General features: G+C 48.9%; 52 protein-coding genes (1 of these 52 only partly in view). 30 read left to right on the top strand and 22 right to left on the bottom strand.

Annotated elements, in window-relative coordinates; translation table 11 throughout:
* Nucleotides 1-72 precede the first annotated feature (72 nt).
* The 3 genes from ACSQ8P_RS34415 to ACSQ8P_RS34405 all read right to left on the bottom strand — a co-directional run bounded on the left by ACSQ8P_RS34415 (nucleotide 73) and on the right by ACSQ8P_RS34405 (nucleotide 3205).
* Nucleotides 73-888, bottom strand: coding sequence for a carbohydrate ABC transporter permease (locus ACSQ8P_RS34415; protein ID WP_436239245.1), 816 nt, complete (start codon nucleotides 886-888; stop codon nucleotides 73-75).
* The gene (locus ACSQ8P_RS34410; RefSeq protein WP_056622771.1) at nucleotides 885-1769 is read right to left on the bottom strand and encodes a carbohydrate ABC transporter permease; all 885 of its coding nucleotides are present in this window, start codon (nucleotides 1767-1769) and stop codon (nucleotides 885-887) included. The genes ACSQ8P_RS34415 and ACSQ8P_RS34410 overlap by 4 nt, the downstream gene beginning before the upstream one ends.
* Before the next feature lie 89 nt (nucleotides 1770-1858).
* Complete coding sequence (locus ACSQ8P_RS34405) at nucleotides 1859-3205, bottom strand: ABC transporter substrate-binding protein (RefSeq protein WP_436239244.1); 1347 nt, start codon at nucleotides 3203-3205, stop codon at nucleotides 1859-1861.
* A 250-nt stretch (nucleotides 3206-3455) separates the two neighbouring features.
* Between ACSQ8P_RS34405 and ACSQ8P_RS34400 the strand changes: the two genes are divergently transcribed.
* Both ACSQ8P_RS34400 and ACSQ8P_RS34395 read left to right on the top strand, forming a co-directional pair.
* Nucleotides 3456-4379, top strand: coding sequence for an ornithine carbamoyltransferase (locus tag ACSQ8P_RS34400; RefSeq protein ID WP_436239243.1), 924 nt, complete (start codon nucleotides 3456-3458; stop codon nucleotides 4377-4379).
* Between the two features lie 23 nt (nucleotides 4380-4402).
* Nucleotides 4403-5032 carry a LysE family translocator gene (locus ACSQ8P_RS34395; RefSeq protein ID WP_436239242.1) on the top strand — a complete coding sequence of 210 codons (630 nt, stop codon included), beginning with the start codon at nucleotides 4403-4405 and terminating at the stop codon, nucleotides 5030-5032.
* A 47-nt stretch (nucleotides 5033-5079) separates the two neighbouring features.
* Here ACSQ8P_RS34395 and ACSQ8P_RS34390 read toward each other — a convergent pair whose 3' ends face one another.
* Nucleotides 5080-5964: a LysR family transcriptional regulator gene (locus ACSQ8P_RS34390; RefSeq protein ID WP_436239241.1), complete on the bottom strand. Its 885-nt coding sequence runs from the start codon at nucleotides 5962-5964 to the stop codon at nucleotides 5080-5082.
* A 242-nt stretch (nucleotides 5965-6206) separates the two neighbouring features.
* On the opposite strand from ACSQ8P_RS34390, the gene ACSQ8P_RS34385 reads away from it, so the two are divergent.
* The 3 genes from ACSQ8P_RS34385 to ACSQ8P_RS34375 all read left to right on the top strand — a co-directional run bounded on the left by ACSQ8P_RS34385 (nucleotide 6207) and on the right by ACSQ8P_RS34375 (nucleotide 8975).
* Nucleotides 6207-7430, top strand: a complete 1224-nt coding sequence (locus tag ACSQ8P_RS34385) for an MFS transporter (protein WP_436239240.1) — start codon at nucleotides 6207-6209, stop codon at nucleotides 7428-7430.
* A gap of 150 nt (nucleotides 7431-7580) precedes the next feature.
* On the top strand, nucleotides 7581-8234 hold the full coding sequence (locus ACSQ8P_RS34380) for a glycosyltransferase (RefSeq protein WP_436239239.1): 654 nt from the start codon (nucleotides 7581-7583) through the stop codon (nucleotides 8232-8234).
* 123 nt (nucleotides 8235-8357) lie between these two features.
* Nucleotides 8358-8975, top strand: coding sequence for a TVP38/TMEM64 family protein (locus ACSQ8P_RS34375; RefSeq protein ID WP_436239238.1), 618 nt, complete (start codon nucleotides 8358-8360; stop codon nucleotides 8973-8975).
* Between the two features lie 670 nt (nucleotides 8976-9645).
* Here ACSQ8P_RS34375 and ACSQ8P_RS34370 read toward each other — a convergent pair.
* Nucleotides 9646-10380 (bottom strand): DUF421 domain-containing protein, encoded by a 735-nt coding sequence (locus ACSQ8P_RS34370; protein WP_436239237.1) that lies wholly within the window; start codon nucleotides 10378-10380, stop codon nucleotides 9646-9648.
* 98 nt (nucleotides 10381-10478) lie between these two features.
* A complete protein-coding gene (locus ACSQ8P_RS34365) occupies nucleotides 10479-11333 on the bottom strand; it encodes an SDR family oxidoreductase (protein ID WP_436239236.1) in 855 nt (284 codons plus the stop codon).
* Nucleotides 11334-11481: 148 nt separating this feature from the next.
* Between ACSQ8P_RS34365 and rpiA the strand changes: the two genes are divergently transcribed.
* Entirely contained in the window at nucleotides 11482-12144 is a 663-nt protein-coding gene (gene rpiA / locus ACSQ8P_RS34360) for a ribose-5-phosphate isomerase RpiA (RefSeq protein WP_436239235.1), read from the top strand.
* A 260-nt stretch (nucleotides 12145-12404) separates the two neighbouring features.
* On the opposite strand, the gene ACSQ8P_RS34355 is transcribed toward rpiA, so the two are convergent.
* Together ACSQ8P_RS34355 and ACSQ8P_RS34350 are read right to left on the bottom strand one after the other, a co-directional pair.
* Entirely contained in the window at nucleotides 12405-12905 is a 501-nt protein-coding gene (locus tag ACSQ8P_RS34355; protein WP_436239234.1) for a DinB family protein, read from the bottom strand.
* Nucleotides 12906-13074: 169 nt separating this feature from the next.
* Complete coding sequence (locus tag ACSQ8P_RS34350; protein ID WP_436239233.1) at nucleotides 13075-14052, bottom strand: helix-turn-helix transcriptional regulator; 978 nt, start codon at nucleotides 14050-14052, stop codon at nucleotides 13075-13077.
* Nucleotides 14053-14191: 139 nt separating this feature from the next.
* On the opposite strand from ACSQ8P_RS34350, the gene ACSQ8P_RS34345 reads away from it, so the two are divergent.
* Both ACSQ8P_RS34345 and ACSQ8P_RS34340 read left to right on the top strand, forming a co-directional pair.
* The gene (locus tag ACSQ8P_RS34345; RefSeq protein WP_436239232.1) at nucleotides 14192-15631 is read left to right on the top strand and encodes an amidase family protein; all 1440 of its coding nucleotides are present in this window, start codon (nucleotides 14192-14194) and stop codon (nucleotides 15629-15631) included.
* A gap of 73 nt (nucleotides 15632-15704) precedes the next feature.
* A complete protein-coding gene (locus ACSQ8P_RS34340) occupies nucleotides 15705-16565 on the top strand; it encodes a hypothetical protein (protein ID WP_436239231.1) in 861 nt (286 codons plus the stop codon).
* Nucleotides 16566-16631: 66 nt separating this feature from the next.
* On the opposite strand, the gene ACSQ8P_RS34335 is transcribed toward ACSQ8P_RS34340, so the two are convergent.
* On the bottom strand, nucleotides 16632-17861 hold the full coding sequence (locus ACSQ8P_RS34335) for an aminopeptidase (protein WP_436239230.1): 1230 nt from the start codon (nucleotides 17859-17861) through the stop codon (nucleotides 16632-16634).
* An 84-nt stretch (nucleotides 17862-17945) separates the two neighbouring features.
* Between ACSQ8P_RS34335 and ACSQ8P_RS34330 the strand changes: the two genes are divergently transcribed.
* From ACSQ8P_RS34330 to ACSQ8P_RS34310, 5 genes are all read left to right on the top strand, one after another.
* The gene (locus ACSQ8P_RS34330) at nucleotides 17946-19625 is read left to right on the top strand and encodes a glutamine--tRNA ligase/YqeY domain fusion protein (RefSeq protein WP_436239229.1); all 1680 of its coding nucleotides are present in this window, start codon (nucleotides 17946-17948) and stop codon (nucleotides 19623-19625) included.
* 171 nt (nucleotides 19626-19796) lie between these two features.
* Nucleotides 19797-20375 (top strand): histidine phosphatase family protein, encoded by a 579-nt coding sequence (locus ACSQ8P_RS34325; RefSeq protein WP_436239228.1) that lies wholly within the window; start codon nucleotides 19797-19799, stop codon nucleotides 20373-20375.
* Nucleotides 20376-20553: 178 nt separating this feature from the next.
* Nucleotides 20554-21249 (top strand): response regulator transcription factor, encoded by a 696-nt coding sequence (locus ACSQ8P_RS34320; protein ID WP_436239227.1) that lies wholly within the window; start codon nucleotides 20554-20556, stop codon nucleotides 21247-21249.
* Nucleotides 21243-22631 (top strand): sensor histidine kinase, encoded by a 1389-nt coding sequence (locus ACSQ8P_RS34315; protein WP_436239226.1) that lies wholly within the window; start codon nucleotides 21243-21245, stop codon nucleotides 22629-22631. Before ACSQ8P_RS34320 ends, ACSQ8P_RS34315 begins: the two co-directional genes overlap by 7 nt.
* Before the next feature lie 92 nt (nucleotides 22632-22723).
* Complete coding sequence (locus ACSQ8P_RS34310) at nucleotides 22724-23395, top strand: hypothetical protein (protein ID WP_436239225.1); 672 nt, start codon at nucleotides 22724-22726, stop codon at nucleotides 23393-23395.
* A gap of 49 nt (nucleotides 23396-23444) precedes the next feature.
* On the opposite strand, the gene ACSQ8P_RS34305 is transcribed toward ACSQ8P_RS34310, so the two are convergent.
* The 5 genes from ACSQ8P_RS34305 to ACSQ8P_RS34285 are packed head-to-tail and all read right to left on the bottom strand — an operon-like array spanning nucleotide 23445 to nucleotide 27676.
* The gene (locus ACSQ8P_RS34305; RefSeq protein WP_436239224.1) at nucleotides 23445-24365 is read right to left on the bottom strand and encodes an MBL fold metallo-hydrolase; all 921 of its coding nucleotides are present in this window, start codon (nucleotides 24363-24365) and stop codon (nucleotides 23445-23447) included.
* Between the two features lie 26 nt (nucleotides 24366-24391).
* The gene (locus tag ACSQ8P_RS34300) at nucleotides 24392-25420 is read right to left on the bottom strand and encodes an aliphatic sulfonate ABC transporter substrate-binding protein (protein WP_436239223.1); all 1029 of its coding nucleotides are present in this window, start codon (nucleotides 25418-25420) and stop codon (nucleotides 24392-24394) included.
* A gap of 36 nt (nucleotides 25421-25456) precedes the next feature.
* Nucleotides 25457-26212 (bottom strand): ABC transporter permease, encoded by a 756-nt coding sequence (locus tag ACSQ8P_RS34295; protein ID WP_436239222.1) that lies wholly within the window; start codon nucleotides 26210-26212, stop codon nucleotides 25457-25459.
* Nucleotides 26145-26984, bottom strand: a complete 840-nt coding sequence (locus ACSQ8P_RS34290; RefSeq protein ID WP_436239221.1) for an ABC transporter ATP-binding protein — start codon at nucleotides 26982-26984, stop codon at nucleotides 26145-26147. Before ACSQ8P_RS34290 ends, ACSQ8P_RS34295 begins: the two co-directional genes overlap by 68 nt.
* 26 nt (nucleotides 26985-27010) lie before the next feature.
* Entirely contained in the window at nucleotides 27011-27676 is a 666-nt protein-coding gene (locus ACSQ8P_RS34285; protein WP_436239220.1) for a Crp/Fnr family transcriptional regulator, read from the bottom strand.
* A 254-nt stretch (nucleotides 27677-27930) separates the two neighbouring features.
* On the opposite strand from ACSQ8P_RS34285, the gene ACSQ8P_RS34280 reads away from it, so the two are divergent.
* On the top strand, nucleotides 27931-28965 hold the full coding sequence (locus ACSQ8P_RS34280; protein WP_436239219.1) for an ion channel: 1035 nt from the start codon (nucleotides 27931-27933) through the stop codon (nucleotides 28963-28965).
* A gap of 76 nt (nucleotides 28966-29041) precedes the next feature.
* On the opposite strand, the gene ACSQ8P_RS34275 is transcribed toward ACSQ8P_RS34280, so the two are convergent.
* The 3 genes from ACSQ8P_RS34275 to ACSQ8P_RS34265 all read right to left on the bottom strand — a co-directional run bounded on the left by ACSQ8P_RS34275 (nucleotide 29042) and on the right by ACSQ8P_RS34265 (nucleotide 31866).
* On the bottom strand, nucleotides 29042-30223 hold the full coding sequence (locus ACSQ8P_RS34275; protein WP_436239218.1) for a cation:proton antiporter: 1182 nt from the start codon (nucleotides 30221-30223) through the stop codon (nucleotides 29042-29044).
* Between the two features lie 64 nt (nucleotides 30224-30287).
* Nucleotides 30288-30566, bottom strand: coding sequence for a hypothetical protein (locus tag ACSQ8P_RS34270; protein ID WP_436239217.1), 279 nt, complete (start codon nucleotides 30564-30566; stop codon nucleotides 30288-30290).
* Nucleotides 30567-30585: 19 nt separating this feature from the next.
* The gene (locus tag ACSQ8P_RS34265) at nucleotides 30586-31866 is read right to left on the bottom strand and encodes an ArsB/NhaD family transporter (protein ID WP_436239216.1); all 1281 of its coding nucleotides are present in this window, start codon (nucleotides 31864-31866) and stop codon (nucleotides 30586-30588) included.
* Between the two features lie 222 nt (nucleotides 31867-32088).
* Between ACSQ8P_RS34265 and ACSQ8P_RS34260 the strand changes: the two genes are divergently transcribed.
* From ACSQ8P_RS34260 to ACSQ8P_RS34240, 5 genes are all read left to right on the top strand, one after another.
* Nucleotides 32089-32922, top strand: coding sequence for a DUF72 domain-containing protein (locus tag ACSQ8P_RS34260; protein ID WP_436239215.1), 834 nt, complete (start codon nucleotides 32089-32091; stop codon nucleotides 32920-32922).
* A gap of 478 nt (nucleotides 32923-33400) precedes the next feature.
* Nucleotides 33401-33769: a DUF2294 domain-containing protein gene (locus ACSQ8P_RS34255; RefSeq protein WP_436239214.1), complete on the top strand. Its 369-nt coding sequence runs from the start codon at nucleotides 33401-33403 to the stop codon at nucleotides 33767-33769.
* 396 nt (nucleotides 33770-34165) lie between these two features.
* Nucleotides 34166-36523, top strand: coding sequence for an FdhF/YdeP family oxidoreductase (locus tag ACSQ8P_RS34250; RefSeq protein ID WP_436239213.1), 2358 nt, complete (start codon nucleotides 34166-34168; stop codon nucleotides 36521-36523).
* A 3-nt stretch (nucleotides 36524-36526) separates the two neighbouring features.
* Nucleotides 36527-37336 carry a formate dehydrogenase accessory sulfurtransferase FdhD gene (gene fdhD / locus ACSQ8P_RS34245; RefSeq protein WP_436239212.1) on the top strand — a complete coding sequence of 270 codons (810 nt, stop codon included), beginning with the start codon at nucleotides 36527-36529 and terminating at the stop codon, nucleotides 37334-37336.
* Between the two features lie 95 nt (nucleotides 37337-37431).
* Nucleotides 37432-39957 (top strand): trypsin-like peptidase domain-containing protein, encoded by a 2526-nt coding sequence (locus tag ACSQ8P_RS34240; RefSeq protein ID WP_436239211.1) that lies wholly within the window; start codon nucleotides 37432-37434, stop codon nucleotides 39955-39957.
* A 165-nt stretch (nucleotides 39958-40122) separates the two neighbouring features.
* Here ACSQ8P_RS34240 and ACSQ8P_RS34235 read toward each other — a convergent pair whose 3' ends face one another.
* Nucleotides 40123-41001, bottom strand: coding sequence for a (2Fe-2S)-binding protein (locus tag ACSQ8P_RS34235; protein WP_436239210.1), 879 nt, complete (start codon nucleotides 40999-41001; stop codon nucleotides 40123-40125).
* Nucleotides 41002-41523: 522 nt separating this feature from the next.
* On the bottom strand, nucleotides 41524-42342 hold the full coding sequence (locus ACSQ8P_RS34230) for a pirin family protein (RefSeq protein ID WP_436239209.1): 819 nt from the start codon (nucleotides 42340-42342) through the stop codon (nucleotides 41524-41526).
* A 164-nt stretch (nucleotides 42343-42506) separates the two neighbouring features.
* On the opposite strand from ACSQ8P_RS34230, the gene ACSQ8P_RS34225 reads away from it, so the two are divergent.
* From ACSQ8P_RS34225 to ACSQ8P_RS34200, 6 genes are all read left to right on the top strand, one after another.
* Entirely contained in the window at nucleotides 42507-42923 is a 417-nt protein-coding gene (locus ACSQ8P_RS34225; RefSeq protein ID WP_436239208.1) for a BlaI/MecI/CopY family transcriptional regulator, read from the top strand.
* A gap of 2 nt (nucleotides 42924-42925) precedes the next feature.
* Nucleotides 42926-43765, top strand: a complete 840-nt coding sequence (locus ACSQ8P_RS34220; protein WP_436239207.1) for a M56 family metallopeptidase — start codon at nucleotides 42926-42928, stop codon at nucleotides 43763-43765.
* Between the two features lie 117 nt (nucleotides 43766-43882).
* Nucleotides 43883-44413, top strand: a complete 531-nt coding sequence (locus ACSQ8P_RS34215) for a DUF2231 domain-containing protein (protein WP_436239206.1) — start codon at nucleotides 43883-43885, stop codon at nucleotides 44411-44413.
* A gap of 260 nt (nucleotides 44414-44673) precedes the next feature.
* Complete coding sequence (locus tag ACSQ8P_RS34210; protein WP_436239205.1) at nucleotides 44674-44928, top strand: hypothetical protein; 255 nt, start codon at nucleotides 44674-44676, stop codon at nucleotides 44926-44928.
* A 265-nt stretch (nucleotides 44929-45193) separates the two neighbouring features.
* The gene (locus tag ACSQ8P_RS34205; protein ID WP_436239204.1) at nucleotides 45194-45898 is read left to right on the top strand and encodes a response regulator transcription factor; all 705 of its coding nucleotides are present in this window, start codon (nucleotides 45194-45196) and stop codon (nucleotides 45896-45898) included.
* On the top strand, nucleotides 45876-48077 hold the full coding sequence (locus ACSQ8P_RS34200; RefSeq protein ID WP_436239203.1) for a histidine kinase dimerization/phospho-acceptor domain-containing protein: 2202 nt from the start codon (nucleotides 45876-45878) through the stop codon (nucleotides 48075-48077). Before ACSQ8P_RS34205 ends, ACSQ8P_RS34200 begins: the two co-directional genes overlap by 23 nt.
* Nucleotides 48078-48119: 42 nt before the next feature.
* Here ACSQ8P_RS34200 and ACSQ8P_RS34195 read toward each other — a convergent pair whose 3' ends face one another.
* Entirely contained in the window at nucleotides 48120-48293 is a 174-nt protein-coding gene (locus ACSQ8P_RS34195; protein ID WP_310500091.1) for a hypothetical protein, read from the bottom strand.
* A gap of 553 nt (nucleotides 48294-48846) precedes the next feature.
* Between ACSQ8P_RS34195 and ACSQ8P_RS34190 the strand changes: the two genes are divergently transcribed.
* The 3 genes from ACSQ8P_RS34190 (at nucleotide 48847) to ACSQ8P_RS34180 (ending at nucleotide 53184) form a co-directional block, all read left to right on the top strand.
* Complete coding sequence (locus tag ACSQ8P_RS34190; protein WP_436239202.1) at nucleotides 48847-50598, top strand: ABC transporter ATP-binding protein; 1752 nt, start codon at nucleotides 48847-48849, stop codon at nucleotides 50596-50598.
* Between the two features lie 60 nt (nucleotides 50599-50658).
* Nucleotides 50659-52749: an ABC transporter ATP-binding protein gene (locus tag ACSQ8P_RS34185; protein ID WP_436239201.1), complete on the top strand. Its 2091-nt coding sequence runs from the start codon at nucleotides 50659-50661 to the stop codon at nucleotides 52747-52749.
* Between the two features lie 123 nt (nucleotides 52750-52872).
* Nucleotides 52873-53184: a hypothetical protein gene (locus ACSQ8P_RS34180; RefSeq protein ID WP_436239200.1), complete on the top strand. Its 312-nt coding sequence runs from the start codon at nucleotides 52873-52875 to the stop codon at nucleotides 53182-53184.
* 328 nt (nucleotides 53185-53512) lie between these two features.
* On the opposite strand, the gene ACSQ8P_RS34175 is transcribed toward ACSQ8P_RS34180, so the two are convergent.
* Nucleotides 53513-54133, bottom strand: a complete 621-nt coding sequence (locus ACSQ8P_RS34175) for an NAD(P)-dependent oxidoreductase (RefSeq protein WP_436239671.1) — start codon at nucleotides 54131-54133, stop codon at nucleotides 53513-53515.
* A 120-nt stretch (nucleotides 54134-54253) separates the two neighbouring features.
* Complete coding sequence (locus ACSQ8P_RS34170; protein WP_436239199.1) at nucleotides 54254-54568, bottom strand: hypothetical protein; 315 nt, start codon at nucleotides 54566-54568, stop codon at nucleotides 54254-54256.
* A 220-nt stretch (nucleotides 54569-54788) separates the two neighbouring features.
* Between ACSQ8P_RS34170 and rluF the strand changes: the two genes are divergently transcribed.
* Entirely contained in the window at nucleotides 54789-55502 is a 714-nt protein-coding gene (gene rluF / locus ACSQ8P_RS34165; RefSeq protein ID WP_436239198.1) for a 23S rRNA pseudouridine(2604) synthase RluF, read from the top strand.
* Nucleotides 55503-55722: 220 nt separating this feature from the next.
* Nucleotides 55723-57671 carry the 5' portion of a YcdB/YcdC domain-containing protein gene (locus ACSQ8P_RS34160; protein WP_436239197.1) on the top strand. It continues 418 nt past the right edge of the window, so the window shows 1949 of its 2367 coding nt (coding positions 1-1949); the start codon lies at nucleotides 55723-55725; its stop codon lies beyond the right edge, outside the window.

The raw sequence follows: 57671 nt of genomic DNA, 5'->3' as shown, positions 1-57671 counted from the left end.
ACTTCAAATTTAATATACGAGAGATGCTGTCTAAAAGAAAGGCGGCATCTCCCGTATTCACAATTCTGGTTGTTAACCTTTAACAGCACCGGCGGAAAGTCCGCTTACTACATAACGTTGAGATACTAAAGCGATGATGAGAACCGGAAGTGTAATGATGCAGGCTGCTGCCATCAATGCCCCCCAGTTGATTTCGGAGTAGGACATAAAGTTAAATACAGCGATCGGGAGCGTCTTTGTCTTGTCTCCAGCCAGAATCACCGAGAACATGAAATTGTTCCACGAGAAGATGAAGGAGAGAAGTGATGCTGTAATAACGCCAGGTCCCGAGATGGGCATAATAATGCGCAAGAAAACTTGGTGGTGCGTACAGCCGTCGATGAGACCGGACTCTTCGATTTCGGTCGGCAGAGCCTCGAAGAAAGAGATCATAATCCAGATAATAAAAGGCAGTCCAACAAGCATATGGCTTAAAATAAGCGCTGTATACGTGTCCACCAAGTGGATTTTGGAGAACAAGATGAACCAAGGAATTAGAAAGGTAATTCCCGGGATAATTCTCGCGACTAAGATGAGAAGCCCTAGCTTATGAAGGTGATGACGAGCAATCGCATATGCCGCAGGGAGTCCTAGAATAAGTGACAACAGTGTTGAACCAGCGGCGACGAGGAAGCTATTCCAAATGAATCTAATGAAATCATATTCTTTAAACACGCTGACATAGTTATGAAACGTTGGTTTGAAGATAAACATTTGGCCTGTCGACAAGATCTGTGATTGTGTCTTAAACGATGCGAGGAGCATCCATACGAATGGAAATGCAAACACAATGACGACTAGAAAGGTAAGCAGCGTTTGTGCAATTCTAAGACCTTTCTTTTTTTTCATGATGTGGCTCCCTCCATTCGTTTACGCATCCAAATCATAAATAACGTCAATCCCATCACTAGTGCGAAGAAAATAACGAGTAGTGATGAAGCCATCCCAAGCTTAAAGTATTGGAAACCGAGCACATATCCGTATAGATTCAAAGTCTCTGAAGCGAAGTTCGGCCCGCCTTGTGTTGTCGCATAGATGATATCGAAAGTCTTCAAGACGTCAATCAATCGCAGCATAGCGGCCACAATAATGGTCGGTCTTAATAATGGAAGTGTTATGGAAACAAACTTTCTCCATGTACTTGCACCGTCTACATCCGCCGCTTCATAAGGATCTGTTGGGAGTGTAGCTAACCCTGCCATAATAATGAGTGCAATCATAGGTGTCCATTCCCACACATCGACGATAACAAGCGAAGGGATAACCTGATTAGGTGAAGCTAACCAGAGAAGTGGCTCTAGACCAAACGTTTTGAGCAGCATATTGGCTACCCCGATCGTAGGTTCGTAGATCAGCATCCAGACTAAGCCCATGGCTACCGGAGTTGCTACCATTGGCAGTAGAAAGATTGTTTTTACGATATTCTTCCCGCGGAACTCTCTGGAAAGAAGCAAGGCGATGGCGATACCAAGAATCACTTCGAGGGTAAGCGCTGCGAATGTGAAATAAAACGTAGAACCTGCTGCATGCCAGAAGCGTTCATCTTTGAACAATGCTATATAATTCGACAAACCAACCCAGAGAGGTGGTGTCGTTGCGGACATGCTCCATTCATAGAAGCTGATCCGAACGGTATAGATGATCGGAAACAGCATCATAAGCAGGACGAAGATGACCGCGGGGAGTGTATAGATCCATTTTAAGTTGCGGTTAAACCAACTGTATTGCACGCTGCATGCACCCTTCCTGATGTTGTTATTTTCTGTATGAAAGATGAAAAGGGCCATCAGATGACCCTTTTCACCCATTGATCATGTATTTATCTTGTTTTATCTTTATCCATAATTGTTTGCAGTGCTTGGTTGGCTTTGTCTGCCACAGGTTGAAGATTCGTTTCACCTGACATGACCTTCTGAACAATTTCACCAACAGCATCACGAGCTTCGCCTACGCTAATTACAGTTGGACGGTCGTGGTCAACGCCTGTTTTGGCACTTTCTTTGATGATCGGAACGAGTTCAGCCGGGAAGCCTGTTGTACCTTCAGGTTTATCCCAAATCGAAGCGCGGGCACCAGGGTTACCTTTTTGCTGTGTTTTCAACACTATATCTTTACTTGTTGCCCATTGAATGAACGCCCAAGTCGCGTCTTTGTTGGCGGATTTGCTGTTCATCGCAAGTCCCCAAGATGTAATACTGTACGGCTTGGAGCCTGCTTTACCCCCAGGGAATACAGCAAACCCAACTTGATCAGAGATTTTCGATTTCGCCGGGTCCGTTGCGTTCTGGTAGAGTGAGTTCGCATCGGTTAAGAAAGCGACCTTACCCTGAGCGAAGATACCGAAAGCTTGCGGCCATGACATATTGAGCACGCCTGGAGGCGCATAGTCTTTCAATAGTGTGCCATATGTCGTGAAGGCTTTGAGCGCTTCTGGTGTGTTGATGCTGGCTTTCTCTCCTGTTGTGAAGTCTGCACCTTCGGAGTATAGGAAAGAAGAAACTTGTGTAACAAGTGGAGAGCGTTGGCCTCTGGCTACGAATCCGTACATCTCATTTTTCGGATCATGCAGCTTTTTAACCGCCGCGGTAAGCTCCTCTAATGTTTTAGGAACAGCAATACCCGCCTTTTGCAACAAGTCTTTCCGGTAGTACAAAATTTCTTGTTCCGTAATAATCGGGATACCAGCTAATTTGGAATCAACTGTTGTTGAACCGATAGCGGATTTTGAGAAATCATTAAAGTCGTAGTCTTTTGCTTTTTGAGCGTATTCGTCAAGAGATTGAAGCCAACCATTTTTGTAGAAAAGCTTGCCTTCTTGAAGAGGGCGGTACATAAAAACATCAGGTGTTGCAGAACCAGATGTGAATTGCACGGTCAGCTTCTGTGTGAGCTGATCCTCGAAGAAGTTTTCAACATTCACCTTGATACCCGTTTCTTTCTCGAAGTCGGGAAGCAAGGGCTTGATAGCTTCTGCCCAAGGATGGTTAGCTGTTACTAAGGAAATTGTTTTTCCTGCGAATGGCTTCGCATTAGCTGTTGCAGCAGCGCCTGGCGTTGTTGTTGCTTGTTCTGTCTTCGTAGATGTATTGCCGCATCCTGCAACCACCGTTGCAGCCATAACGACTGTCGTGCTGACACCAATCCATTGTTTGAATGATTTTTTCATGTAATATGTGACCTCCCAAGTACGTTCAAATGGTTGTGTTTACATCTCTAAGAGTACCTGATTCCTCTGTTTGGTTGATATAACTAAGATTCAATATGGATAACTACGACTGAAGGAAATGGGAGTACTGTAAGTTAGTGTTGCCATTTTTCGAGAAATTGTAGAGACAACCATTCTAACTATTGACACGTAACTCTACTCTGTTTAAAATGTATAAAAATACAAATAAGTGAATAAATATACGAAAGCGGTGAAGAAGTTGCAACACATTCTATCCTTACAAGAGCTCGACAAAGCTGCCTTGTTATCCATTATTCTCAAAGGCATAGAGATCAAAAACAATCCAGAGGCTTACTACCACCACTGTGAGTGCAAAGGGCTGCTCATGCTTTTCCAGAAATCATCGACCCGAACGGCGCTTTCCTTTCATTCAGGTATTCATCAAATGGGCGGCTATGCGGTGAATATGGATTGGGATGCGAGCAATTTTAGTATCTCTCCAATTAAATACGAAGCCCGTTATGCATCAAGGAACTGCGATGTCATCATGGCTAGGCTCAAAAAGCATGCAGATTTACTAGAATTAGCTGCCTATTCTCAGGTGCCTGTGATTAATGGATGCTGCGACATGTACCACCCGTGCCAAGCGCTTGCGGATTTAATGACCATTTATGAAGCCAAAGGAACTTTTGAAGGTGTAACTTTAGCCTATGTTGGCATTCATAATAATGTTGTAAATTCCTTAGTTGCAGGTTGTATGACATTGGGAGTTAAACTACTGCTAGTCACTCCGATTGTTAATGAAGCTTCGTGGGATGAAGAATTGATGAAGCAAGCTTATCAAAGCGGATACGTTGAGGAAGTCGAAGTACTGTCTGCTGCGATGAAAAGGACTGACTTTATCTACACAGATACATGGGTCGATATGGAGTTTTTCTCGGATGCACATTACCAAGAAGAGAAAGATAGACGAATTGACATTATGATGCCTTTCCAAATCAACAAGCGCAGCCTTGGAAAGTATTCACCCTACATCATGCATGATATGCCCATTCATCCAGGTTTTGAAATCGCAGAAGATGTGATTGAATCAGAGCAATCTATCATTTATCAGCAAGCGGAGAATCGAATGCATGTTCAAAAAAGCTTGCTCCTACACCTACTGAACCTATAGCTGAAGGGGGACCACCACGACCAATGACACTCACGACCCTTATCGCTTTCGCTTTAGTCTCGCTAGGCATGGTGTGTACGCCCGGCCCTAACATGATCTACTTGATTTCACGCTCAGTCACGCAGGGGCGGATGGCGGGGATCATCTCACTGCTCGGCATTGTACTTGCCTTCCTGGTCTACATCGTGACTACGATGTTAGGGCTGTCGGCGCTGTTTTTGGCAGCTCCCTTTGTGTTCGACGCAGTAAAGCTAGCCGGAGCTGCCTACTTACTATGGCTGGCTTGGCAGGCTGTTAAGCCGGGCGCTAGATCGGTGCTGACTGCTCGGGAGCTACCCGTTGACCCGCCAAAGAAGCTATTCCTCATGGGCTTCATGACCAACCTGCTCAATCCCAAAGCTGCGGTCCTGTATGTGTCGCTTCTACCTCAGTTCGAGGACCCTGCAAGGGGCTCCTTACTGCTGCAAAGCGCAACGCTGGGACTCACGCAAATCATGGTGAGCTTCACAGTAAACCTCGTCATCGTGCTAACGGCAAGCCGCATCGCCGGATGGTTCGGCACGCGTCCGCTATGGCTGCAGATCCAGCGGTGGCTGATGGGCAGTGTGTTGACGGGGTTGGCTGTACGTCTTGCTTTCGAGCGGAGACCCTAATAACGATAGAGACCCGCAGCAGCTTGCCGCGGGTCTTTTATTCATATCTAACCTTGCTTAAAAAAAGCAATCACAAACTCACGGAAATGAATGGCCGCCTGAGAGAGGTAGTGCTTGCGATTCCAGGCGATGCCAAAGGTGCGGTGACAGTAGGGTTCTGTTATTTTTAACTGAACGGTGTCGGGATTGGAAGCTCTTCTACCTAGGGATAGCGGGAGTGTGAAAGTGATGCCAAGCCCCATTTCGACTAAAGTTTGAATAGCGCTGACTTCCTCCAGCTCGAACGCGATGTGAGGTTCAAACCCCGCCTGACGGCAGAAGCCATCCGTAATTTCCCGGAAATTCGTTTGGGAGGATAGGGAGATGAAGGGTTCATTCGCAGCTTCTATTAAACGAATACTGTCTCTGGCGGCAAAGCGGTGTCCCTTCGGGACAGTCAAATACAACTCTTCTTCGACAAGTGTGAGCCATTCAATATCCGGTCCGATTACCGGTGTAGAAGAGATGCAGAAATCGATTTCGGCATTCTCGAGATCTTTTTTCATTTCCAAGGCAGAAGCCAACTGGCGCTGGATGACTCTGACGTGGGGATGAAGGGTCAGGAACTCCTTGAGAAGGGTCGGCAGCACGTACGGTAGCGATACAAAAAGGGAGACGACACCATGGTCGAGTCCAGCCATATCTTTGATCTCCCGTTCGCCTTCTTTCAACTCTAGGAAAGCTTGCTCAACGCGGCGGAGATATGTCTTCCCGAAGGCATTCAATTTCACATGCCGGCCTTGACGCTCGAATAAAGGGAGACCTAACTTCTTCTCTAGCCGCTGGATGGAGTTGCTAAGTGAAGGTTGTGAGACATTGAGCTCTTTGGCAGCTTGGGTCATGTGCTCAAGGCGTGCGACCGTTTGAAAATAATGAAGCTGTAGGAATTCCATTGGTGAATCCTCGCTTTTCTCACCACATCAGAAAGTATAAGTTTTCGCTTCCCGAAAACTGTTTTCTGATTGGCGATAAAATTTACATCTAAACGCGGTCGCTCATCTTCGAATGGCATCGATAGAAACTTTCTCATAACTTTGATGTGATCATTCTATCATATAATATGTATTATACTTTATTGAATTTCCCTCTTATACTAGTTCAACATACAGAAAACCTTGTGGAGAATGGAGCACATATGTTGACTAGAGAGAGAATTTGGAGCAAAAATTTCGTTGTCGTATGTATGAGCAGCTTTTTCATGTTTCTCACTTTTTATATTCTTGCTACGGCATTTCCCCTATATGTAAAGGATAGTTTGCACGGTGATCAGCAGCAGATGGGATTATCGATAACGATTTATGTCATCGGTGGGGTGTTGATTAGACCCTTCTCAGGACAATGGGTAGATCGCTATGGTAAAAAGAAGATGGCCATTATCGGAATGGTCATTTTCTTATTGGCCTGTATCAGCTACTTCGGCGCGAAGGGGACGTTCATGTTTCTGGTGATTCGCCTTATTCACGGCATGAGCTATGCGATAGCTTCAACGGCAACGAGTACGATTGCATCGTCACTCGTACCTAATTCGCGTCAGGGCACGGGGATGGGCTATTTCAGCATGTTCATGAGCGTCGGGATGGTCATCGGGCCTGCGATGGGTTTATTTTTATGGAAAGATAAGGACATCCATGTTCTGTTGTTGGCTATTTGTGTGATTGCTGCGCTCTCACTCCTATTCACGCTGGGTATGCGAGTGCCTAAGCAAAAACAAGAGGCACTGCAGGCGATGGAGCCCGGAGAACGAGAGAAGCGGCGCTTGCAATGGAGTGATTTTATCGAGCCTAAGGCACTGCCGATTTCGGCGGTGGGGTTTATTCTAGCTTTTGCCTATAGCTCGTTATCTGGTTTTATGTCCTCGTTTACGGTTGAAATTCATCAATCTCAAGTTGCAGGTACCTTCTTTGTTGTGTTTGCGCTGATGATCGTGGTATTCCGGCCGCTGATTGGGAAAATATTCGACTCTTACAATGAACATTATCTGTATTATCCCGGGATTGTCTTGTTTACCGTAGGGATGCTCCTATTAAGCCAAGCGCATGCTGGAACAATGGTTTTGGTGGCGGGAGTCATTATGGGCGTGGGTTATGGGGCGCTGTTGCCTTGCTTTCAGGCTTTAGCGATGAAGCTGGCACCTGAACACCGTAGAGGGAGCGCAACGGGGACGTTTTTCCTGCTGTTCGACCTTGGGTACGGCTTAGGGTCTTATGTCATGGGAATGATCGCTTCGGTGTCGGATTATCGCATGATGTATGTCGTCGCAGGGCTCGTTCCCTTGCTATCCGCGGCTTTGTACTATGTGCTGCACCATCGTCCTCGAGCGAAGTTATCACTCCATAATCAGAATGCCAAGCTAGTCTAGAAGGATGGATAGGATCGGGATAGGATCGGGAGACCCACAGCGGATAGCTGAGGGTCTTTTTCATATAGCCGTAGAGAACGGGCATAAAAACGTAAGTATTTCCTCAAAATAAACCTTGTTCGAGAATTGTTTGCAGAGGAGCAGGTTTTGATGAAACGAAGATTCCTATTAGTAACGCTGCTTGTAACGATGGTTCTCTCCTTCACGTTCATGCCGATAGGCGCACATGCCGCTGGGAAAGAACCTGGTTCTGCGCTTTGTATGAACGATGCGAAAGTGAAGCTTAAGCAAGACATGAGGAGACTTTGGGCTAATCATGTGGGCTGGACGAGAAGCTACATTGTAAGTGCAATTGCTGGGGTAGAGGATCAGAAAGATGTTTTGGATAGGCTGCTGAAGAACCAGCAGGACATTGGTGATGCGGTGAAGCCGGTTTATGGCGATGCGGCTGGGAATAAGTTGGCTGAACTGTTGAGGGAACACATCCAATTAGCTGGTGGCGTGCTAGATGCGGCCAAAGCTGGTAATCAAGCCGATCTAGCCAAGTTTAACAAAGAGTGGTACCGAAATGCGGACGATATCGCCAAATTTCTAAGCGCCGCGAATCCGAACTGGTCAGAGAAAGAACAGCGGGACATGCTATATGCACATTTGCAGTTTATTACTGATCAAGTCACTGCGAGGCTGAAAAAGGATTGGAAAGCGGATATTCTTGCCTTCGATAAGGGTGAGGATCATATGATGATGTATGCCGATATGTTGTCGGATGGGATTATCAAGCAGTTCCCCGATAAGTTCAAATAAGTTTATATTTACTCATGCGCAAGCTGATACTGGGTGTCCCAGTGTCAGCTTGTTTTGTGTTCCACCGTGCGCTAATTGGGGCCGTCGTGCTATAATCGTGCCATATGAACGAGAGGAGAGGAAATGTCGAAGGTTGTCGACTTTTCACGCCATATGGATATCAAAGAGCTCTTATCTTATTTAACCGAAGAGAATCTGATGCTGATTTTGGACAAGTACCGCTCATTCGGTCCGCTGCCGGGACTGCTGCTTCCCTTTATGAAATCCTTCATTCCACCACTCCCAACACTGGTGATCATTAGCGTGAACGCGACAGTTTATGGGCTGTGGCTCGGTTTTCTCTACTCGTGGATCGGAATTGTGTGCGGTTGCTTGGTGACGTTTGCGATTGTGAAAAAGGTGGCAGGCCACCCCTATCTCGTGCGTTGGTCGCAGAAACCGAAAGTCCAAAAAAGCCTCAACTGGGCGCGACGCCAAGCGTTCAATTATGTCTTTATCCTTAGTCTATTTCCTCTAGGACCCTTCGTGGTTATTAATATGGCGGCGGGGCTGGTGCGGATGCGTTTTCGATCATTCCTCGTGGCGGTTGCAGCGGGGAAAGCGGTGATGGTCATGTCCGTTAGCTTCATTGGCTATGATTTGAAGAGGTTCGTGAACAATCCGTATGAGCTTATTTATGTGGCCTTATTCATTGGTATTTCACTGGTGATTAGCAAAAAAGTAGAAAAGCGGTTTATGTGATGCCGCAGAATGCCCCCGCCTTGAAGCAAGCTTGTTTCCCGATTTACAGGGAGCGAAGCTTGAGCAGAGCGGGGTTTTTGTGCATAGTGAAGACTTATTCGTTGGAGTCTCTCCACACCTAACTGAGGGCGCGACATGAAAGCAAAATTTAAAATAAATGGATTTTATGAAGTTAATTTTGCCGTAAATGCTACTTTGAAGCGAATAACTGGAAAAAGTACAGCTAAATGTGCACATTCACGCCGAATGAGGAGAATGGGGAAGAATTAGATGGAGTTTTTCCATCTAGATCAGGAAAATGGCCAAAAACGAGGAAATTAGCTGTAAGAAATCCAGTTAAAGTTTGTAGATCCACCAGTGTGACCATGAGAGGAAGCTAACGACAGGCTGAGGATACTCAAAAGAAGGGCGATGCTACTTAAAGACACTTATGCAACAAGAATTCGAAAGTCCAACCTTTCAGCATGTTCACCAGTCCACCTCTAACCCCAACTTCAGCCTCACTACAGTCACAAACTTGTCCCGTCCCAACAATCCTAACTGCAATCGCAACCAACAACCACAAGCACAACAACCCCAACTCCAGTATCCAACCTATCTGCTTAGTTTGACCTCTAACCCCCTCACACAACATTGGATGTAAAGCCACGAGATAAAGACGAACCAACGCTTAATGCAGCGTCAATTCGCCTTTTTCTTGCGTGCTCAATTCCGTGTACACGCGGACTTGGTCTTGATCGTCGATCGTCGCGAGCACGACGTGCTCCATATCAACCTGTAAAGTCTGCATCTGCGCCTTCAACCAAGGCAGATCTTTTCCCTGCTGCGCGAGCAGCTTTTTATCATAGGAGCCCTGTATGATCAGTGGCTTCACGAGAGAGAAAGGGTCGCTGGGGATTGCCATATCTTGGGCTGTCACCGTTTGATACTGCGGCTCGAGAAATACGGAAACCATCCCGCCAGGCTCCCACAGAGCGAGTGCTACCTTCTCAATATCCTCAATTTGTTGTTTGCGGAGCTCAGAGAAGAGGTGGTCGACTGAGATTTTGGCTTTGCGCAGACCGCCCATGCGAAGCTTTCCGTGTTCAATAAGCGTCAGTGGTGACGGTTCAAAGAGATGCTTGAGGAAGTTCCATTTTAGACTTAGCCAAGAGGTTATGAGATATAGCACAACGAGCGCAAGGGTGGTGATCATGGAGCCTTTTAAAGATAAGTGCTCGTCAGAGAGTGGGTGTGCCATGATATTGCCTAGAATGAGTGCAATGACGAAATCGAGAAAACGCAATTGTGAGATCGAGCGTTGGCCTAATGCTTTGGCGGTGAGAAGCAGGAAAAAGTAGCCTACAATAGCACGTAATATCCACTGTATGGTGGTTAGTGATTCTTGACTGTGAAAGAAGTCCAAGGGTCGTCACACTCCGGAAATAAGGTAAATGCTCCCTATAACGTACCCTTATATGGGATCAGCTATCCGCGGTTTACAGGGGAGAAGGCACCAATGATCTAGTGCTCGCCACCGGTTAGTCCGACCTGCTCCTCGCTCCAAGCCCAGAGCTGACGAGCCAGCGCATCGTCCATCGCTCGGGCCGAAACAGGCGCTATCGCCCGCCTGTAGTAGTACTCGCCGCTGACCGTTTGCACGTCCGGGCTCGTGGCCAAGAACACCGTCGTATCCGCACCCTGCGCCGGTGTCAAAAAAAACGGCCGCATCATCGCATGCACGGCCTTCCCAAATCCGGTGTCGCGATCGACACCGATGTTCGTGGCCACGGCTCCCGGATGGAGCGCGTTGGCCGTGGCTGAAGTGCCTGCGAGCCGCTTGGCGAGCTCGCGGGTGAACAGGATATTCGCCAGCTTCGACTGGGCGTATCCGTTCCAGACCCGGAACCCTCGCTGCAGGTGAGGGTTGGCCCAATCGATGCGCCCGATTTTGTGGGCGCCGGAAGAGACATTGACGATCCGCCCCTGCGGAGCGCGGATGATAGCGTCCAGCAGAAGCTGGGTCAGCAGGAAGTGGCCGAGATGGTTGACACCCATCATAGCCTCGAAGCCATCTGCTGTAGTCTGCCGCTTCACGGTGACGACGCCTGCGTTGTTCACAAGCACGTCGAGCACGGCGTGCTTAACCAAAAACGCCGCCGCAAAAGCGCGAATGCTTGCAAGTGAAGCGAGGTCGCACAGCATCAGCTCGATGAGCTCGGAGCCGCTTTGGCGTCGAGCTTCTGCGAGCGCCTGCTCGCCTCTTTGTCTGCTGCGGCAGAGCATGATGACGTTGGCGCCTAGCTTGGCCAATGCCACTGTTGTGGCAAGGCCCATGCCAGAGTTAGCTCCGGTAACGAGTACCGTTTTATTTTGCATCGCGGCTCGCCTCCTTTTTATTCCAGTATAGCCCATGGGATGAATCGCCGCATCCAATACTGTACGGACGAAATCCCGTTGGATTTTCCTTTTTGTGTTAAACTAGTTGGATAGAATTCCGATCAGTGGAAGTGAGGAGTGTGTACAAGTGGAAGCGAAAAAAGCAGCAGCAGAGCTAGCCATTGAGGAGATCCAAAATGGGATGATTGTTGGTTTGGGGACAGGCTCAACGGCGTATTGGGCGATTCAAGGGCTTGGTGTTCGGGTACAAAATGGTCTGCACATTCAGGCAGTTGCCACCTCAGTAGCCTCCGAGAACTTGGCTAAGGAGTTGGGGATTCCGCTTATTCCTTTTGCAGATATCTCAGAAATCGATGTCACGATAGATGGAGCAGATGAAGTCGATCCAGATTGGCACTTAATCAAAGGTGGGGGAGGTGCGCTGCTGAGGGAGAAAATCGTCGCATTTTCAAGTAAGAAGCTGATTGTGGTCGTAGATGAAAGTAAAAATGTTGCGCAGCTTGGTGCATTTCCACTACCTGTTGAGGTTGTAAAGTTTGGCTATGAACTGACGATTCGGAAGCTCCGAGCGCTAGGCTGCGAGCCCAAAGTTAGAGTTACTGACAATCAGCCCTATGTGACGGACAACGGGAATTATATCATTGATTGTCATTTCGGCAGCATCCCTAACCCCGCTGAGCTGCATCAGGCAATCAACGCGATTCCGGGTGTTGTGGAGAATGGGCTTTTTGTCGGGATGGCCAGCCAAGTGATCGTGGGGTATAAGGATGGTTCGGTGGTGAGGTTGTAGGAGAAGGGCACGCCTAATATGCAAAAAAGAGTTGTTCCACATGTCTATGATGACGTGAGGGGACAACTCTTTCTATGTTTAAACGAGAGTTAGATGGCTCGATCGACGTGATCCAAGAAATAACTGGAAAACCTCCCGCTATTTCAGCCATTAGGCACCATTCTAGGCAGAGGAGGTGTGCGAATGGTGCAGCAAGTGGATATGATTGTGTTCCGCCTGCGAATGCGCCTGCTCACTTCCAAGCTGCCCAAGGGCGTCGCCTACACCAACGGTTGCATACCCATCTCAACCCAACTTTCCCGCGTCGGACCATAAATATCGGGAACGCGCAATCCGGCTTGGCGCATAAGGACGATCATCTCACCGCGATGGTGAATTTCATGGGAGATGAGAACGCGCAGCGTAAGTCCGTTAGGCCACTGATCGCCGTACATATCGCTAGTCTCGTTCAGCTTTGCGTCGGTCCATTGCGACTTAAGCGCTTCGATAGCTGCGGCAACGGAGGAGCGATAGGTATCTGCAATGGTTTGGGCAGAAGCGGGAGCAAGCTCTTCCCCTTCAGGGGCGGCAAATGTTAGTCCTGTGCGAGATAGCATCTCGTGGATCGTTGTTGCGATATGCCAAGCAATTTGTCCTAGCGAACGGAGCTCTGGTGTGATCTTCTGAGCAAGTGAAGCATCCGTCAGGACGTCCATGACGCGCTGGGTGCCTTGTGCTTCTCGGGTATATTCGGTTACGAAATCTTCAATCATTTTGAACATGGGGGTTGTCCTCCTCAAAGTTTTTTCGCCAGAAAAAACTGGCATCGTAAGCATGCATTCTTGTATAGATACGTCGTCAGCAGGGGCAGAGTTCCGTATAGTTCTTGCTCTTGGTTGATACGCATACCTCATACCCCCAGTATAGACAATCATTGCTGACAACAGAATGTCAGTGAGTCGAATAGAGGGCAACTATTTTTTCGGCCTTCTCTTTGACGGCGGCTGCGATATGCGCGGGTTCTAGAATGCGCAGGTTTGGACCATAGCTAAGCAACATGCCATACAGCCAAGGCTCATCGGGCTGCGTCGCTCTAATCATCAGTGTTCCGTCGGGCTGCATGGTCACATGTTCGGGTCGGAAATAGTCTTCGATCTGCGCCCTAACATTCGGCTGCGCGTGCAGCACGAGCGTAATGAGGGTGGAGGGGTCTCTTTTACCCAAACGATAATCGAGCTTTTCTAATGTTTCTTGCTTGCGCTCGAATGTTTGGGGAAGCACTTCGACGCCATGCATGCGGGATAATCGGAAAATCCGGAAATCCTCACGCAGCAAGCAGTAGCCGTACAGATACCAGCCGAAGCCTTTGACCACGATGCCCATGGGCTCAACGGTTCGCACGGACGGTTCGCTTTGCGATGAAATATAAGAAAAGGATACGAGCTTTGTCTCTTTAATTGCGTTGCGGAGAGCTGTCAGCTGATCTGTATTTTGATGGCCACTGCTCCATGGATTCATGTCGAGGATGAGCTGGTTGCCAAGTTGCGCAGCTGCGGGTTGTTCGGATTTAGCGACTAGTGCGCCAACCTTATCCAGCAGATTGCTGATTTCTTGGTCGGGGACGGAAGCGCGAATTCCTTTGAGGCCGATGATGATCGATTGCAGCTCTTCCAAGGACAGAAACTGACGATCCAGCCGGTACTGGTCCATGATTTCATAACCACCGCTGAGACCCGAATAGGAAACAACCGGAATGCCAGCTTGGTTAATGGCCTCCACATCCCGATAAATGGTACGCATAGAAACCTCGAACCGCTCGGAAAGCTCTTTTGCGCTAATACGGCGACGATTGAGCAGCAGCATGGTGATGGCGAGTAAACGATCTATTTTCAAAAGGAGCACCTCATTGATTCTGGTCATATTCTTCATTCATTATTCGATTATACAGATGAAAATCCTTTGTTGCCCGTTATACTGAAAGCTGCTAGGAAATCCCTGCTTCAAGAAGGTAAACCCGAAATCCTAGGGAATTAGTGTAGCATGAATAGTGAAGGGGTGGCGGTTGTAGATGGCACTTATTTCGGACGAATGGATGGCAAATGCGGACATTATCACACTTCAACTAGCGATGGAACGGCGGGAAATCAGTTCTGTAGATTTGGTTGTTTACTATACAGGTCGAATTGAAGCCTATAATGGCAAAATTAATGCGGTGCTGGAGCTGAATCCCGATGCAGTAGAGATTGCGGAAGCTTTAGATCGGGAACGTGCAGAAGGTGGGAGCCGGGGCCCTTTGCATGGCATTCCGATTTTGCTCAAAGACAACATTCAGACCGCTGACCGCATGCACACGAGTGCTGGATCGATTTGTTTAGCGGAGCATGTGGCGAGTGTAGATGCGTATATAGCTGCCAAGCTGCGTGACGCTGGTGCGGTGTTGCTAGGCAAGGTGAATATGACAGAGTGGGCGAATTTTATGGCCGTTGCGATGCCATCTGGCTATAGCTCAAGAGGCGGACAGGTGGCGAATCCGTATGGGCCTGGCATTTATGAAGTTGGAGGCTCAAGCTCAGGGTCTGGTGCGGCAATAGCGGCTCATTTTGCAGTGGGAGCTATCGGTACTGAAACGTCCGGATCGATCGTCAATCCAGCAGGGCATAACAGCTTAGTGGGCTTGAAGCCAACGGTTGGCCTGTTAAGTCGCTCGGGCATTATTCCGCTTGCCAGCAGTCAGGATACACCGGGTCCGATGACGCGTACCGTGAGTGATGCGGCCGTCTTACTTGGCGTGATGACAGGTGTCGATGCCTCGGATGCACGTAGTATAGCTAGTGAAGGGCAAGGCCATCGGGATTATACCCCCTATCTCGATAGTCGAGGACTTCATCAAGCCAGAATAGGGATTCCACGTTGGTATTATCAGCAGTTGGATGAGGAAGAACGGCAGATTGCCGAGAGGGCTATTCAGGTTCTGCGCGACGAAGGCGCGATTGTGATTGATGACGTGGCGCTTCCTTGTCAAGATGCTGTCTGGAACTACGATGTGCTGCTTTATGAATTCAAAAGAGATCTCAATGCCTATCTGGCAAAGTTAGATCCGCCATACGTGCACTCCTTACAAGAGGTTATTGCGTTCAATGAAAGGCATGCCAATCAGGCACTGGTCTACGGGCAGGATACGTTGATTTGGTCAGAGGATGCGAACGGAACGCTTTCGGAAGAGACTTATTTGACGAGTCTACATAGGTATCAAGAGTTAACACGATCACAAGGAATCGATCATGCCCTCCAAACGTATCAACTCGATGCGTTGTTTTTCCCCAAAGATGAAGGCGAGGATATTGCCGCCAGGGCAGGCTATCCGCTTCTGATTGTACCCGCTGGTTATACAAGCAAAGGTCCTATGGGCGTGATGTTTGCAGCTGGAGCATTCAGTGAGCCGACGCTGATTAAGCTTGCGTATGCGTTTGAGCAGGCGACGCTTTATCGCAGACCGCCTATTTTGTAGTTGTTTCCGCATACCTCATGGAAAAAATTGAAATAATAAACCGAATTTAATTCCATGATGGGAAGTGCGAACAATGTCTTGGTTTAGAAAAAGCTTTACAATCCCCCTGCGCGCAGCAGCAATTGGTATGCTCTTGAGCAGCGCTTTAAGCTTTAGTGGGTCAGCAGAGGCCTTCACTCAAGCGGTGCCTCCGCCACCCTCACAAGTAACGCCCCCACAGAGTGGGCAGGGTCAGCTCATCCAGACACGTGAGATTGATGTCACCGGCGATGGCAAATTGGAGATGGTTTCCCTAGTCGGTCTGAAATCGGACCTGAACAGTCCTTATTATGACAAGCTGTTTATCTCTGTCGTCGGACAAGGTCAGGCACAGGTCGTGATTCCGCTAGAGGGCGGATATAATCCGAAAATGGAATTTTGTGATTTTATCCACGACAAGCTGCCTCAGATCTATGTAACCTCCGATACCGGCGGCAGTGGCGGGTTTACCTCGAATTACATCTATTCGCTCAAAAATAACGTGCCCACCGCGATCCCGATGCCGGAACCGCTGCATGTCAAAGCGACCTTTAAGAATAATTATAAGGTGAAGATGAAAATCGAGGAGACCGGCAAATCCTTCACCCTCGATATTGCGGATCGCAAGGAGGCTTACGAGCAATTTGGCATTTACAACCAAGGGAAGATTGTAAAACCAATCATTGTTAATGTGGATGCGTACAGCCTGTTGAAGCCCGTCGATGTGGATCGGGATGGCTTCTGTGAGCTTAAGGGTGTTCAGCGCATCACAGGTATCGCGAATGCGGACACACTAGGCTATGTCACTTCGGTGTGGAGATGGCACAAAGGCAAATGGAAGCTGAAGGAAGCCGCTGTTACGCAAACCTTGACGACAAGCATGGTGCGTGCACCGAGTCTTGAAGACGAGGACTAAATGAAACAAAGACCGCTCTTACACGGAAATATTTCCATGTAGGGGCGGTCTTTCATTAATGTGGGCTTATGCCCAGTTTCCATTACGGAATAATGGCTCACGTGTACCATCTGCCAAGATCCCGTCAATCGCCATATCCTTGGAGCCAATCATGAAATCCACGTGGATTAAGCTTTTGTTATAGCCATTTGCGTCAAGCTCTTCGGCACTCATCGTCGTTCCACCCTCAATCGTGAACGGGTAGGAATTGCCGAGCGCGACATGACAGGAAGCATTCTCATCGAAAAGTGTGTTGTAGTAGATGAGGCCTGATTGTGAGATAGGCGAGTCATATGGCACGAGTGCCACTTCACCTAAATAACGAGCACCTTCATCCATATTCAGCATGTTGTTCAGCACTTCTTGACCCACTTCTGCGGTTGCCTCGACGACGCGGCCATCCTTGAAGGTTAGGGAGAAGCCATCAATTAATGAGCCTTGGTAGCTCAGCGGCAGCGTACTGCGAACCGTACCGTTGGTACCGTTACGGGCTGGCATCGTGAACACTTCCTCCGTCGGAATGTTCGGAACGAAGAAAATGCCACTCTCGGTCTCACTGCCAGCGGCAACCCATTGATGCTTAGGTGCTAGTTCTATGTATAAGTCGGTTCCAGGAGATTGGAAATGAAGCTGCTTATACTTCTGGTTGTTCAGCATATTCTGCTTTGCCGTCAGCGTAGCAATATGCTCTTTCCATGCCGCAACAGGATCTGCTTTATCTACACGTGTCAGTTTGAAAATTTGCTCCCACAGCTGCGTAATCCGCTCGGATTCGCTCAAATTCGGGAATACCTTGGCTGACCATTCCGCAGTTGGATAAGAGACCATCAACCAGTTAACCTTGTTGTTGCGCATATAGGAGAGGAAGCCTGCACGCGCAGTTGCTGCTGCTTTACTGGACATCGCGACGCGTTCGGGGGCGACTTCCTTAAACAAGTCCGAGTTCGGCGCATAAATGGATAAGAAAGCAGCGCCGTCCTTCGCCATTTCTTCCATACCAGTTGCCCGCCACATGGGGTACGTCTGCAAGGTGTCTTCGGAAGCGTTCTTGAGGCGGAGCGCTTTCACTTCATCGTCATCCCAATCGACAACAACATCCTTAGCGCCTGCTTCATAGGCTTTCTTCGTCAGCTTGCGAACGAAATCCGCACAAGCAATCGGCGTCGTGATAACGACGGTTTGATCCTTCTGTACATTTAATCCGACGCGGATCGCAAGCTCTGCATATTGATCTAAGTAATGCTCGAATGATTCCATCTCTTTGTCTCCTTTATATTTGAGTACCATTTAGTGTATGATAGTTAATAAAACTTTAACCCGTGGGAGAAAGGCTGGGCACATATGGAAACGAAAAACGCGGAAGCTAACGTAAGCGCAATATCAAATTTCATTAAGAACATTGTAAACGAAGATTTGAAATCAGGCAAAGTCAGTCAGGTTGTGACCCGATTCCCCCCGGAACCGAACGGTTACCTTCATATAGGACATGCAAAGGCGATATGCACGAACTTTGAAATTGCGGATGATTTCAATGGGTTGACGAACCTTCGATTTGATGACACGAATCCGGTCAAGGAAGATGTTGAATATGTGGAATCTATTAAAGAAGATGTAAAATGGCTCGGTTTTAAATGGGACGGGCTTTTCTTTGCATCTGACTACTTTGAAGAGATGTATAGCCGAGCATTAGTCTTGATTCGCAAAGGACTGGCTTATGTAGACGACCAATCGGCGGATGAAATCCGTGAAACTCGTGGAACACTGACGCAGGGAGGAACAAACAGTCCGTATCGTGAACGCACAATTGAGGAGAATTTATCCCTATTCGAGCGTATGCGTGCTGGTGAATTCAAAGACGGCGAGCGTGTGCTGCGTGCCAAAATTGATATGTCTTCGCCGAATATTAATCTTAGAGACCCGGTCATCTACCGTATTCTTCACGCACATCACCATAACACAGGAGATGCGTGGTGCATCTATCCGATGTACACATACGCTCACCCACTGGAAGATGCGATTGAAGGCGTAACACACTCGCTCTGTTCAAGTGAGTTCGAGGATCAACGTCCTTTCTACGACTGGGTGATTCGTGAGTGCGAGATGCCGAATGTGCCGAGACAATATGAATTCGCCCGTATCTCCCTAATGAATACCGTTACGAGCAAAAGAAAGCTGAAACAACTCGTCGACGAGAAAGCCGTTGACGGTTGGGACGATCCACGTATGCCGACCATATCGGGTCTGCGCCGTAGAGGCCTGACGCCAGAGTCGATTCGTAATTTTGTTCGTGAGCTTGGCGTATCCAAAGGAGGCGGTGGCAGTGTTGTTGACACTCGCATGCTGGATCACTTCATCCGCGAGGATTTGAAGCTGAAGGCGCTGCGCACGATGGGCGTGCTGAATCCGCTCAAAGTCGTCATCACCAACTATCCGGAGGATCAAGTGGAGATGCTGGAAGCGGAAAATAACTCCGAGAACCCAGAAATGGGCAATCGTATGATTCCATTCTCTCGCGAGATCTACATCGAGCAAGATGATTTCATGGAAAATCCACCGCCCAAATATTTCCGGTTATTTCCCGGCAACGAAGTGCGTTTGAAAAACGCCTACTTCATCAAGTGCAACGACTTCATCAAAGATGCAGATGGCAACGTGGTTGAACTGCACTGCACCTATGATGTTGAGACGAAAAGCGGCAGCGGCTTCACTGGCCGTAAAGTCAAAGGCACCATCCACTGGGTGGATGCGAAAAGCGCCGTACCAGCGGAATTCCGCCTGTACGAGCCGTTGATCTTGGACGATGAGGAAGGCGAAGAAGAGACATCGTTCATGGACAAAGTGAACCCGAACTCCTTGCAAATCGTGCAAGGCTTCGTCGAAGACAACATGAAGAGCGTGAGCCCGCATGATAAATTCCAGTTCTTCCGCCACGGCTACTTCAATGTGGATCCGAAGTACACTACACCTGATCATCTGGTGTTCAACTTGATCGTATCGTTGAAAAGCTCGTTCGTGGTGTAACGAACGGGTCTATAGTTAGAACCGAACCCCTTAGCGGATGCTAGGGGGTTTTCTGATTTAGGCCCGGTTTTCATCTGATGTGAGCGCAGTGGTTATCGTGCAGGAGATCCAAAGTATTTCTCGAATGAGTGTAAGGAAATATTTGTAATCAAATTAGGGAGGGTGGGTTACATGAAGACGACGATTTATATGGTCAGACATGCGGAATCACCTTATACAGAAGGAAATGAAAGAACGAGGGGACTTACCCTCAAGGGGAAATCGAATGCTGAAGACATCACAAGGATATTAAAAGATGAAGGTATCGACGTGCTGATATCAAGCCCTTATGCGCGAGCTGTTCTAACCCTGGAAGGGTTGGCTAAAGAACTAGAACAAGAGATTAAGATAGTTGAAGATCTTCGGGAAAGACATTTTTCTGGAGAAGATGATCAGATTCCTACAGAAAAGTTCATGTCTGAGATGAAGCGGATGTTCGATGACTTTGATTATGCCTATCCAGGTGGAGAGTCTAACAGAGCCTGCCAGCAAAGAGCGGTGGTCGTATTGAGAGATATCCTAAAAGAAAATAAAGGGAAGAAGATAGCCATTGGCACACATGGTAACGTTATGACATTGATGATGAATCATTTTGATGCGACATATGGATTCGATTTCTTGAATCAAACCATGAAGCCTGATATTTATAAAATGCAATTTAATGACCTCGTATTAGAGGAAGTGACAAGACTCTGGGAACACCGTGAATAAAATGTACGACATATAACGATAAACAGAGCAATCTCCCAGCCGACGGAAGCTGAAGGATTGTTCTATTTGTTTGTGTATCAAAAAGAGAATACTAAAATGCGCTAAAAAAGAAATTTTTCCATCACAATTATCCAGTAATATAAAAGGATAAGGTTTTAAATAGGGAGCGTGACCACACGTGACATTGGTATTAGTCGTAGATGATGATCTGAATATATGCAAAATAACGAAGCTGTATCTGGAAAAGAACGGCTTCGAGGTAGCGACAGCGAACGACGGCGAGCAGGCGCTCGCGCGGTTCAAGGAGCTGCAGCCCGATTTCATCGTGCTGGATATTATGCTGCCGAAACGTGACGGGTGGTCGGTCTGTCAGATGGTCCGCGCACAAAGCGATGTGCCGATTCTGATGCTGACGGCACGAGGCCACGTGGATGAGCGTGTGGAAGGCTTGCGGATGGGAGCTGACGACTATTTGGTGAAGCCTTTTGACCCGAATGAACTGGTGGCACGGGTAACGTCGATCCTTCGTCGGACGGGGCTTCGCACCCAAGTGGCGCCTGCGGCAAACGTATATGAGGTCGGCAGTTTGCGCATAGATAGCCTAGGTCATGAGGTGACGGTTGATGGGCAGGTTGTGGCTCTACCGAAGAAAGAGTACGAGCTGCTGCTGTTTTTCGTACGGAATCCGAACCAAGTGTTCACGCGCGAGGATCTGATCTCTAAGATCTGGGGGTGGGATTTCGAAGGTGAGGACCGCGTGGTCGATTTATACATCAAACGATTAAGACAGAAGCTCTCAGCAGGGAAAGAAGACTGGAGTATCCGTACAGTATGGGGTGTGGGATATAAGTTTGAGGGACCTGGCGTATGCTGAACTCCTTTTATCGCAAGCTGCTATTTATATATATAGCCATTACGGTGGTGTCGATTCTAGCGATTTCGGGCGCGATTGGTTACACGATGAAGCAGAAGACGTATGACCGCAGTGAGAAGCTTTTACTGGAAAAAGTGGAGCAAGTGGAGGAGCTAGCGAAGGATTTGTTCGAGAATTCGACGGCTCAGAAGGATTTTCGGAAGCAAATTAATGCGATGGAGAAAACCTCGAATGTCCGCATTTCGGTCATTCGACATCCTAGAGCGACCTTGGATAAGATCCAAGCTGTAGGCGAAGTTCCTGCCCGGTTAGGCTGGGTGGAGAAGGTGCTCTCCGGTAACCCCGTGACGGTGAAGAGTACATTTACTCAGAATAGCTCTGTCAAAATGCTGATCGTCGGACGTCCAGTCCTACAGGACAGCCGAGTGGTTGGGGCGATTTTCTTGTATACGCCTATCGTGAACATTCAAGGTACGATTAATGAGATTAATCGCGCTATCTATGTATCTGCCCTCGTGGTTGCGCTGCTGGCTATTGCGCTTCTTTACTTTGTGTCGCGGCACTTTGTGAAGCCTCTACAGCAGATGAGCAAGACGGCGGAGGCGCTGGCACTTGGGGATTTTAGCGGCAGGGTGCCTGTACGCGGTAAAGATGAAATCGCCTCGTTATCAGGATCGCTCAACCGAATGGCCGGCAAGCTGCAAAAGGTCGAAGAAGGCCGCAAGCGGTTCCTCTCCGAAATTTCTCACGAGCTAAGGACCCCGTTGACGACGATTCGGGCCTCTCTACAGGGCATCACGGATGGCGTGGTAGAGCCAGAGGATGCGAAGGAATTCATCGATATCTCCCTCCAGGAGACATTGCGATTAAGCCATTTGGTAGATGATCTGCTGGAGCTTTCTTCATTTGAGGAGAAGCAGGTGAAGTTGACTATGCAAGCCGTTGATCTGCCTGAGTTGATTGGACTCGTCTTGACACAGCTGAAGATGAAGGCGAAAGGCAAGGGAATTGAGCTCAGTGCAAATAGTGAGGCCCCATATACCGTCAATGCTGATGCGGATCGACTCCGGCAGGTATTCATCAACTTACTGGATAATGCGATCAATCACATTCCAGAAGGCTCGCAAGCAGGGATCCGCGTGAAGGCGGTCAGGCAGGAGCGTTGGATCGAGGTATGGGATGATGGGCAGGGCATCTCTCCTGAGAAGCTGCCGTATCTTTTTGATCGGTTTTATAAAGCGGACGAAAGCCGCAATCGCTCTGGCGCAGGGCTAGGTTTAACGATCTGTAAACACATTGTAGAGGCGCACGGCGGTTCGATTCGTGTCGAGTCACAGCTGGGGGCAGGGACGGTGTTCAAAATCTTTTTACCAACACTGTAAATGTCCCCGCATGACAAACTTATGACATAACTATGGGATAAGATAGGGTTCGTAAGGTACAGGACCCATTAATTATCAAGGAGTGATTCCCCATGTTGAAGAAGAAGTTAGCAGGAATAGTGTTGGTAGGTGCGATTGTATGTTCCGTTCCGGTGGCGGCTTTCGCCGAAGGCGGACAAGGAGATACAACAGCATCTTCGACAAGCAAGTTTCATCCCATCAAGCAACTTGTACTAGAAAAGGCGCAAGCTTTTGGCATAGCGACGGATGGGAAAACGAACAAGGAGATCAAGGCAGAGCTGAAAACGGCAGCTACGGCTAACCACACCGAGCAGTTGAATGCTGCGGCAGCTAAATTGGGAATCTCAACGGATGGCAAGTCAGCTGAGCAGCTCCAAGCAGAAATCAAAGCCGCTGTTAGCGTGAAGCTGCAGGAGAAAGCGACTAAGCTCGGCGTGAGCACGAACGGGCTGACGAACAAAGAGGTCAAAGCAGCGCTGAAAGCAGCTGCTTTGGCGAAGCTGCAAACGAAAGCGACCGAAGCGGGTATCGCGACAGAAGGGAAAACCGGCAAGGAAATCCACGCAGCGTTGAAAGCTGCCAAAGAAGCAAAGAAAGCAGCGAAAGATGCGAAGATATCCGAGGCTGTGAACAAGAGAGCAGCCAAATTAGGCATCTCTACGGAAGGTAAAACAACGGAGCAGGTTTACGCGGAGATTGAGAGTGTGCTGCAAGCCAAATGGGCGAAAAAAGCTGCGAAATAAGCCTGGCCGAAAAAGCTGCCTTGAGCTAATAACTCAGGGCAGCTTTTTATTAGGATAGATCAAATGCCATCAAATCTCTCGCCATCGTGATCTGGCCATCATATATCTCCGCCATGCCGTCAGTGTAGGCGGCCTCCGCCTCTTCATTGGCAGCAGGTGCAGGAATGTGGTGGGTGAGAACCAGATGCGCAACGCCTGCTTCTCTAGCGATTTCTGCCACTTGAAGCGTTGTTGAATGATATTTTGCAGGATTGGACAGGCCAATGGTCTGCTCAGGAAACTTGGCAATCAGCGCGTCCAGCCACGCTTTGTTATAAGATTCATGCACAAGCAGATCCACGCCGCGACTGTGTGTGATCATATTGTCGACTGGGATGGTATCGCCCGATATGACTACCGATTTCCCGTTAAATTCGAATTTATAGGCAATAGCAGGATCAACAGGTTTATGATCGACTTCAAAAGCGGTGACTTTAATACCGTCTTGGTCGTAAACAAGACCATCGTTGCTTTCAAAATAACGAATGTCCGCTCCTTCACCCGCAGAGAAGTTATAATTCACTCGGAGATTAACGTCGAAATCGAAAGAAGCTCTCATTTTGCCGATAATCTCTTTCGTTGTGGTGGGTCCGTAGACGTTCATAGGCCCTTTTCGCCCCTCAAAAACCCGATCCGCGATCACATGTGTCCGCCAGCTCGTGATGAAGACATCGAAAAACCCTGAATTGTGATCGCTATGATGGTGTGTGAAAAAGACATCCGAAATACGCTGCGGCATGATCCCTGCCTTAATCAGTTGGTCAACGGTTGCGCCTCCGCAATCGAATAGAAAGGCTTTGTCCCCTGCGAGAATTGCGACACCTGCCTTCGCCCTACCATAAAAGGCCCTCGGTGTGCCCGTACCAAGAATGACGACTTTGATGTGCTCATGATAATCAGGTAATAGGTTTTCCTGTGGTTGTATAAACAAGTGAAGGCCTCCTCAGCAACTTATGGTTATTTTTCTTTTTTAACTTCATTTAGAAGCGATAAATCCAGGAATTTGCCAAAATCCAGCTCTTCCGCTTTCACTTTTAAGTACCCTGCATCAAAAGATGTTTTGGCCTGCTCGTTAATATCCTCTAACGTGATATCTTCTGTTAGCTTCAAGTGATCAATGGCTGCTTTGATGAGCGCAGGGTCCATCCCTTTACCAGTTAATTGCTTCAATTCATCGCTAATCAGATCATAGGCTTTGCTCGGGTTTTGCTGAATGAAATCGATCGCTTGTTTGTTGGCTTTCACGGCTTTTTTGGCCAAATCACGGTGATCCTTCAGAAACGTGTCGCTGGCTACGAGAATCGTTAACGGATAGTTCCCGTCTTTTGGCGGGATCTTGTTCCAGTCGACTAAAATTGTACCGGAACCCTCTTGGATGATCTGTGTACCCCAAGGCTCAGCAATTAATGTGGCATCTACTTCTTTCTGACGTATCGCAACTAACGTATCTGCTGGAGCACGTGTAACGATTTGCACACCCGAGGTATCGGTAGATACTTTCAGCCCTTCCTGTTTAAGCAGCAAGCGAAGGGACAGATCCGGCGTGCCTCCTTTGGCAGCGACTGCTACTGTTTTGCCGACGAGATCCTTCACGGAATTGATGCCTGCGTCCTTACGTGCAACTAATACTGCGCCGCCGTTATTTGCACCAGCAATGACTCTGATATTTTTGCTTTTCAAATATTGATTGATGACAGGTCCTGGTCCCACGTAGCCAATATCAATCTGGTCCGTTGCAATCGCTGTTGCGAAGTCTGCGCCATTGTCAAAAGCCGTGACGTCAATCTTGGCATTTTTACCAAAAGCGTCCTGAAAATAATTGTTTTGCAGGGCAATAAATCCTGGAGCATGGGTGACATTTTTCAAAATACCAATTTTCACAGTCGTACTGACAGCGCTTGAAGCGGTTTCTTTGCTCTGGCCGCAAGCGGACAAAACCAACGATACAACTATAACCAAACTTATGATCCAACCTACTTTTTTCACACGAATTCCCCCTTATTTGGTTCTAGACAACGCCATTTATTTCTTAAGCTGAAAACGAAGCACGATGCGATCCTCTAGTTGTTTAAAACAGAAATGATCTGAAATGGTCCCGATTACCGCGATGATGATGACGACGCACAGGATGGTTGCCGTATCGCCAAGTCCGCGTCCATCCTGCAGCATTTGCCCGAGCCCCACGCCTTTGGCAATCAATTCGCCGGCTACAAGTGCCCGCCATGCGAAGGCCCATGCGACCCGAATCCCCGTTATCCAATGGGGAAATGCCGCCGGCAGCTGCACTTGAAAGAACAAGCGGTAGCCGCTGCCTGTTCCCAGCATTTGCGCAGCTCGCAGATGAATCGGCGAAATATTCATGATCCCTGTGCGGCTTGCCATCGACATCGTCCATGTCGCACCAATAGTCGTAATGAAAATGACCGAAGTGTCATTGAGTCCGAACCAGATAATTGCGAATGGAAGCCATGCGATACTCGGGACGGTCTGGAGGGCAACGACGACAAAGCCAAAGGTTTCGTCAAAATACCGATATCTTGCGAATAAATAGCCTAATAGCGTCCCGATCCCAATGGAAATGGCAAATGAAATGAGTAAGCGACGAAGACTAGCCCCAATGGCGTTAAGAAGATGCCCATGTGCAAACCCATTATAAAAGGCCTGAAAGGTTTGTAATGGTGAAGGAAACTTCCAACCCCACTGGAAAATCCTAAATCCCAACTCCCATATGATCAGCAGAAGAATTAGAAATAGTGTTCTTCTTAAGGCTGTATGCATGGCCAAGCTCCTCTCTGACTACCTTCTCGAGCTCATCCGTCAGAGCTTCCATAATTTTATTTTCTAGAGCATGAATGAGCGGATCGCTGTTTTGATGAGGCCTTGCCGCTTGTACGGCAAATTCCTTCTTGACCCTGCCTGGCTGCGTCGCCATCACAACAACACGATCTGATAAAATGACGGCTTCACGAATGTTGTGTGTAATGAACAAGATGGTTTTACCTGTTTTAAGCCAAATCTCTTCCAAATCTTTCAGTAAAATAAAGCGCGTTTGCTCATCCAGCGCCGCAAAAGGTTCATCCATTAAGAGGATGTCAGGATCCATAACGAGTGCTCTGGCAATTGCTACTCTTTGTTTCATCCCGCCGGACAGCTCATGCGGATAACGATCGATGAACTTGCTCAAGTGCACGGCTTTAATCTGTTCAGAAGCAAGTGCATAGCGATCTTTCTTGGATAGTCCTTTTTGCTTCAAACCGAAGGCCACATTATCCAGAACGGTAAGCCACGGAAACAAACCGTGTTCTTGGAAAACCACTATGCGATCGGCTCCTGGCGCAGTAACCTTTTGCCCACCCACCGTAATCGTTCCGCTGCTCACTTGTTCGAATCCGGCAATCAGGTTGAGAAGCGTGGACTTCCCACAGCCTGAAGGTCCTACGATGGAGACGAATTCTCCCTTCCCAATGGTGAGAGAAACTTGATCTAAAGCCGTATAAGAATTACCTTTGTGCTGTGAAAAGGATTTATTCACATTGGTTATCGTAATCATAGGGTTGGCCTCCAGGGGGTGTTCGTCTATATGTCGGTGAAGAAACGGTTCGGATGATAGACGACGATCTTCTTTTTGGCGTAATCGATGAGTCCTTTATCGCGCCATTTGTTCAAGGTTTCCGTGACGGTTTGTCTGCTGCAGCCAATGACATAGGAGATCTCTTCATGACTGAGCGGCACCTGAACCTCGAGCTTCTCTTCGGTCGGTTTACCTAGCTGCAGGAGGAACCAAGCGAGCCTCCACGCGACGGGGCGGGAGATTAAGGTTTCGACCATTCGCTGTGTTTGCAGGAGTCTTCGAGCGCCTAGAACGGCAACGGAATAGGAAAACTCCGCATTCTCCTTGGCCAATTCGAGAAATTTCCGACTGTCTAGCGTAAGGATTTGGCTGTCCACTAGGCACTTGGCATAGCGCTTCCGAGCCATGTTCGTCAACACTTCCGCATTGCCGAAAACTTCCCCCTCATAGCGAAGAAATAAGGTGATCCCTTGCCCCTCTTCGGAAGATTGGGAAATCTTAATTAATCCCGAAGCCACATAATAGGCACCGCTTGGCAAGTCATTTTCCTGAAAAACAAATTCATTTTTCTTGTAAGTATGACTAATTCCATGTTTTCGAAAAGCCTCAATCATGACTTCCTTGGTAGGGTCCTTTTCCCGAAGGTCGGCCAGCTCATGTAATTGGTCCATAGGATCATACCCCCTATTTTATTTAGCAAATAATGCGCATCTCTTTAATGCCGAGTATTCCAATCTGTTATATGTATATTATCACATGATTTCGAGTTAAAATGTCGGATTCCCGACAAAAATAAAATATTTCGTTAGATGATAATCCACAGGAGGAGCTAGTCCTTTAAGAATCATTCATCTGAAAGCGTTTTTCTTGATATACTAAATGAGTTGGTTGTAAATGTTAGGGGAGTTCCCGTCAGGAGGTCACCATGCTCTTCTTCTCCAAATTCCTATTGCGTTTGATCCGTTGGAATAATCTCTTTGTTTTTGGCGTAGCTGTACTGTTCATTGGAGGGAGTTCTTTATTAGCGTATGAGCTTGAGCCTGACACCTTCGAAAACCGATTTAACGGCTTATGGTGGGTAATGACCACAGTTACGACTGTCGGCTATGGCGACTTTTATCCACATACCGTTGCAGGCAAGTGCTTAGGAATCGTCGTTTACATCTTCGGGATCGGACTCATTTCCATTACGATTAGCAAAGTCGTAGATGCCTTATTTGTATATCAGCGGATGAAGGAGGAAGGGAAATTGAAGTTTGCGGGAACGAACCATTTTGTCATTATTGATTGGAGTCAGCATGCAGAGAATGCGATCAATGAAATTCTGAACTCAGATCCTCTTGTAGAGGTTGTACTTATAGATACACTGGAAAAATCGCCAATTCAGCATGACCGTGTGCATTATGTGCTTGGCAACCCGCAGCTCGTGGCAACACTCGAAATGGCGAATACGGCGAAGGCAAGAGCAGTCTTCATCTTTGCTGATGAGGTGACACAGTTCCAGAATACGATTCGAGATCCCGCTTTCGTCGATGGCAAAACATTGCTGGTCGCCACGACCGTCGAGCGCAACTATAACCACGTATACACGATCGTCGAGATTCGGGATAAGCAAAACCTGCCCAACTTCCAGCATATTCGCATAGATGAATTCATCTTTGGCAGTGAAACGATTTCCCAGCTCGCGGTACGCTCGGCGTTTAGCCCAGGCACATCGAAGATTCTTACACAGCTGCTGACGCGCACACCTCAGGGTGAGGACCTCTACGAGATTCCTACACAGGCGAAGTGGGTGACGTTTCATGATGCTTTTCAGGATTTGCTGCAAAAGGGTGCCACGCTGATCTCAGATGGGGAGCATCTGAATATCAATAAGAGGCTTCATGAAGAGATTCCGCAGGGGGCTAGGCTTTTCGTGATTTGTGATAAGGAAACGTACGGACGGTTGACGCAGAAATAGAAGAAGAGCCAGGAGGGGGTTTTTCACCTCTTGGCTCTTTCCTGTTTGTGGAGGGGCGGTAAGTTATGGTGTGCTGCTACTTCACTTTCAAAACCGCAACTAATCGGCTCAAGGTCGTCCCTTGAACTAGCAGCGAGAACACCACATTGCTGAAGGTCATCGCGAGCAGCAAGTCGCGGCCCTCAAATGCTGGGGACACGCCCAGCAGGAGGGCTATCGACAACGAACCCTTGAGTCCGCCCCAGGCGATGATTGGTTTCCATGTTTTAGGCATGTTGCGATCCAGAGCAAGACTCACATAGACGGCGATGAACCTCGCGAGGAGAACGATGACGATACTGCCGCCAATCTCACGCCATTTGTCCGTGAAGTCGATATTCGATATTTCCAAGCCGACCATGAGGAAAATAAGCGCATTACCAATAAAGGCGATGACCTCCCAGAAGGAGTCCATTTTTTCCAGCGTGGTGTCGGACATGCCGATGTTTTTTCCGTAGGTGCCTAGCAACAGACCAGCGAAGACCACGGAGATCACACCGGATAGATGGAACATCTCGGCAAGTTCGAATACACCATAGAATAACACAATGGAAAGGCCGATTTCGACGAGATAGTTATCGATGCGCGAGGTGATTCTTGAAGCTAAGAAGCCGCCGATAATCCCGATTAGCATCCCGCCGAGCACAACTTTGGCAAACTCCAGGGTCCCGTTCATGAGACTGGACATGCTGAGCATCGAGGTGACTAGCGCGATTTTGAAAAGGACGACGGCGACGCCGTCATTGGCCAAGCTTTCGCCCTCGACGATGGTGGATAGCTTCGAATTGAGTCCAAGCGATTTGAAAATACTGAGCACAGAAACCGGATCGGTGGCCGCCATTAGGGCGCCGAATACGAGCGATTTTTGCAAGGAGAGATCTAAGAAAACGGAGCAGAGCACCGCTACAAGAACGAAGGTGATCAATGTGCCTAGCAAGGAGAGCAGTAAGATGGGGCGCTTGCTCTCCCTTACCTCGTGAAAGTGCAGTTTGATTGCTGCATCACCAATGAGGGCTGACAAGAAAATAAGGATAACCGTTGTTTGGAACACGTGATCGGATGAGATGTAATCTTTGAGCTGAGACATAGCAGGAATGGGGAGGAGCCCAAGCAGTAAGCCAGCTATGACGAGCAGCGTAGGGTAGGGTTGCTTTGTTTTATCAGCCAAATACGCAATAGCCACCGCGATGGCAAGCAGGACGAGCCAGTAGTGAATCATGTTAGTTCCTCCTTTTCTTCTCGCCTGAGTGTTCCTGTTGTGTAAACAGCTTTAGCCGACTTAGCTACACCCAAGTGACACTAGTCAAAAGGCGATGCTTCATAAGAGAAAGGATAAAGGCCTCGTAATAATCCTTGCGGACAATGAATTGGTACTCCTGATTCTTAAAAGCGTAGAACAGTACATCCGTAATGACATGGTTATGTTCGAAATCATGCTGAATGTCTTTCACCCGTTGATCCATAGAGGCGTCCTCGAGAATGTGAATTCGAAATTCTATATCTTGGCCGTTGGCTGTTTCACTGAGTTCGATGGCTTTTTCGTCAAAAGTGTACCTTAACATGAAGCGCGCCTCCTCTTTTTTAGATCAAGTACCTGAAATAAATGTATAAGCTGGACAGCACGATTGAGATGAGCATCAAAGGAAATCCATATCTCAAATATTTCATGAAGGTGATCGGATAGCCCTCTTTCCCTGCTAGGCCAGCAACAATCAGGTTCGCACTCGCCCCAATCAACGTGCCGTTGCCGCCCAAACAAGCGCCCAAAGCCAGACTCCACCACAGCGGTTCTAAATTGTTGACGCCTAGCGTACCCATTTCCTGAATCAATGGAATCATGGTAGCTACGAAAGGGATGTTATCGAGGAAAGCCGATGCGATCGCACTCAGCCACAGAATCAGCATCGAAGTTGCGAGCTCATTGCCACCTGTCAATTCGATCGCGTGCACAGCTAATTGGGTAATCACGCCTGTTTCCACAAGTCCAGATACGAGCACGAAAAGCCCAACAAAGAAGAAGATCGTAGGCCACTCGATACTCGCGAAGGCAGGCTCCAGCATATGCTCTCCAGTCAGGAGAAGCAGTAGAAACGCGCCACTCAGCGCAACCGTAGCCGATTCCAAATGTAAGCTCTGATGCAGGAAGAAGCCTAGAATGGTAAGGGTCAGAACGATGAGGCATTTCCACAGCAGCTTGCGGTCCGTCAGCATCGCGTTCTCATCCATCGCCATAATACTCGCTTGCAGCTCGGGGGTAGCGTTGATTTGCTTCCCGAAAAGCAGCAGGAACAATGGGATATAGGCCAGCATGATAATGATCGCAATAGGTGCCAGATTGTTAATGAAAGCCATGAACGTAAGCTCTTTCACAGCGCTGCCAATCATAATATTCGGTGGATCGCCGATCAGCGTCGCTGTCCCTCCAACATTGGAGGCAAGAATTTGTGTGAAAAGGAACGGGAAAGGATGCACGCGAAGCTGTCTCGTAATGCTCAGAGTGACAGGGACCATAAGAAGGACGGTCGTCACATTGTCCAAAAAGGCAGAACAAACGGCTGTGATGATTACGAGCGCTATCAATATGCTGCGGGGCTTCCCCTTGGCAAGCTTTGCCGCCTTCACGGCCACATATTTGAAAAGCCCCGTCTCCGCTGTAATGCCCACGATAATCATCATTCCGATGAGCAGGCCTAGCGTGTTGAAGTCGATGTGATGCAGAGCTGTCTCTTGGCTCACGATACCAAAAACAACCATCAGCACGGCACCGATCATGGCGATAATGGTGCGATGGATTTTCTCGGAGATAATAATCGCATAAATAAGCAAGAAGATGCCGATAGCCCAGTAAGCTTGTAATTCCATTAGATCTGCCCCCATTAACTTTATTTCAGGATTTCCATAATTGTCCTGAGTTATGTGTGATAAACGACCCGCAGTTCCCTGAAAAAGACAAAAAGAGCCCGCTGTTGGCAGGCTCCTCCGGGTCAATCCATATATAAAGTAACTATACCTGCCTCATTGGGAGTTGTAAAGAAAAAGTCATTTGGTACAATAGACATAACGTTTTATCTCGGGGTGATGATAGTGATCAATATCGGTTTGGCGGGTTGGGGTGACCATGACTTGGGCGGGAGCAAAGGGAAGCTCATGACATATGGTGCCCATTTTCCGATAGTGGAGGTAGATACCTCATTCTACGCCGTTCAGCCTGAACGTAATTATGCGAAATGGGTACAAGAGACTCCCGAAAATTTTGGGTTTATTATTAAGGCCTACCAAGGGATGACTGGCCACCTGCGGGGAGAAAATCCTTTTGCCGGTGGGGCTGACCAGATGTACGAGGCGTTCTTGCAGTCGATTCGCCCCGTTCAGGAAGCGGGGAAGCTAAAGGCTGTACTGTTCCAGTATCCACCTTGGTTTGCGTGCAACAAGGCGAGTGTGGATGTGATTCGGGAGGCGAAGGCGAGAATGGGCGATGTGCCTCTAGCGCTGGAGTTCCGCCACCAGAGCTGGTTCACGGAGGACATGCGTGACAAAACGCTGGCCTTCATGAAGCGCGAGGGCTGGATGCATAGCATCTGCGATGAGCCGCAAGCAGGAATTGGATCCGTTCCGATCGTCTTGGAGGCGACGCATCCGGACATGACGATGGTTCGCTTCCACGGACGGAATACCGGGGGATGGGTGCAGACGAACGAAGCCAACTGGCGCGATGTGAGGTATCTGTACGACTACAATCCGCAGGAATTGTTGGAGTGGAAGGTGAGGTTGCTCCGCTTGCAGGAGCAGACGCGGGAGGTGTGCATCATTTTCAACAACAACTCAGGTGGACATGCAGCAGGGAATGCGAAAACGCTGATGAGCATGTTGGGTCTGGACTACGAGGGGCTTGCACCGAGGCAGTTGGATTTGTTCTGAAGGGTTACAAAGTTACGTTCTGTCGCTGAATTGTCGAAGTCAATGCTGTCTGGCTAGACGACTTTTGATAAAATGGGTTGTATGAGCAGACAAAAGGGGTGTGTGATAGGTGGTTGGTGCAGTTATTGGAAGTGTGATCGCGATTATCATCGTGATTGGGCTAACGATTTGGATAACGAAGAAGGCTTACTCTCGTAAGTGGGAAGATGATGAATAGAGCTAACAGAACGAGGTTCCGCTATTGCGATAAAATGATGAATTTGTAGGAGATGCGGAATTAGCGCCTCCACGTTCCGCAACTTAGCCCGAAGGGCTGTTATTGCTGAAATAGAGGGACGCCGTTCCGTATGAGGACGTGGCGTGGCAGGAGCGTGTCAAAAGCGTCACAGGTGACCAGTAGTGGAGCTTGTGAGGAAGGTTGTCAGGCAAACGCTTTCTTGCTATGATGGGGACAGATCATGTAAAAGGTGGCTGACCAATGAATCGCATGGAGGCCGAATTCAGTAACCTGGTAAAAGCTTATCGTAAGAAGCATATGGGCAAAGGGCCAGAACGCGTGACGACGACCTTCTGCAAAAGCTGGGCGATCTGCGAAATGGCAGGAAACCTTTCTCCAGTAGAAAAGTTTATGGCGAAGACCGGCGATGGCAGGCAAATGCTCCGCACGGCACGCACAGAAATGGTCAAAGAAATCTATAAGGATCATCCCCCTGTAGAGATGGAAGCGCTGCTCGGCGCGAAGTTCATTCAGCTGTTCGTTGATATCGATATTGCTCAGGATGTGGGGATGTCGGTATTCGTCTTTGATGAGGATTTGGAAAAGAAGTTCGGTACAAGACACGGATAACTAACCGCTCGTACATCTACATATACATAAGTAAGGTGCTTGGCACTTGGTAGCGAACCTGCCGGAGACTAACCACTGTGAAACAACTCGAGACTCTTCTCGTAAAGAGGGGCTTGGGGTTGTTTTGCGGTGGTTTTTTGCTTCTAAGGAGCTGAGTAGGAATTGTTGTGAATAGGCAACCTTTTGGCGAGAAATACGCTGCAAACGTCGGATATGGCAGAAATAGTTGCAGAATCGCACGCATTTCTCACAAACATGCGAATGAGAGAATAAAAGGTTGCACATTCGCATTTATTTGGGGGGACGGGTGGTGCGATTGGGGAGATATGGGTGGAACAAACAAGACAAACAAATATAAACCAATTAAATACATACACGCAATGGGAGGCGTTCAATTTGGGGAAAACGAAGCACACAGGGCCGATCAAGCTGCCTGCTAAGCCAGATCCTAAACTATGGGTCAGTAAGATACCGTTCGGTCTCGGTAAAGTTAAGCCGAAGCATATTCGAGAGACGGCTAAAATTGCGTGGCAAAATCGAGATAATCTGCCCTATGCGGTGAGGATTCTGACACAAGGAGTGTGCGACGGCTGCGCGCTAGGTGTGTCAGGGCTTTACGATCAGACGCTGGCAGGGCCGCATATCTGCACGACCCGGCTGAACGTCCTGCGGCTGAATACGATGCCTGCCATCCGAGAGGAGCTGCTCCATGCGGACATCGACGAGCTCAGCCGCTTGAGCTCCACCGAGCTTCGCCAGCTCGGGCGTATTCCGTATCCGCTTATCCGTAGGAAAGGTGAGCGACGTTTCAGCCGCGCTACCTGGGACGAAGCACTGGAGACGATTGCGTCGAAGATGCGCGGGTTGAACCCGAAGCAGATGGCGTTCTACTTAACGGCGAGAGGGATTACGAACGAGTCGTACTATGTGGCAGCGAAGGTAGCGAGATTGCTCGGCACGAACAACATCGACAACGCTTCGCGCATCTGCCACTCACCGTCGAAGACGGCACTGAAGCGCTCCGTAGGCGTGGGCGCATCGACGTGCAATTACAAGGACTGGATCGGCACGGACGTCCTTGTGTTCTGGGGGAGCGTGGCCGCGAACAATCAACCGGTCTCGACAAAGTATATGTATGCGGCCAAACGTAAAGGGACGAAGATCATTGTCATTAACCCGTACTACGAGCCGTCGATGGAGCAGTACTGGATTCCTTCGATTGCCGAATCTGCGTTATTCGGCACCAAGCTGGCCGACGATGTGTACCAAGTGAACATCGGCGGAGATATTGCCTTCATGAATGGCATCATGAAGGTGTGGTTCGAGATGGAGGCGCGCGAGCCCGGCTCCGCTGTTGACCATGCGTTCGTGGCTGCGCACACGAACGGCATAGAGGAGCTGCGCGCCCACGTGGCGCAGCAGGATTGGACGACGCTCACGCAGTCGTCCGGTCTCACCCGCGAGCGCATCAGCGAGCTCGCAGCAATCCTAGCGCGTGCCGCTAGCGCGGTATTCGTGTGGAGCATGGGGCTCACACAGCACCGCTTCGGCACGGACAACATCTCGCAGGTGGCGAATCTCGCCCTCCTGCGGGGTTTTCTCGGCCGCGAGCACTGCGGGCTGATGCCCATCCGCGGCCACAGCGGTGTGCAGGGCTCCGGCGAGATGGGCGCCGATCCCTTCTCCTTGCCGGGCGGCGAGATCAGCAGCGCCGCCGACCGCAAACGCATCGAGCAGCTCTGGGGCTTCGAGCTGCCGAGCTGGCAGGGTGACATCGTCGGTGTCACCCTCGAGAATACGCTCTTGCCTGAGGAGCAGGAGCGGAAGCTCCGGTTGTTTTACACATCCGGAGGCAACTTCCTCGAGACGATGCCGGACCCGGAATTCGTCCGCACAGCGCTAGAATCAGTGGATGTCCGTGTCCACCAGGACATCATCCTCAACACCTCCACGCTGCTCGACGCGCGGGAGGCCGTAGTGGTGCTGCCCGCGATGACGCGCTATGAGCAGCCTGGGGGAGGCACATCCACCTCGACGGAGCGGATGGTGTACTTCTCGCCCGAGATCGCCGGTCCCCGCATCGGAGAAGCCCGTGCGGAGTGGGACATTTACGTCGATCTCGCCCGCCGGGTGAAACCCGAAGCCGCAGCGCTGCTTGGCTGCGGCTCCGCGGAAGCGATCCGCGCGGAGATCGCGCAGGCCGCGCCGAGCTACGACGGCATCCAGCACCTGCGGGAGCGCGGGGATGTGTTTCAGTCAGGCGGCGCGTGGCTGTGCGAAGACGGCGTCTGTCCGACGCCGGATGGCCGCGGCCGGCTGCTGCCGATCGAGCTTCCGGAGCTGCGGAAGCCGGAGGGGCACTTCGCGGTGACGACGCGCCGCGGCAAGCAGTTCAATTCGATGATCTACAGTGACGTCGATCCGTTCAATGAAGCGGAGCGCTATGACGTGCTCATTCATAAAGAAGATGCGAAGGGACTCGCCTTAAACGAAGGGGAAGCAATCGTGGTCTACAATGGTTTCGGCAGCATGCATGGCAGAGTGAAGCAGGCAGATGTTAAGCAGGGCAACATCGAAGTACACTGGCCCGAGGGCAACAGCCTAATCCCCAAAGGGGTGTATGAGCCGTTTGCCGGCATTCCAGAGTATAACACGGCTGTCATCGTTGAAAAGGCAGAAACATATCACGCCCACAAAGATACGCGTTATGTAGAGAAGCGCATTTTAGAGCTGGAAACCGAAATGGAGGGATGAGCCGTGGATGATGTAGAGTTTCCATCGCCTGCGACCACAACTTGGTCGATTCACCGCTATAACGGCTCGGAGGTGCTTCCTGCGGAGGATACGATTGCCATCGAAGCGCCTCTGACGATTCTACTCGATGGTGAAGAGTTTGCCACACTCGTCTATACACCAAGCGACACGGTGGATTTGGTCACGGGTTTTCTGGCTTCCGAAGGGATGATCCGTTTTGTAGATCAGATTGAATCTCTATCCCTCGAGGAGGATCGCGGCTTCGCCCATGTGAAGCTGCGCCATCTTCATCAGCTGAGCCGTCAGATGGTGTCCAAGCGATTCATCGGGTCCTGCTGCGGGAAAAGCCGTCAATTTTATTTTCACAATGATATGCGCACAGCCAAAACGGTGACAACGAAGCTCCGTCTGACCATTCCGCAATGCTTTCATCTGATGAACGAACTGCAGGAGCAATCTGCGGAGTTTCGACTTACGGGTGGATTGCATAACGCAGCTTTGTGCACGCTCAGTGATCTCCTGGTTACACGAGCAGATATCGGCAGACATAACGCGCTTGATAAAATATACGGACATATCCTTCGGGAGCGGATTTCGGTTCGGAATAAGGTCCTCGCTTTCAGCGGAAGAGTCTCTTCCGAGGTTGTTTTAAAGACATCGAAAATCGGCGTCGGCCTCCTTTTGTCGAAATCAGCACCAACCGATCTAGCTCTCCGACTCGCTCAGGATCTTGGCATTACAGTGGTTGGCTTCATTCGGAAGGACCATTTAACCGTGTACACGCATCCCGAACGCATTGCAGAATGTCGATAAAGTTACCTTTTTGTGGAAATATTTATATTGTCTCTCTACCAGAATTGTGCTAGATTCTAGCTATTGCCAACTTTTGTTAAGAGAGGAACGACATAATGGGGAATTGGAAAATTTGGATGAAAAAAGGGAGCATTTCGCTGGTCGCAGCTTTCGTACTTGTGACGTTTGCACAGCCGATGACTTCGCATGTTTATGCCGCTGAAATTAACGCAGAGATTCCGCAGGTTATCGAGAAAGCCTCGCCTTCCGTTGTCGCCATTATAGGAAAACCATCCTCGGAGATGGACAAGTCATTAGAGAAAAATCGTTTTAACCTTGCACACGGGACGGGTGTCATTGTGGCCTCTAACGGTGTGATTGTTACGAATGCTCATGTGGTGAAAAATATGAAAAATATCGTCGTTGTGACCTCCGAGGGGACAACCTATCGCGGGCATGCTTCGAATATTGATGAGGAGAGCGATCTGGCACTTGTCAAAATCGATGCCTCAGGCCTCCAACCGGCCACCTTCGCATCCTCCTCGGACATCAAAGTTGGTGAAACGGTAGCTGCGATTGGTACGCCAATTTCGTTCGCTTTACGCAACTCGGTAACAGTCGGTATTGTCAGTGGTCTAGATCGCTCGGTGAGCTCGCAGTATCAACTGATTCAAACAGATGCAGCTATTAACCCAGGCAACAGTGGGGGCGCTTTGATCAATATGAAAGGCGAAGTCATTGGGATTAATACGATGAAATACGCTGATATTGGCGTGGAAAATCTCGGATTCGCTATTCCTGTAGATACGGTGAAATATGTTTTGAAGCATTTTGAACAGTATGGCAAAGTGAAGCGCGCTTATACAGGGCTGGAATTAGAAGAGAGCTGGGAAGCCGTTGTTGGTTTGCCGAGCTCGACGGGGCTCCGAGTGACCTACGTGGACGCGGATTCACCGGCGGCAGAGGCGGGAATTGAACAAGATGAAATTTTAGTCTCTGTTGGCCCTAACTCGGTCAAAACACTCGTGGATTACAACGAGGCGATTAAAAAGTATTTGCCAGGCCAATCCGTGGATATTAAGCTCCAATCGGGAGGCGCGACGCTGACCAAAACTGTGAAGCTAGGCGAGCACCGTAGTGCAGAAGCGACGTTAACGGAGGATACTGATGACGGGAGTTCCTTGGACGCGGACAGCGGCAAAACGAAGATTGGCGACAGCCATTTCAGCTGGTCCATGAAGTACCCGGCGGGTCTTGTCAAAAGACAACAATCAGACGACGGTGATTCGGTAAGTTTCGTTGATGCGAAGGGCGAATTCGCGCTTTCTATTCATGTAGATAGCGACCAAAGTGATGAGCTGTCATCAGCAGCTCTTTTGAACAAAATCGCAGGTGAGGATAGCAGTGAATATTCGGGTTATGGGGATAGCGCAACGATTCTTGAGCGTCAATATGTGAAGCGGGCAGAAAGCCCCTATGCCAAAATCGTGAGCCGATCAGGTGAAGATGGCTATATCCAGACGCGAGGCTACCTGCACGGTGGTCGTTTGTATACGGTGAAGCTCTATGTAACCAAGGAACAATACACGAATCGTTCCAAACAAAACAGCTATAATGATCTGTTAGATAGCTTTAAGCTTGCTTTTAATACGGCGGATAACTCTCTGAAGGATATTTCCGTGTTTAATTCCGATGATGTGACATACACGAGTGAGTATGGGTTATCGATTGATTTGCCTGCGGATTGGGAGCAGGATCATCGTGGAAGCAATTCCTTTTACAATGAGGACTATTCGCAAACGCTCCATGTTTATGTAACCTCGGCGTCTTCAGGCGATACCCTGTCGGATTGGGTTGGCCGGGAGATTGATGAGTTTGAAGCCCAATACAGGGCGGATTATCGTCGTGTAGACAAGCCAGTAGAGGTGACCGTAGACGGTGTGCCAGCATGGCAGGTAGATTTTGCGAGTTCCTTAGGAGACGAGTGGTTTGCAGGAAGTTCCCTATTCTTCATCAAAGACAAGTACAAATATGAAGTGCAAATGACCTATCCGCAAGATGATCAAGGTGCTGAGCTGGAGAAGATCTGGGATAACGTGGTGGCGTCAATCTCCGTGGATAAAGAAACGATGGATGGGGAGCTTGGCTTCATACAGGATTTAGATGAGCTTGCCGATCCGGATCGTACATCGCTGTACAAGAACGAGAAGTTCAACTATACCGTGCGTATCCCGGAAAATTGGACAACGAATCGCTCCTACGATGGTAACGATCAGGCGACGAAGTCCTTTACCTTTACAGGTGGTTACTTGCGTGTAGAGGCAGACAGCAAGAAGGCCTACACCGAGGTCTTAAAGGATGCCGAAGAGGAGCACAAGGAAAGTCACACTAATGATAGTGACTACACGTACTCGTCAGAAGACGTTACGCTTTTCGGTGATGTTAAGGCGAAGAAGTACACGGTGAGCTATTCGAAAGCGCACATTCCGTATGCCGAAACGGTATATGTATTTAATCGCAAACAAGTCACATATATGGTGACGCTTCGTATTGATGCTGCGGTCAGCACCGATGCGAATGTCGCGCGGCTGAACAAGGCGTTTACTTCGTTCACCTTTGTGAACGGAGCAGGCGGGAAGTAGGCTTTCAAGGGTGATGAAAAAGCAGCGGGAATCCGCTGCTTTTTTTGAACAGCGCCGTCCGCCTCACCAGTATCACCCCCAACCCAACCGAACGTCCTTCCAACTTGCTAAACAAGCTAAAGCCCCTGAGGAAAATTCCTCAGGGGCTTTGAGTATAAGGTCCTCTTATCCAGCCGTAGCTGATCTGGCCTGCTTGCTTTTGATCTCAATGAACATTTCCTCACGCTGCGACTCTTTGAGGATCGGGCAATTGAAGCATTTTGTTCCTTCTTCACGGCGGTAGTACATGCAACAGGAGGAGCGCATCAGAATTTTTTTGCCTTCTTGATAAGGGCTATCTATGTACTTCGGCTCATGGACGAACGGATGTACCTTGCGACCAAAAACATCTGCCGTCAACTGTTTCGTTAACACCTCATAATCAGCAGAGAACTGTTCGCGGACGTGGGGACGCGGGTCATTTTCCAAAACATAGTCACGTACGAATGTCATGCGCGCAGCAAATTGATTCCAGATCATAGCCTGATTCACTTTCGCTTGCTCTGCGATGACCGTGATGACAGGACCGATGAGGGTTGAGAACAACTTACGCATCTCCAACTCAATGAATAGGTCGCGATCTTCTGTCGGAACTTCCTTCCATTGTACGTTGACAATCTTATATCCGACGTGCGCATGGTCGCCATGATTCTCAACTTCAAGCGCGAGATGATCTAACTCCAAATCCAACCATTGATTGTACTGAGCAAGAAACAAGTGAATCGTAGCCACCAGATTAAAAAGCGTGAGTCCCAAGTACGAAGCAGAGATGTCCAACCCTTTGCCGCGGAGCAACGTTTGCCCTTGTTGCAGGACATCCAGCATCACGGGTCCATCTAGGAGCTGCCGTGCAGGAATGTGCAGGAGGGGTTCTTCCATTCCTTTAGGTGAAATATGAAAGTACATTTCAACTAGCGAAAAATCGACGTTTGTTTCGATGGGCATCGTCAGCACGCTCCAATGTATAAGAATGATTATCGTTATCATAATAATTCCTTTGATCATACGAGATGCGCGACGAGAGTGTCAATTTGGTTTCTTCCAAAAAAGGAAGGTGGTCCTAAAAATACATGGAAAAAGCCCATGTATTTTGGGACGATATCACAGAACTGCGAGGTTAGATGGAAAAGATCCAGCTAATTTCTCGAATTTTGGGTTTTTCGGGCAGGTATGTGTGATATTAGCTGTATGTTTTCCATTTATTCCTACAAAAGAGGCGGAAAAGCTCAGAATAGATGGAGGAAATCCAGTTATTTAAGTGGGGGGACTGGCTAGCTGGAGATGGTGTTAGTGTGGGTGGGATGAAGTAACTGTTGGAGCTGGTGTTGGTGTTAGAGAAATGAAGTAAATGCCGGAGATATGGTGTTGGCGTTAGAGAAATGAAGTAATTGCTGTAGATAGTGTTGGAGTTGGTGATATGAAGTAATTGTTGGGGGGGAGGAAAGCGGATGTTTGCTGAGAAGTGAAGATCCTAAATAACACAACACCACCCCATCCATGTGGACGGGGTGGTGTTGTGAAAAGGGCTTACTTCCGATACAGGGCATAGCCTGGATCTTCCGGTACGTCGATGGCAATGATCCGCAGGCCTTGCTCGCTGCCCGCCAACAGGTGAAGAGCTTCGCCTTCACCCACCGCTTGCGCTACCACAAAATCCTTGTGGGACAGGTTCTTCCGTTCTTGCTCTTGCCCTTGCTCTTGCCCTTGTTCTCGATCCAGCCCACGCCCCACCGCGGCAACGCTCCCCGCGCCTTCCCCGCGAATCACGAGGAGGGCTAGCCTGCGTCCCAGCGCCAAATCATAGCTAAACGCCGCGCCAGGCCCCAGCTCCCAGTCATACATCCGCACATCCGTATCCAACTGGATAGGAGCATCTCCGCCGATCACTTTTTTCACGGTTGTACCAGCAGCTTGGCTAACGGGGAATAGCTCATGCTCGTATTGATGATAGGTAGCTGGCTTCTTCACAGTCTCGCTCAAATGCGGCTCGAACCAAATCTGCATCGCCTCGCTGCCCGCTCTGCGGAAGGCTTCGGAGTGATAAACACCAGAACCCGCTTGAATCACTTGTGCGCCGCCGTTCGTCACGGTTTCCAAGGATCCGAGGGAATCGCGGTGCTCGACGAGTCCGTCGATCACGTACGTGACGATTTCGAACGCCTTGTGTGGGTGCATGCCGATTTCCGATACATCGGATGCTTTGCCCCATGCCCAGTAGAATAAAGGTCCGACACGATCTACCGCTGTCTTTTCGCCGGGGAAGCTGATGGCCCGTTGTTCGACGAATTTGCCTCCATCAAATGCACCAACGCCTTGTTCACTAGCCGAATATATATGAATACGCATGAAAACAACCCCTTCACTATATAATAATAAACAACTAACTTTATGTAAGTATTATATCGTCTTTTACCCTTTATGTCAAAAGTATTTCCTCAAGCAACACGGTGCATCTTGACTTCCGCACTATGATCACACTACAATTTATAGTGTAAGGAGTGTGGCCTAACGTGAAAATGCAAAACTTTAAATTAAAGGAAAGCGGACTTAACCGCTTTTTCGGTCCGCTAGAGTCCAAAATTATGGAGATTCTCTGGACCAGCCCCTCGGAAATGACCATCAAAGACGTCCAACAGAAGCTGGACGAAGACAAAGCGATTAATTTCAATACCGTGATGACGGTGATGAACCGCCTCGTGGACAAAAAGATTTTACAAAAGCGTTCTGTGGCAAGGTCGTTTCACTATAAGCCTGTTGTACCGATTGAAGAGTTCATGGACACGCAATCCAAAGAACTGACGTACGACCTCATTGAACAATTTGGCTCGATGGCAGTTACCCATATGGTTGATGCGCTCGATAAAGTGGATCCGGAGTTGCTTGACCAGTTGGAGCAGCATATTCTACTTCTGAAAAGGGATCGATAACGATGAAGGAATCGCGATTCAAATGGCTGTACGCGGCTGCGCTGGTGATAGGAGGCTCGATCATATGGCAAATGGTGGCCTTCCTCCTAGGGCATATGTTACACTTACGACCCTCTCGCAATCTATTTGATTTGTGTATGATTCTCCTTCACTATCTGCATCTGCCAGGGCACGTGCCTATGACCTTAGTCAACCTATTGATCCTCTACACGATGGGGACGATGGTTTGGTTAATCGTCAAGCACAGCTATGATGTGGTCAAGGCGAATAAACTCGTGAAAAGATATCATGACGTGGCTCTTTCCGCAGCCTATGCAGAGAGTTTCTCGTTAAACGTACAGCAACTCCAAATCGTCCGCTACAAAGCACCACTTGCCATGACCATCGGGTTATGGAAGCCGCGTATACTCGTCTCGACGGGACTTATGGACATGCTGGAGCCTAACGAACTTCGTGCAGTGATTGAGCATGAGAAATGCCATGTACAGCACCGGGATCCTGCGGCGATATTCCTGTTGGCGCTAATCTCGAAGTCGATGCGGTATATCCCTATTTTTGAATGGATTGCGCACAAATATCCGATGATGATCGAGCTCCGCGCGGATAAGTATGCCATCGAGCGGATGGAGCAAGCGACAGACCTAGGCAGTGCGCTGCTAAAAATGCTCAAACAAACCTCGAAACCGCGGTTTCCACTCTCACACGCTTCCTTTGCGGAGACTTCGATGAATGTGCGTATTCAGCATATTTTGGACCCCGAGAGGGAAGTTGCCCTGCGCTGGCCGCTTATTCGGTTGGGGATTTCTGCACTTATCTTTATATTAGTCATGGGGCTTATCTAAATAAGCCCTTTTTCGCATGCCCAGATGAGGCTTGTCTGAAAACAATTGACAACCCCTCTATTTAACACTACAATTTGTAGTGTAATCTATTTTCCGGTATATAAAGGAGAGAATAACATGGACTACATAACGAAAAATCTACATTTCATATTTACACACGTTCCAATTGCACTATTAATTTTCAGCTTTGTTTTTGATGTGGCGGCCCTTATTTTTAAAAAGAAGGAATGGCACTCAGCAGGTATGCTTTGTCTTGTCGTTGGGGCACTCGGCGCGATTGCCAGTGTTCTGACAGGGCCGGAATCACGTAACGCGCTGGTTGGCCCGCATGAATTTTACGCGCAGCTAACGATGATCCTTGCTATTGTACTAGCAGTAGTACGCGTAGGCTTGCTTGTTTGGAAAAAGCTCGAGCTAGGCCGCAACCCAATCTTTCTCGTTGCTTCTCTTGTCGCGGTACTTCTCGTTAGCTACACAGGGCATCTTGGTGGCAAAATGGTTCATCGCGACATGCAAGGAGGTCCGGGCATGATGCAGGGTGGACCTGGCATGCAAGGAGGACCTGGTGGTCAGGGAGGCCAGGGGCAACAGGGGCAAGGACAGCAGCAGCAACCGGGTGGTCAAGCGTCACCTGCACCAGCCAAATAATAATATGAATAGTAAAAGGGATGTCCGCGCTGAACAGCTGCTGGATATCCCTTTTTTTGCTGGCTGCATGTTAGTCAGAGAGCACACCCAACGAGCTCGTTCAACTAATACGTTGATGAGTGAAAGAATAGACACCTTTCGTGTGCTTATTTCTAGGGCATTACCATGGGATAGCGGGTAAGCTTACGAATAAAATTGCCTCATATACCTAATCCTAGCAGAGGTACTACATATCCTTTTAAGGAGGCAATGACCACAATATGACAAAGGTAGACTCAAGCTTACAATCGCAGAATCCCATCTCATCCGCACAAAATTCCGTCGATAACGTTCACCAGGCCGTAAACCATGCCCTATCTCACCCTACAGCTCAAACGACGGAAGAAGCTCAAAATGCTATTTCCAAGGCCGAAAATGCCGTAGCGCAGGCGTCTCTTCAATCAGACAGCCCCGCGGTACAGCAAGCGATGGAATCCTTGGATGAAGATAAGGCAAGGTTGGCGAATTTGGAATAAACGCATTTGGCAAATGAAATGCATGAAGAAAGGCCGTATCCCCGTAGTTCACAACTACGCTGGAAACGGCTTTTTTGCATGTGAAGTCGTACAGACCTCATGATGAAACGGGCACTTCCGTGCTACACTAAAAAGACGAACAGTTTGTGTCAGACTTGTCTTCATAATTTCGTAAGAATTATGGTAACTATTTTGTAAATAGTGTCTATTATCATTAGGCTAGTACGGTGGGTTGAAGTGAGATGAAGAAAAAGGGTGCGTGGACGTGACGAAATACCAAGTGCTTGTCGTCGATGACGATATCGACATTCAGGAAGCGATTGAGATTTATTTGAAAGGCGAAGGGATGGAAGTCAGCAAAGCGAACAACGGCCTAGAAGCACTGCGTGTACTGGAGGAAAAGGAAATCCATCTGGTCATACTCGATATTATGATGCCGAAGATGGACGGGATTCAGGCGACATTCAAGATTAGAGAGAGCTGCAATGTCCCGATTCTGATGCTTTCCGCCAAAACAGAGGATATGGACAAAATTATGGGCTTGAATGTGGGCGCTGACGATTATTTAACGAAGCCATTCAATCCGCTGGAGCTGATCGCCAGAGTGAAGTCGCAGTTAAGGCGCTATACAACGCTAGGACCCATTGGTTCGATGGAGAAGACGGCAAACGAGGAATTAAGTGTCCGCGGCCTCGTGCTCAATCAAGTCACCAAAGAAGTCACAGTCGATGGTGAGGAAGTGCGTATGACGCCAACAGAATTCAAAATATTGGAGCTGTTAATGGTGAATAAGGGACGTGTTTTTTCCATCGATGACATTTATGAAAAGGTGTGGAAAGATCCCGCCTTTAATGCCGAGAATACCGTCGCAGTGCATGTGCGCAGAATTCGCGAGAAAATCGAAATCAATCCGAAAGATCCGAAATATTTAAAGGTGGTGTGGGGTGTTGGCTATAAAATGGAGAAGTAAATCACTCTCACTGGTGCTGCTATTCGGTGTTTTCATCATGTGGACACTGACTTTATTCGCGGCAACGAATGTCTATAAGAACAGCGTTTACTTCGGTGAAGACGCTTATTTCAAAAGCGGGGCATTCGCGAGGGAAATGAATTCCGTCTATGAGAACATTCAGTTGTATCATCTGGAGGCTTCGCATTTTAGTGAGAAAACGCCAGAAGAGCAGCTAGGCAATAATGACTATTATAATGTGAAGCGTGACGCAGAACGAACGATACAGGATCGCTTCAACAATTTGCAGGAGAAGTACGGATCGCGTATAGATAATGCTCGAAATCGTAATGACAATGCAGAGGTAGATCGACTGGAAGCTGAAAGAGATACGAAAATTGCGGAGTTGAATAAGGAGAAAGAGGCCGCTTTTGAACAAAAGCTTAAAGTGGCAATTACGGCTAAGCAAAAGCAATTCATGACAGCCAAGACGAATTTGGATAACCGTCTCAAATCACTTTACTACGTCGTGAAAAACTTGAAAACGGGCGAAACCTATAGTAACATCGCGCCTGAAGCGCTGCAAAAATTGCGGGATCAGCAAGCGTTCATGTATACACTGACATTACCCAAACTGGATGAACCGAACAGAATATCTTACCCAATGAATTATGATCAGGTCAATGCTACGTACTACATCTTAAAACCATCGCAAGGCTCGGGCATTATTCAGGCGGATTATCTCTCATACCAGTCCATGAAGCAGCAAGCGACAGCAACCGTTTACTTGCTCGCAGTACTTGTGGTTCTAACCATCGCGCTAACCTACTTGGCAAGAAAATATCGGGTAGATAACATATCGCTGATCGATATCCAAACGGTGGTAAGGGAACGTTTCCCGCTTGATGTTCGGGCTTGGACAACTTTTATTGCGGCTGCTGCACTGTTCGGTATCCTCTTCGATGCTGAGCTATATTACTGGTCCCCGACCTATATAAGCTTATATCAAATAATGATCGTCCTTATCGCATCCGCTTTACTTGTCATTGTGTGCAGCGGGTTTCGCGGTGCAGTCGCACTGCTGAAACATCCGGACAATCTCGCCATGGAATGGAGAAATAGCTTAACCGCATCATTCTGGCAAACCGTGAAAGATACGCTGGAGCAAAGAGGCTTGCTGTTCAAGCTGCTAGTCTTTATGGCGATCATCGGGATCATGGGCTTCTTGCCCGTGTGTGTAGTTGCTTCTAGCGGAGAAGAGGCTGTTATCGTCTTTACGTTCGTCTGGTACATCATATTCCTGCTCGTGGTACTGCCTTATATGATGCGGAAGATCAAGCAGCTTCGTGCCATTATCAAAGGCGTGGAACAAATGTCGCAAGGCAACTTTGATGTGACCCTCCCTGCCAAAGGGAAAGGCCAACTGTCCCGGATGGCGATGAACATTAACAATTTGAAGTACGGCCTGCAACTTTCGCTCGAGAAACAACGCGTCAGTGATCGTCTTAAAACAGAGCTGATCACGAATGTTTCACACGATTTGAAAACACCGTTAACCTCCATAATCAATTATGTGGATTTGCTTAAAAAGGAAGGGTTGTCCGCTGACCAATCCACCCACTATCTCGAGGTACTCGATCGGAAAACGCAGCGACTTAAAGTCCTTATCGAAGATCTCTTCGAGGCGTCGAAGATGGCAAGCGGAGCAACAGAGCTTCATTGGGAAAAAGTCGACGTCTCCGCCTTGCTGACACAGGCCTTAGCGGAGTTCAGTGACAAAATCGAGGCGTCCACACTGACTTTCCGAGTGAACGTGCAAAGCCCGCATATGTATGCGCTGCTCGATGGCAAAAAAACGTGGCGCGTCTTCGAGAATCTCATCGGCAACGCTTTGAAATACGCCTTGCCAGGAACGCGTGTTTACGTAACGTTGACGGAAGATAGAGAGCGCGTCACCTTTATCATTCAAAATATTTCGCTCCACGAGCTCAATTATGACGTAGAGGAGCTGTTCGAACGCTTCAAACGCGGCGATCAGTCTCGCGGAACCGAAGGCTCCGGCCTCGGCCTCGCCATCGCCAAGAGCATCGTTGAGCTGCAAGGCGGCACACTCACGATTGACATTGATGGCGATCAATTCAAGGTTATTGCCGAATTTGAGAAACGCGATGTGCTGGCTGCGCAGCAGGAATTGCTTTAGCTAAATAAGAACGCCGTCCGTTATGGACGGCGTTCGTTTTTTTTATTTTAGCTCAAGCTCCAACTCCTCCAACGTATACCGGTTGTCCCACAAAAAAACCATGTCATACGCTGTTGAGTCCTTCGAGACAAACCTTGCTGTAGCCGCAATAACACCGCCTATGATCGCTCCGAATCCCACAATCCATCCCATCAATGCAAACACTTGATCGACCATGTGCATTCACTCCTTTGAGGCGCGATGAACTCCTAATCTATCCATATGCCCGAAGAATTTGAAACATGTGTGACATTTGAAAGCCTTCTCATCACGAGTATGGACATCGGAAATGTCGGACTGGGATAGTTGCGTTTTAATCTTTTTCTCCGATTGACACGTTCAGAAGAGGGATGGTAAGATCACCCTGTAAGGATCAAATAGACATCTTTTGGAAAAGTTAACAGGCACCTAACGTGCCCGACTCATACAACGCAAAAGGGGGATTCACTATGGATATCATGGTTATTGTAGTCAACACACATCATAAGTGGACACACGTCCAACCTAATTTCATAGATGGTAACCCGCTGGTTAGCCCGAGCGACTGCATACGCAAGTTCGGCTGTTAGCACCCCTTCCCATACGTTAAGTTACGTTAAGTTGTGAAGCGCGGGTTACGAGAAGTTCGTAACGAGCGCTTTTCTGTTCATAGAAGGCATATCGCTGCGCGCGGTATGTCTTTTTGCGTCTTTAGGTGTCTATGCGCCATTTGAGAGGAGTGAAATCACACATGTTTACGGTATTAAAGAAATTAGCTTGGTTTTTCAAAATGAATTGGAAACGTTACAGCCTCGCCATCGGATTGCTGATCATCGTGGGAATTATTGATGTCATGCCGCCGAAGCTGATTGGTTATGCGATTGATGGGATACACATGGGGACCTTATCGGGAGCCAAATTGGCACAATTACTCGCTTTTTGGGGCGCGCTCATCATCGTGAGCTATGGGCTGTCTTACATTTGGCTATACCAGCTGTTCGGCGGCGCCTTCGTACTTGAACGGGTGCTGCGCTCCCGATTCATGCGGCAGTTGCTGCGGATGACGCCTACCTTTTATGAGCGCAACCGTACCGGCGATCTGATGGCTAGAGCGACGAACGATCTGCAGTCGGTATCGACAACCGCAGGCTTTGGGATTTTGACATTCGTCGATTCGACGCTGTTCATGTTAACAATCCTTAGCATGATGGGCTTCTTCATTAGCTGGAAGCTGACGCTTGCATCCATTTTGCCGCTGCCGATTATGGCCGTTGCGATTACGATTTTCGGGAGTCGTATCCACGAAAGATTCATCCTCGCACAGGATGCTTTCGGTCAAATGAATGACCGCGTCCTGGAAACCATCGCAGGCGTTCGGGTGATCCGGGCATTCGTGCAGGAGAAGGCGAGTGAGCACAATTTTGAGACGATGACGGACGACGTCTATCGTAAAAATATCGCCGTAGCGGTTATTGACGCTCTTTTTGAACCAACGGTCAAAATTCTGGTCGGTATTTCCTACCTGATCGGACTTTGTTACGGAGGCTATCTCGTGTTCCACAGTGAGCTGACGCTCGGAGAGCTAGTGTCCTTCAATACCTTCTTAGGCATGCTGATCTGGCCGATGTTTGCGATTGGTGAGCTGATGAACATCATGCAGCGCGGGAATGCATCCTTAGATCGTGTTAACGAGACACTCGGCTACAAGCCAGATGTCAAAGAAGTGCCGAATGCTGCGACGCAGCTGAAGCCGGATTCTATCCATTTTGAAAAAGTAACCTTTCGTTACCCGTCCTCATCCATTGATAATTTAGTTGGTATGACGTTTCGCTTAGAGCGAGGGCAGACGCTCGGAATCGTCGGTCGAACAGGCAGCGGCAAAACAACGCTGCTGAAGCAGCTGCTTCGCGAGTATCCTGTCGGTCAAGGCGCGATCACGATCACGGATACACCAATTGAGCAGATCGCGATCGATACGCTGCATGGTTGGATCGGATATGTGCCGCAGGAGCCGATTCTGTTCTCTAAAAGCGTCCGCGAAAACATCATGTTCGGCAAGGGGCAAGGCACCGAAGCAGAATTACATCGCGCGCTTGACCTCGCAGCTTTCCGCAAGGACGTCGAGTTCCTGCCGGAAGGTCTGCAGACACTCGTTGGGGAAAAAGGCGTCGCCTTATCCGGCGGTCAGAAGCAGCGCGTCTCCATCGCACGGGCGTTGTACGTCGACCCGGAGATTCTGCTGCTCGACGACGCGCTCTCTGCGGTGGACGCGAAGACCGAAGCCGAGATCATTCGCGGCATTCGCTCCGAGCGCGCTGGCAAAACAACCCTCATCACGACGCACAGACTATCCGCCGTGCAGCATGCCGATTGGATTGTCGTGCTCGATGAGGGCTATATCATCGAAGAAGGCACGCACGAGCAGCTTCTTGCGCTAGACGGCTGGTATAAAGAGCAATATGACCGTCAACAGCTCGAAGAGCAGACGGTTGGAATGGAATAGATACTGGGACAGATTGAGCCCTAGCTATACGAAACAAAAGAAAAGTAGGTGAGACTCCTGATGACACAAACGCAACAAACGAAACAAACAAAATCAACGAAACAAACCGGGAAACGGTTGTTCCAATACGCGGCCAAATTCAAGCAAACTTTACTCATCGCCTTAGTATTCTTATCCTTGGCTGTCGCGACTGAGCTGGCGGGACCTTTCATAGCGAAGCACATGATCGACACCCACATTCTCGGCATCGAGAAGCCATGGTTTGAGACGCAGTCGGCGACGAAGAGCGACAAAGCTGTTGCTTTTGAGCAGACGTTTTATAAGCGGAGTGATAACTTCGCAGAGGGCGAGCCGAAGGGCAAAGAGGTTCGTATCCTACAGGTAGGGGGCAAGTTCGTGTGGCTGGATCAAGCCCTCCCTTGGGATGGCGTTCGCAAGCTAACGGATGACGGCAAGCTGCTGGTTACACAAGGCACGGAGCAGGCAGAGTATGCCGTTCAGAGGCTGAGTGTGCAGGAGTTGTATAACTTTTATCAACCGCAATTTGCAGAGTTAATGAAGCTGGCGGGATTCTATGTGATCTTGATTTTCGTGGGAGCAGGCTTTACCTACGGGCAGAGATACTTGCTGCAAGCGGCAGCGAATCGCATCATTCAGCGCATGCGCAGGGATGTGTTCGCTCAAATCCAGCGACTGCCGATCAATTATTTTGATAATCAGCCTGCAGGTAAAATCGTTTCACGCATCACGAACGACACGGAGTCGGTCCGAGATCTGTATGTGCAGGTGTTGGCGAACTTTTTTACAGGTACCATCTATATTCTTGGCATTATCGCGGCCATCTTTATTCTCGATGTTCGTCTGGCTCTCTTCACACTGCCGGTCATTCCGCTGCTGATTGTGTGGATCATTGTTTACCGCAAGTATGCGTCGACGATTAATCATGAAATTCGCGAACGGATTAGTGCGATCAACGGGATGATCAATGAGGCGATTCAAGGGATGACGATCATTCGAGCTTTTCGTAGGCAAAAGGAAACAACCGAGGAATTTGAGGTTTTGAATGAAGAGTATACACACTATCAAAATAAGCTGCTCAGCTTGAACTCCTTAACCTCTCATAACTTGATGAACGTGGTACGGAACTTGTTCTTCTTCGGCTTGATCTGGTATGTGGGCGGGAGTTCGCTCAATGCGGTGATTACGGTTGGCGTGCTGTACGCCTTCGTCGATTACCTCAACCGGATGTTCCATCCGATGGTAGGTATTGTGAATCAACTGCCGAATTTGGAGCGAGCGCTCGTGTCGGCTGATCGGGTATTTGAGCTGCTGGATGAACAGGGCATTGACGTTGTCGCTGAAAAAGCAGACCGTTACAAAGGCCACGTGAGCTTCGAGCACGTTCGCTTCGCCTACAAAGAAGGGGAGGATGTACTGAAAGACATCTCCTTCTCCGCGGGGCAAGGACAGACGGTTGCGCTGGTGGGGCACACCGGATCGGGTAAAAGCTCGATCTTGAATCTGTTATTCCGCTTCTACGAGGTCAGCGAGGGCCGCATCACGGTGGATGGCCGCGATATTCGCGAGCTATCGAAGCAGCAGCTTCGGCAGCACATGGGCATCGTGCTGCAGGATCCGTTCCTGTTCACGGGGACGATTGCGTCCAATGTCTCCTTGGACGATCCGTCCATCACCCGGGAAAGGGTGGAGGCGGCGCTGCGCGAGGTTGGCGCAGCGGATATGCTTGGGGCGCTGCCGCATGGCCTCGATGAGCCTGTCATCGAGAAGGGCAGCACGCTGTCTGCTGGGCAGCGGCAGCTGATTTCTTTTGCCCGGGCGCTAGCGTTCGACCCGGCGATCTTGATCCTCGATGAGGCGACTGCCTCCATCGACACGGAGACCGAGGCCATCATTCAGGCCGCGCTCGAAGTGCTTGCGAAGGGGCGGACCACCTTCATCATTGCTCATAGGCTGTCGACGATTCGCAGCGCCGACTTGATTCTTGTGCTCGACCACGGCGAGATCGTCGAGCGTGGCACACATGAGGAGCTCATGGGGCTCCTCGGGCGCTACTACCAGATGTACCAGCTGCAGGCTGGACATCCGGAAATTGCCGCCGCTGTGGAGAGCGGCGAGCCGAGCCGCTTGTAGGCGTTTAGGCGTAAGGACTCGGTCGCGAGTCGTAGACGAATCTCGACAAAAGGCTAACGACGCTGACTTTCCAATATGCTACAATAAAGCAAATTGATGCTTGAGGGAAGTGGAGGAGAATTTATGCGCTCAGATACGATTCGTCTGCTTAACCTGCTGCAGCTATTATCCGAAATAGCTATTGCAGTAGGATATTTACTTGGTTTAATCCCATTTGTGTATGCATGGTCATGCGCTTGGGTCATTCCATTGGTCTTCGTGAATTTGGTGTTTGCCATCCTTACGGGCAATGGAACTACGCTGAAAACCATCATCAACATCGCATTGGCCTTCCTAAGTCTCATTCCTTTGCTTGGTTATGTATTCCGCTTTGGCGGAATCGTCGTGTCGGGTTTGAATATGAGAGAGTTGTCCAAAAGAAGAAACAACTACTAGAAGTAATGAAAAACGGATGGCGCCGAAGTGGCGCGCATCCGTTTTTTTTATATGACCTGACCATTGATCGCCTACTTCAGCGCCCTCCTACGACCTGTGTAATTGTAACGGACACGAGAGACGTTATTTCAAAAAGAGGAGACAGTTTCCTCGTACAACGGACACCAGCGCCGCTATTTACTGTTTTGGAGGTCATATGGATCCCCAAACAGGAGAATAACGGCCTTGCTGTCCGATAGAACATCGGAATCCAGCTAAATAGCCGATTAACGTCATCTGTGTCCGTTATACGGTGAGGGGGGCAGGCTGGCGCTATTCGCCCCTCCAGCTAATACGCCAACCCCACGCGGCAGCCGACATACGCGTCCTCCACGGCGACGCGGTAAGTGAACGCCGCGGTGTCGCCGACGGAGATGGACGTGCCGCCGTCCGGCAAGAAATCGCGCTCCGCGCGGAACTGACCCTGCGCCTCGCCGTCGGGCAAATACGTTGGACACACAACCGTCCAACGTAGGCCCGACTCAGCGAGCAGCGCCCACGCCTGGCGGTGCTCCTCAGCCGCACGGGTCGAGGAGCGCCGCGTGTCCGGCGCTTCAAAGCGCAGCAGACCCGGATGCTCCCGGCTCTGCAAGATGCCGGCCGTGCCGACGGTGACCACGCGGCTTACGCCGGCAGCCTTCATCGCCCCGATGATTAGGGGCGTCGCCTCGGTCAGCACCGTTCCGCCATCGGTGCCAAGGCAGCTCACGACCACGTCCACGCCGGTCATGGCACCGGCAAGATCCCCTGCGGAGCAAGCATTACCTTGCAGCAAGGTGAGCCGGTCGGAACGCAGTGATATCTTATCCATACTCCGCACGATTGCGGTTACCTCATGACCATCCTGTAGAGCTTGAGCCAGAACTCGCTGTCCCACACGGCCAGTTGCTCCTAATAGTAGTAAGTGCATCATTGTACTCCTTCGGTATGTAATCTGTTCTTTAGTATACCAAACAACGCACAAGAAGTAGAAAACCCCGTCCACCATTGCAAGTGTAGGGGGTCGTTTTGTTTTTTTGGAAGTATACGACTACAGCTTAGCTACGAATGTAAATGAAATCGCACGTGTGAATAGAGTTGGGTTGTACACGGTGATAACGTAGACGGTGTCGCTTTGGTTGTAGAAGCTTGTTGCGTAAGCGGGTAAGGAGTTTTGATTTGAAATGAAAAATCCGCCACTTACGGGTTTGTAAGCACCTCCTCTAAATGTGAAGGTGAAAAAGGTGTTCGGTGAGATCGTACGATTGAAAAAGAAACGTTGGAACCCGTTGCCCAAGTCTGTTTTGCGATTCGCTTTTTGAGGTGTGGATACAGCTTTAACGATTCTAGCTTTTTTTGCGCTCATTGGTCATCCCTCCTTCTATATCTAATAGATGCTAGATTGTGAGATTCTGCGTGGATGAATCTACCAGTCGATTCATATCATTTTTTGAAAGAAAGGGACCCTCCGCATCTGTGTACCCTTGAAGCTGGTTGCAGTAGCGACTTGAACCGTCGCCTCGAATCCAGCATAATAGAAGGTATTGAATTCAAATGAAGACGGGACAGAAGGGAATTTCAGGGGCATGAGAATTAATAAGTTTATTAGTGAAACCGGCGTGTGCTCCAGACGTGAGGCTGACAAATGGGTCGAAGCTAGGCGTGTAACGATCAATGGTGAAATTGCGGGGCTCGGCAGCGTTGTAGGTCCAGGAGATGAAGTGAAGGTCGACGGGCGGGCAATTGGAGAGAAAAAAGAGCACGTATACATCGCGCTTAACAAGCCAGTGGGCATTACCTCAACAACGGAAGCGCATATTCGCGGGAATATCGTGGATTTCGTGGGGCATTCGGAGCGGATTTTTCCCATCGGCAGATTGGACAAAGACTCAGAAGGGCTTATCTTACTGACGAATAACGGGGATATTGTGAATCAGATTCTCCGTGCGGAGAACAATCACGATAAAGAATATATCGTAACGGTGAATCGGCCGATTACACAGATGTTTTTGCGGGGAATGGCGAGTGGGGTACGTATTCTGGGCACAATGACGAAGCCTTGTGAAATCATTCAAGTCAATGAACGTGTATTTCGTATCATTCTCACACAGGGTCTGAATCGGCAAATTCGTAGGATGTGCGAAGCATTCGGATATCGTGTAGTGCGCCTGCAGCGTGTTCGCATCATGCATATTCATTTGGGAGCTTTGAAAGTTGGGAAATGGCGGGATTTGACGCAAGGTGAATTAAAGGATTTGATGCACATGCTTAGCCAGGAGAAGTCGGGGACGAATCCGTAACTGAAAATGAATCACTTGAACAGGCTTGGACATTCCGTGTGGGATGCTCAAGTCTTTTTCTATTTGTTGAGAGTGAAGCAGAGATAAAATATTGGTAAATTTTTCTCAATTATTTGCAACCTTTTTCCAGCGCTCACCGTCAAGGTATATATGGCAGTTGGACGCGTCCAAGCATGTGGGTCCATATGTTGTATGGAGAACACTAAGGAGGAAGATGACTTTGAAATTATTAAAACAAGCAGGCACGATGGTAATCGCTTCTACGCTGTTGCTCGCAGTCGCCCCGACCGGGGTATGGGCAGATATGGCAACTGGTTCAGGAACGGCCGCCATGTCATCCCCTGCCTTCCCAGGGCAAGTAGATACGTCGGCACTCGATGCCAAAATTACCAAAGAACAAGCGCTTGAGCATGCGAAAGCTTACATAACACTACCCACAGATTATATTCTTCAATCGATAAGTTTAAATGCTTTCTATGGCCAGAATGGTCAGAGTATCCCGACTTGGAATATTAGCTATTCGAAGAAAGTGAAAGATCGTTTCTATGGCTCAGCTAATATCGCGATTAATGGCTTGGATGGAACGTTGACGTCTTACAATATGAATGACAATGATCCTGAACATAAACCGTCGTATCCGCCTAAGGTGGATTTTCAAGCTGCGAAGGAACTGGCTGCAGCATTTGTAGCTAAGGTAAACCCATCGAAGCAGAAGGAACTTCTGTACGATGACTCGGAAGAGAAAGCGTTCCGTACCCCGCTTGACGGTAATTATCAATATAACATTCGCTACGATCGATCCGTTGGGGGAGTTCCTTACTCGGGGAATGGACTTAATGTTAACGTCAATGGTGAAGGCCAGATTACGAGCTATTGGTACAATTGGGACGATAAGGTGATTTTTGATCAGGCGAGCACACCGATTTCTAAAGAAAAGGCAGATAAACTTTTCCGTGAGAAGATGGAGCTTTCCTTACAGTATTCCATGCCTTACAACACGCAAGGGAAGCGAACTCCGATTATTTCCTACTTTATGAACAGTTTTGCTTTGGATGCTGCAACGGGCGAGGTCTGGCAGCCATTTCCTAGCTTGAGCGGCGACAATAAGCCATTAACAGATAAACCACTGGGAACGAAACCGCCAGCTACCTTGAATTTGACGAAGGAAGAAGCAGTCAAGAAAGTGGTAACGACGTTTAACCTATCCTCTGAATACAAGCTGCAAGAAGCTTCTTATAATGAATCCAAAAATCCTGAAACAGGAGAGACCTTCTCGAGCTGGAATATGAGCTGGAGCAAGGCAACATCGGATACAGCAGCTTCGGGTAAGATGATTGCAGGAAATAACGTTTGGGCATCCGTGAATAGTAAAACCGGCGTTATTACTAATTTTAATTACTATGTACCGTATAGCGGTGAAAATGAGAAGCCTGTCGAAGGCAAAATTTCAATAGATGATGCGATTGCGAAAAGCACGGAATTTGTCAAAGCGCAGCTTCCTGCTTCCACGAATCAACTCGTGCTGAATGTTCAGAAAGAGTATTCCCAGGAAATGCTGAAGAAAATGCGCACATGGGAAATTAGCTACAAACGCGTCATTGACGGTGTTGTTGTGGGTAATGAAGAGGTACGGGTAAGCATCGACCGTGTAACCGGAGCCATCTCGAACTATTATGTATCCTTAAGTGATATCGCGTATCCTGCTCAAAAGCCTGAGGTTATTTCAGTCGATAAGGCGAAGGAGCTGTGGCTGGCACAGTTCGATGTGAAGCTTGGCTACGTATTGGAGAGCAACGGATACTATGGCGCTATGCCAATCGAGAAATATCGCGTGATGGTGGCGGCAGGGGAGATTCCTCCGTCAGCGGCGACGGGTGCCAAAGCTGAGTCAAAGGCGAAGCTCGTGTATTCCCTCGTTCCTAAAAGTGCGAATCGCGATAGTTTCCTTCTGGATGCCGGGACCGGTCAATGGCGCAGTGCGCAATCCGGCGAGATTATCTCTTTGGATAAAGTTGTTGTCAGTGATATTGATAAGCACTGGGCACAAAATGAACTTCAACTGATGCTTGATTATCAAGCTTTGGATGTGAAGGACGGCAAAGTGAACCCAGACCAAACGATTAAGCGTGGTGAGTTGGTCAAAATGCTTGTCATCGCCATGAATGGTGG

The sequence above is a fragment of the Paenibacillus sp. LjRoot153 genome (assembly GCF_964253085.1).
Taxonomy (GTDB): domain Bacteria; phylum Bacillota; class Bacilli; order Paenibacillales; family NBRC-103111; genus Paenibacillus_E.
Note: the sequence above shows the minus strand (reverse complement) of the source record. Positions and strands in the feature narration are given on the sequence as shown.

Bases quoted from the DNA above. Each gene is read 5' to 3' on its own strand.
- ACSQ8P_RS34405 (WP_436239244.1), bottom strand. From the start codon at position 3,205: ATGAAAAAATCATTCAAACAATGGATTGGTGTCAGCACGACAGTCGTT.
- ACSQ8P_RS34240 (WP_436239211.1), top strand. From the start codon at position 37,432: ATGGGGAATTGGAAAATTTGGATGAAAAAAGGGAGCATTTCGCTGGTC.
- ACSQ8P_RS34255 (WP_436239214.1), top strand. From the start codon at position 33,401: ATGAATCGCATGGAGGCCGAATTCAGTAACCTGGTAAAAGCTTATCGT.
- ACSQ8P_RS34375 (WP_436239238.1), top strand. From the start codon at position 8,358: ATGTCGAAGGTTGTCGACTTTTCACGCCATATGGATATCAAAGAGCTC.
- ACSQ8P_RS34340 (WP_436239231.1), top strand. From the start codon at position 15,705: ATGTCTTGGTTTAGAAAAAGCTTTACAATCCCCCTGCGCGCAGCAGCA.
- ACSQ8P_RS34170 (WP_436239199.1), bottom strand. From the start codon at position 54,568: ATGAGCGCAAAAAAAGCTAGAATCGTTAAAGCTGTATCCACACCTCAA.
- ACSQ8P_RS34215 (WP_436239206.1), top strand. From the start codon at position 43,883: ATGGACTACATAACGAAAAATCTACATTTCATATTTACACACGTTCCA.
- ACSQ8P_RS34395 (WP_436239242.1), top strand. From the start codon at position 4,403: ATGACACTCACGACCCTTATCGCTTTCGCTTTAGTCTCGCTAGGCATG.
- ACSQ8P_RS34380 (WP_436239239.1), top strand. From the start codon at position 7,581: ATGAAACGAAGATTCCTATTAGTAACGCTGCTTGTAACGATGGTTCTC.
- ACSQ8P_RS34265 (WP_436239216.1), bottom strand. From the start codon at position 31,866: ATGGAATTACAAGCTTACTGGGCTATCGGCATCTTCTTGCTTATTTAT.
- ACSQ8P_RS34290 (WP_436239221.1), bottom strand. From the start codon at position 26,984: ATGATTACGATAACCAATGTGAATAAATCCTTTTCACAGCACAAAGGT.
- ACSQ8P_RS34195 (WP_310500091.1), bottom strand. From the start codon at position 48,293: ATGGTCGATCAAGTGTTTGCATTGATGGGATGGATTGTGGGATTCGGA.
- ACSQ8P_RS34210 (WP_436239205.1), top strand. From the start codon at position 44,674: ATGACAAAGGTAGACTCAAGCTTACAATCGCAGAATCCCATCTCATCC.
- ACSQ8P_RS34230 (WP_436239209.1), bottom strand. From the start codon at position 42,342: ATGCGTATTCATATATATTCGGCTAGTGAACAAGGCGTTGGTGCATTT.
- ACSQ8P_RS34415 (WP_436239245.1), bottom strand. From the start codon at position 888: ATGAAAAAAAAGAAAGGTCTTAGAATTGCACAAACGCTGCTTACCTTT.
- ACSQ8P_RS34235 (WP_436239210.1), bottom strand. From the start codon at position 41,001: ATGATCAAAGGAATTATTATGATAACGATAATCATTCTTATACATTGG.
- ACSQ8P_RS34175 (WP_436239671.1), bottom strand. From the start codon at position 54,133: ATGCACTTACTACTATTAGGAGCAACTGGCCGTGTGGGACAGCGAGTT.
- ACSQ8P_RS34295 (WP_436239222.1), bottom strand. From the start codon at position 26,212: ATGCATACAGCCTTAAGAAGAACACTATTTCTAATTCTTCTGCTGATC.
- ACSQ8P_RS34385 (WP_436239240.1), top strand. From the start codon at position 6,207: ATGTTGACTAGAGAGAGAATTTGGAGCAAAAATTTCGTTGTCGTATGT.
- ACSQ8P_RS34330 (WP_436239229.1), top strand. From the start codon at position 17,946: ATGGAAACGAAAAACGCGGAAGCTAACGTAAGCGCAATATCAAATTTC.
- ACSQ8P_RS34185 (WP_436239201.1), top strand. From the start codon at position 50,659: ATGACACAAACGCAACAAACGAAACAAACAAAATCAACGAAACAAACC.
- ACSQ8P_RS34365 (WP_436239236.1), bottom strand. From the start codon at position 11,333: ATGCAAAATAAAACGGTACTCGTTACCGGAGCTAACTCTGGCATGGGC.
- ACSQ8P_RS34335 (WP_436239230.1), bottom strand. From the start codon at position 17,861: ATGGAATCATTCGAGCATTACTTAGATCAATATGCAGAGCTTGCGATC.
- ACSQ8P_RS34315 (WP_436239226.1), top strand. From the start codon at position 21,243: ATGCTGAACTCCTTTTATCGCAAGCTGCTATTTATATATATAGCCATT.
- ACSQ8P_RS34190 (WP_436239202.1), top strand. From the start codon at position 48,847: ATGTTTACGGTATTAAAGAAATTAGCTTGGTTTTTCAAAATGAATTGG.
- ACSQ8P_RS34350 (WP_436239233.1), bottom strand. From the start codon at position 14,052: ATGAAGAATATGACCAGAATCAATGAGGTGCTCCTTTTGAAAATAGAT.
- ACSQ8P_RS34355 (WP_436239234.1), bottom strand. From the start codon at position 12,905: ATGTTCAAAATGATTGAAGATTTCGTAACCGAATATACCCGAGAAGCA.
- ACSQ8P_RS34275 (WP_436239218.1), bottom strand. From the start codon at position 30,223: ATGATTCACTACTGGCTCGTCCTGCTTGCCATCGCGGTGGCTATTGCG.
- ACSQ8P_RS34285 (WP_436239220.1), bottom strand. From the start codon at position 27,676: ATGGACCAATTACATGAGCTGGCCGACCTTCGGGAAAAGGACCCTACC.
- ACSQ8P_RS34280 (WP_436239219.1), top strand. From the start codon at position 27,931: ATGCTCTTCTTCTCCAAATTCCTATTGCGTTTGATCCGTTGGAATAAT.
- ACSQ8P_RS34180 (WP_436239200.1), top strand. From the start codon at position 52,873: ATGCGCTCAGATACGATTCGTCTGCTTAACCTGCTGCAGCTATTATCC.
- ACSQ8P_RS34325 (WP_436239228.1), top strand. From the start codon at position 19,797: ATGAAGACGACGATTTATATGGTCAGACATGCGGAATCACCTTATACA.
- ACSQ8P_RS34390 (WP_436239241.1), bottom strand. From the start codon at position 5,964: ATGGAATTCCTACAGCTTCATTATTTTCAAACGGTCGCACGCCTTGAG.
- ACSQ8P_RS34270 (WP_436239217.1), bottom strand. From the start codon at position 30,566: ATGTTAAGGTACACTTTTGACGAAAAAGCCATCGAACTCAGTGAAACA.
- ACSQ8P_RS34310 (WP_436239225.1), top strand. From the start codon at position 22,724: ATGTTGAAGAAGAAGTTAGCAGGAATAGTGTTGGTAGGTGCGATTGTA.
- ACSQ8P_RS34345 (WP_436239232.1), top strand. From the start codon at position 14,192: ATGGCACTTATTTCGGACGAATGGATGGCAAATGCGGACATTATCACA.
- ACSQ8P_RS34220 (WP_436239207.1), top strand. From the start codon at position 42,926: ATGAAGGAATCGCGATTCAAATGGCTGTACGCGGCTGCGCTGGTGATA.
- rluF (WP_436239198.1), top strand. From the start codon at position 54,789: ATGAGAATTAATAAGTTTATTAGTGAAACCGGCGTGTGCTCCAGACGT.